Source organism: Paralcaligenes sp. KSB-10, from assembly GCF_021266465.1.
Lineage (GTDB): Bacteria > Pseudomonadota > Gammaproteobacteria > Burkholderiales > Burkholderiaceae_B.
The window spans coordinates 1,431,067-1,488,737 of record NZ_CP089848.1 but is presented as its reverse complement, the minus strand read 5'-3'; the positions used below and the strand labels follow the sequence as shown (position 1 = coordinate 1,488,737).

Below are 57,671 nucleotides of genomic sequence, written 5' to 3'. Positions count from 1 at the left end.
CGGTTGACGAAAGAGACGCGGAGAGATCGACATGGGGCTGGAGTCCGGTCGCCGTTGTTTGAGCAATGGCAGCGCGGCACGACAGGCTGCCGGTGAGCAGGGCGATGACTACAAGAGGGCTGGCTAGGTTTCGAAACACAGACTGCGTACCTATATATGTGTAAAAGAGGTTGGTTTGGTGTGAGCGCGCTATTATTTTTTCCCGCTTGCTATACTTATCGACCGCCATTTTAGCCTTGGTTCGAGCCTGGGACGAGTTTTTCGGCATTGAAACCCTGGCCGCTTCGGCGTTAAATCGTCATTTAATCAGAGATCCATCACTGCGCATGCTGCACATTTATAACACCCTTTCCCGTGCCAAGGAGCCTTTGAAAACGGTCGAGCCCGGCAAGGTTCGCATGTATGTTTGCGGCATGACCGTCTATGATTTTTGTCATTTGGGGCATGCGCGCATGCTGGTGAGCTTCGATGTGGTGCAGCGCTGGCTGCGTGCCAGCGGCTACGACGTCAATTATGTACGCAACATCACCGATATCGATGACAAAATCATCCGACGTGCGGTGGAAACCAATCGGCGCCTGAATCAGGTTACCGAGTTTTACATTGCCGCGATGCATGCCGACGAGCATGCGCTGGGGGTTTTACCGCCCAGCGCGGAGCCGCGTGCAACCGAACATGTCAGTGAAATGCTGGGTATTATCGGGCGGCTTCAGGCCAATGGCCTGGCCTATCAGTCGGCGGACGGCGACGTTAATTATTCTGTGCGCGGGTTTGCCGGGTATGGAAAGTTATCGGGTAAATCGCTCGATGACCTGCGGGCGGGCGAGCGTGTGGCCGTCGCCTCCGGCAAGCGCGACCCGCTTGATTTCGTCTTGTGGAAATCGGCAAAGGCCGAAGAGCCGCCCGAGTCCAAGTGGGAGTCGCCCTACGGTCTTGGGCGCCCCGGCTGGCACATTGAGTGTTCCGCCATGAGCAAAGCGCTTCTGGGCCTGCCCCTGGATATACACGGCGGCGGCCCGGACCTTAAATTTCCCCACCACGAAAACGAAATTGCTCAAACCGAGGGGGCATTTGGCGGTACGCTGGCCAATATCTGGATGCATTGCGGGCCATTGATGGTGGATGCCGACAAGATGTCCAAGTCTTTAGGCAATTTTCGTACCATTCGTGAAACCGTTTCCGGCGGCGCCAGCCTGCCCGACGATGCCGCATCGTACCCGGTGAATCATCGGGAGGCGGAAATGCTGCGTTTCTTTATCGTGCGCAATCATTACCGCAGCATGCAGAATTACACGCCTGATAATCTGCTCGACGCGCAGAATTCGCTTGACCGCCTGTACCAGACGCTGCAAAACGTGCCTCCCGCATCCGTGAAAATCGATTGGCAAGACCCGGCGGCTCAGGGCTTTCGTGCCGCGATGGACGATGACTTCAATTCTTCGGGCGCGGTTGCCGCCCTGTTCGAACTGGCTTCGGAGGCCAACCGCACTGGGTCCGCGCAGTCGTCGGGCTTATTGCGTGAGTTGGGGGGCGTGCTGGGACTGCTGCAATCCGATCCAGCCGCCTATTTGCAGTCGCCCAGCCGTTATCAGCGCGGTGGCAGTGTTGCCATTGCGCTTCCGGAAGAGCGTATCGATGCCTTGATCGAAGCGCGGGCCGCGGCCAAAAAAGAACGCAATTTTGCCGAGGCCGATCGGATTCGCACCGAACTGCACGAGGCGGGCATCGAGCTTGAAGACAAGCCCGGCGGTCTTACTCAATGGCGCCGCGCTTAAGGGAAGGGGCATGACGATTCAATCAGCAAGCATAGCCGCCGACAAACCCCATTTTTGGGATGAGGCATCCGCGCATTTGATGAAACGCGACCGGATACTGAAAAAACTCATACCCAAGCATGCTTCCGAGTGGCTGTCACCCACGGCCACGCCTTTCATCACTCTGGCGCGCGCCATCATTGGCCAGCAAATTTCGGTCAAGGCCGCCGATGCGGTGTGGGCCTGCTTTACCGAGCATTGCGGGCGCCGGCCCACGCCCGGGGCGGTCATGCAGGTAGAGGAAGAAGTACTGCGCGAGGCAGGCCTCTCCAAGCGCAAGGTCGTATACATACGTGATCTGGCGCAACATTTTGCCGAAAAAAAGATACGCCCGGCCGCCTGGACCGATATGGACGACGAAGCCGTTATTGGAGAGTTGTGTGCGATTCGCGGCATTGGCCGCTGGACCGCCGAGATGTTTTTGATTTTCAATTTGCAGCGTCCCGATGTTTTGCCTTTGGACGATGCCGGCTTGCTCAAGGCAATTTCGTTACACTATTTCAGCGGCGAGCCCGTCTCGCGCTTTGAAGCGCGCGAGGTAGCGCAAGCCTGGGCCCCGTGGCGTACTGTCGCAACCTGGTATTTATGGCGCAGTCTTGACCCTCTCGCCATTCAGTACTAAACAGAGTGAATTCACTCGTCTGGAAACCTGCACTTATGCGTAATACTTTCCTCGAATTTGAACAACCCATGGCCGAACTTGAGAACAAGATCGAGCAATTGCGATTTGTTCAGACTGACTCCGCGGTTGATATTTCCGAAGAGGTCGGGCGCCTCCAACAAAAAAGCCAGACCCTGGCCAAGAGCATTTACGCCAAGCTGACTCCCTGGCAAACGGCCCTGGTGGCGCGCCACCCGCAACGGCCGTATACCTTCGATTATGTGCGAGAGATATTTACCGACTTTCATGAGCTGCATGGCGACCGCATGTATGCCGACGATCTTTCCATTGTGGGCGGTCTGGCACGCTTCAACGGCACGCCCTGCATGGTGATCGGCCATCAAAAAGGGCGCGACACCAAAGAGCGCGCCATGCGCAATTTCGGCATGCCGCGGCCTGAAGGCTACCGCAAGGCCCTGCGCCTGATGCGCCTGGCCGAAAAATTCCGCGTGCCGGTGTTTACTTTTGTCGATACGCCGGGCGCCTATCCCGGCATCGGTGCTGAAGAACGCGGGCAATCCGAAGCCATAGGCCATAATCTGTACGCCATGGCCGAGCTCAGGGTGCCCATAATTTCCACCATTATCGGGGAAGGGGGCTCGGGCGGCGCGCTGGCCATTGCGGTGGGCGATGTGGTCATGATGCTGCAATACTCCACCTATGCGGTCATCTCGCCCGAAGGGTGCGCTTCGATCCTGTGGCGTTCCGCCGACAAGGCGCCCATCGCGGCGGAAGCGCTGGCCGTCACTGCTCCGCGCCTCAAGGAGCTGGGCCTGATCGATCGCATCGTCAACGAGCCTGTGGGCGGGGCGCACCGCGATCCCGTCATGATGGCGCGCCAGCTCAGCCGCGCTCTGGCCGATTCCCTGCGCCAGCTCTCCGGCATGACGGCCGACCAACTGATCGAGCACCGCCTGCAGCGGCTGATGACCTACGGCCGTTTCACCGAGACCCGTGCTTAAAATTGGCCCCGGAGCGTTTGGCTCGGCGGCGCTGGTTCAGGCTATTGCCGCAGCGGTCGCCGGCTTGCCCGATCGACCTTCCAGTCTTGGTGTAGGCATTAGCGGCGGCGCCGATTCGGCCATGCTGGCGGTGCATGCCACGCTTTTTGCCCGGCAGCAATTATTGCCCCTGCATTTTTTCCACATTCATCACGGCCTGCAAGACGCGGCGCAGCAATGGCAGGCGCATGTCCACGACCTGGCCCTGCGTCTTCAAGTCCCTTGCCACAGTGTCAGGGTGCAGGTCGATCTGTCGCAAGGAGACGGTATCGAGTCGGCGGCCCGCGACGCGCGTTATCAGGCTTTTGCGCGGCTCTCGGAACAAACGGGCGTGCGGCATGTTCTATTGGCGCATCATCGCAACGATCAGGCCGAAACCGTGCTGCTGCGCTTGCTGCGCGGTGCCGGCCCCGGCGGTCTGGCTGCCATGGCGCCGTGTTCCACGCAATACGGCCTGACGTACCTGCGTCCCTGGCTGGATGTGGATCGCCCGGCCATTCTTGCCCTGGCGGATTCTTTTTCCGAGTTGAGCGGCTGGCACCCGGTGCTCGACCCCACGAACGCCAACGACCACTACACGCGCGCCGCCCTGCGTGAGCGCCTGGTACCCGAGCTCGATGCGCGCTGGCCCGGGTGGCAGCGCAATCTGGCCCGCCATGCGCGCCTCAGCGGCGAAACACAGCAGATTCTGGATGAGGTCGCGGCCGCCGATTTTGCCGGCCTCGAACCCGCGCCCGATCAGGGCAGTTTTTCGCTTGCCGCCTGGCGCGAGCTGTCGCCGGCGCGCCAGGCGCTGGTCTTGCGCTACTGGTTGGCGCTGCAGGGGCAGCGCATGCCGACCGAGGCCCGTTTGTCGGACCTTATGCGTCAAATGCGCAGCCTGCATGCCTTGGGCCATGACAGGCAAATGCAGGTCAAGCATGGCCAGGTATGGATTCGCTGCCGTGTGGGACGAGTGTTGCTGAGCGCAGCCTAGCCGGGTTTGCCGCGGTTTCCGCGCCGCAAAGCTAAGGCATTGAAAAAAAGCTAAAATAGTCAGCTTTGTCTGTCTAAAGACAGTGTCCTTGATGCAGAGTGGAAGATGTCCCTGATTGTTCACAAATATGGTGGCACGTCGATGGGCTCGGTAGAGCGCATCCAGAACGTGGCGCGCCGCGTCGCCAAATGGCATGCTGCCGGCCACCAGGTCGTGGTGGTGCCGTCGGCCATGTCGGGCGAAACCAATCGCCTGCTGGGTCTGGCCAGAGAAATCAATTCGCAGCCCGATGGCCGCGAGCTCGACATGCTGGCCTCAACTGGCGAACAGGCCAGCAGCGCCTTGCTCGCCATGGCCTTGCAGTCGCAAGGCGTGCCGGCTCGCAGCTATACAGGCTGGCAGGTTCCTGTGCGCACGGATTCATCCTATACCAAGGCGCGTATTCGTTCCATCGACGATGCACGCTTGCGCGCCGATCTCGATCTGGGGCGCGTTGTCATTGTGACCGGTTTCCAGGGGATTGACGACGAAGGCCATATCACCACTCTGGGGCGTGGCGGGTCGGATACATCGGCCGTGGCCATCGCCACGGCCCTCAAGGCCCATGAATGCCTGATTTTTACAGACGTGGATGGTGTCTACACGACCGACCCGCGCGTGGTGCCCGAGGCTCGGCGCATGACCGTTATTTCCTTCGAGGAAATGCTTGAAATGGCGTCGCTGGGGTCCAAGGTCCTGCAAATTCGTTCCGTGGAATTCGCAGGTAAATACCGCGTACCGGTGCGTGTGCTGTCGTCGTTGACCGATCCCCTGTTGCCGCTTGAAGAAGAAATGACTTCGGGCACTCTAATTACTTTTGAGGAAGACCAGAAAATGGAAGCCGCTGTCGTATCAGGCATCGCCTTTAGCCGCGACGAAGCCAAAGTCACTCTGTTGGCCGTACCGGACACCCCGGGCGTCGCTTATTCGATTCTGGGGCCGGTGGCCGCCGCCAATATCGACGTCGACATGATTCTGCAAAATCAGTCGGTCCAGGGTACGACCGATTTTTCATTCACCGTCAATCGCAACGACTTCGTCCGCACGCTCGACTTGCTGAACAACCAGATCGGCCCCGCTGTCGGCGCACGTGAAATCGTATCCGACGACAAGGTATGCAAAGTGTCCATCGTGGGTATCGGCATGCGCAGCCACGTCGGCGTTGCCAGCCTGATGTTCCGCACGCTGTCCGAAGAGGGCATCAATATCCAGATGATCAGCACCAGCGAAATCAAGACCTCGGTGATCATTAACGACAAGTACATGGAACTGGCCGTGCGCGCCCTACACAAGGCATTTGAACTGGATCAGGACAAAAGCGCGGTCTGATCCAAAGAGTGGGGGCAAGCGATTGCCGGTTTTGACACCCCAAGGGATGGCTGCTTCCTGCGCACAAGGTCTTTGATCATGCCTTTGCCAGACAAGCAGTCTATTCTCGTGATAGAATTCTGGACTCTTTCGGAGACGTGGCCGAGTGGTTGAAGGTACTCCCCTGCTAAGGGAGCATGCGGCTTATACCCGCATCGAGGGTTCGAATCCCTCCGTCTCCGCCAATAACCTGTCTAAGGTTGTCTGAAGTAGTCTAAAAACCCGCATGTTTAAACGCATTGCGGGTTTTTTGTTGTCTGGAATAGTCTGGGGTAGTCTATTGCCATCTACCCCCAAATAGGGGTAGATTCGGGGGTATCGTCAAATACCCCCTGGATGAATACCCCCAAAATGGCCCTGACCGATACCACCATTCGACAAAAAGCCCGCCCCCAGGCCAGTGCATTCAAACTGACTGATGGTGGTGGCCTGTTCCTGTATGTCACCCCAGCGGGTTCCCGGCTTTGGCGCTGGAAGTACCGGCACGGCGGCAAGGAACGATTAATGAGTTTCGGCGCGTACCCTGATGTATCACTTGCCCAGGCGCGCGAGTTGCATAGACAGGGCAGGGCCGTTCTAGCCACGGGTATCGATCCAATGGCGGCGCGCAAGGCGGAAAAGCAGACTGACGCCATGACGTTCCAGGCGGTGGCCGAGAAGTGGTACCGGCACTGGAAGCCAGGTAAGACGGCGAAGCATGCCAAGGACGTATGGCACCGGCTGGAACTGGATATATTGCCCACATTGGGCAGTGTGCCGGCCGGCGATCTGACGGCGGCCAATGTCCGCGACTGTGTGAAGGCTATCGAGGTGCGGGGCGCGCTGGACATCGCCAAGCGCCAGCTACAGAAGTGCAGCCAAATCATGCGCTATGCGGTGGCCCATGACTTGGCCGAGCGCAACCCGGTGGCTGATATTCAGCCATCCGACATTTTGCCCGCCCGCAAGAAGCGTAACTATGCGCGCCTGGATGCCAAAGACTTGCCGCAATTGCTTCGAGACATGGACGCCTATGTGGGTGGCGAACATACCCGGCTGGCCCTGCAACTGATGGCGTTGACCTTTGTCCGCACCGGCGAATTGATCGGCGCGAAGTGGGGCGAGTTTGATTTAGATGCAGCCCGCTGGAACATACCCGCCGAGCGTATGAAGATGCGCACCCCGCATATTGTGCCTTTGAGCAAGCAGGCCGTGGCAGTGCTAGAAAAGCTGCAAGCCGTGTCCTATGACCGGGAATTTGTCTTTCCGGCGGATACGGGCAAGCCTACCCACATGAGCAATAACACCATCCTGTATGCGCTGTACCGCATGGGCTACCGGGGGCGCATGACTGGGCACGGGTTTCGGGGCATCGCTTCCACTATCCTGCATGAGCAAGGTTTTAATCACGCACACATTGAATTGCAGCTTGCCCACCAAGAGCGTGACAACGTATCAGCGGCCTACAACCATGCGTTATATCTGGTTCCTAGGGCCAAGATGATGCAGGTCTGGGCCGACCATCTGGACGCCCTGCGCGTTGAAAATGTGGTGGCGATACGGCGGGCCTGATTCTGCTAATGGCATGATGTGCTTGCATAGATGCCACGCCCTGGGCATAATGACATCGTGCCCGCAGACATCGGGCGCCTGGTTTAGCAGCCAGAAACTACAGGCGGGACGACCGCCATAGGCGGTATTTTTTTGTCCTGCGTCAGCGTCCCCTATGGGCGGCGGTGGCGGGGATACCTTCGGGTATGCCGGTTACCTGTAGCCGGTCTGCTAACCCTGTCACTTGCTGCCCACCCCGTTTTAGCAGCGGGCGGGTAGCGTAATCGCTACTACAGGAAGCTTCGCCATGAAGACACAACGTAATTCATCCCATACCAATCCCGTGACCCGTGAACAGGCCGCCAGCGCCATTCTTGCGCTGTGTCGCACAAGGGGTAGGGCATCCGCCGTGGTGGCATTGTCCTTGTTCGGCGCCAACCATCTGTCCAACGTTCGCGACTCCCAGTACGGCGCTTTGGTCGGCGTGTGCGAAGCGGCAATGAGTGCGTGACACAAGAGGCCAGGTATACAAGCCGCCTTTTCAGATGTGCGGCATACTGCGGCCTTATGCCGGTGAAGGGACAACAAGAATGGGTGTGAATTGGAATGAGGGCTTGATGCGCTGGAAGCCGCACACTGACGCGATGGGCAAAGCGTATCCGCTGAACCACCTGCACCCATTTCGGTATACGCTGGCCGTTAATTGTGGCATAGAGCAGGCCGACGTTGAAATACGCGTGGCATTTGCTATGCATTGTTTCACGCGTGCCTGCGCTGATGGTGATGATGAAAGCCTGCTATACCGCGATGCGCGCGAAACCCGCAGCTTTTGCCCAGACCGCTACGTGCTGTCGCTGCATTTGCCTGATATTGCCCGTACGCTGGCGGATAGACGCTGTCGCTTTGCCAAAGCTGACAATTACGTAACTATTGATGTGCCGATGACGGGCGGGGCGGCCGCGCAATATGGTGTCTTTTTCAACGTCATGCGCAAGGATGGCAATGCTGTGCTGCTGACCATCCAGAGTGCTTACCAACTGGGTGCCGGAAAACAGGTGCCTGGGCGCGGTTCGATTGGGTTCGCCCGCTTGGTGGAACTGACCCTTACCGGGGTCAAGCCACGGGCGCCGCGTTGAGCCGCCCAGAAAGGCGAAAGCCCCGACAAGCGGGGCTCCGTAGTCTGGTGGTCTGTTACCTCTGCTTTTGGCAGAACCGCTTGCACGGCAGCTAACGCTTTTGCCCGAAGGCTCACCAGCTATTGCGTTAAGCCTATTGTACCGAATTCCTGCCCCGATGCAACCCCTATGTTCCCCTGACAGCCTCAACGGTCGGGATAGATGCAGTTTGGGGGTATGCGTACCTTTATAGCAGGCGGCGGCATGGTGTTGTGTGGTGATAGGTTGCGTTTCTTGGTGTTGTATGTATACTTATCGCACTATCTCGACCCCCCAAAAATCCGCGATGGCTGACCGCAACGACAGCCGCAGTACGAGGTAACGCCCCCGAGCGAAAGCTAAAGGCGATGCGTAGCCACCCCAGGGTTTGCACGGCCCACCTGGAAGCGCGCAACCAGGGCAGTACCTGGACAGGGCCTTAGAGACAGAGACCGGAGCATGTTCTATGCTGCCGGTCTTTTGCGTTTTTAAGCACCCGGCGGCGCTCTGTGAGGTGCACCATGCAGCCCAGCACTGTTTTGTTGGACGACCTGCGCACTATCGATGCCCTGGTCTCCGAATACCCCAATATTCTTTCCGCTTCTACGTTGCGATGGCAGTTGCGCCGCCGTGGCACTAATGGCTTGGCCCGCGCTTGCGTGCGTGTTGGCCGCCGCCTTCTTATTTCCAAGTCGCGCTACGATCAATGGTTAGCATCCCAAACTGAACTGCCTGCATGCGGTGCTAAGGGCACCAAGGGGGCAGCATGAACAGCCCCGCAAACTTGCCGGCAACCGGGTACGTGCGCCTACCGACCGTAGCGGCGGTCTGTGGTATAGGTAAGTCCACCGTATGGGAGTGGTGCCGAAAAGGGCGCTTTCCCGCCCCCATCAAACTATCCATGCGCGTGTCGGCGTGGTCTGTGGATGATGTACGTGCCTGGTTGGCAGACCCTAATGGGTGGCGACCTACACAGCCACAGGGGCGCCCATCATGACGGATACCTTAACCATCCTGCGCCACCAATCCAACCTGCTGGCAAAGACCTGGCGCGCCGACGGCACCGTGACGGCCTACGATCAGGCCAAATACTTCACCCTGTCGTCGGTACCGCTGGCGGGCATCGCCGATTTGTCCACGCAACTGTCCAAGCTGGAACACGACCCGCACGCCTGCGTTATTCGCGGGGTCTATCGTGGTGACGCCCATGCGGTCGAAGCGGGCCTGGCACCTGAAAATGGCCGGGTGCGTCGGCTGCTGGAACTGTTTGATGACACGCCACACCACTGGGTATTGGTCGAAATTGATAGCTTCGAACCGTTGACCGCCGACCCTGTGCGCGATCCGGTACCGGCCATTGATGAATATGTGGCCACCTGCTTGCCCGATGGTTTCCAGGGCGCGGCCTACCACTGGCAGCTATCGAACAGCGCGGGCCACGCCACCAAGGGCGGCATCTTGAAAGCCCACGTTTGGTTCTGGCTGGAAACCCCGTACACATCAGCGCAACTGAAAGCCTGGGCTAAGGTCGCCAGCATTGAACTGGATGATTCGGTATTAAACCCCGTGCAAGTCCATTACACCGCCGCACCGGTCTTTGATGCTGGCGTGGTTGACCCGGTACCGGTGCGTAGCGGCTTTGTGCCGGGGCTGCTGGACGATGCGGTGGCGCTTACCATCGACCAGGCCGTGCTTGACCAGGCTCTGGCGTTGAAGCCCCGCCAGCGTGGCGACTTGGTAGAAACAGATGACCCAGTAGCCGACCTGTTGTACACACAGGGCCGGGTGCTGGATGAAGCCCGCGACGGTGGGCTAATTATTGCCTGCCCCTGGGAAGACGAACACACCAACGACACCACGGGTACCGACTCGACGGTGTGGTTTCCAGCGGGTACCAATGGGTACGACCGGGGGCATTTCAAATGCCTGCACACGCATTGCGCTGACCGCCTGGACATTGAATTCTTTGAAGCCATCGGGTACCAGGAAGACGTACTGGCCGGGTTTGATGTCATCCCACCGCCTGCTGGTGGTGAATTGCCCTTGCCTGCTTTTGAACGTGTTCGTAGCGGCAAAGACGAAGGGAAAATTCTAGCCACGGTCGAAAACGTGGCGCTGGCTGTGCGACGGTCGGATATATGCAGCGCCTTTATTGGCTACGACACGTTTCAAGGCGGTATGGTTATCGCTGATCAGGCGGGCCAATGGCGCGCGTTCGAAGATACCGACTACACCCAGCTTCGCATTACCCTGGAACACGGCCCCACGGGCTTCAAGCCGATCAGCAACTTGATGATGAAAGACGCCGCTAAACTAGTCGCCAAGGAAAACCAATTCGACAGTGCGCAGCAATGGCTAAACGGCTTGGCGCACGACGGCACCCCGCGTGTGGAAGGCTTCATGGCGCGATATTTCGGCACCGAAGATACGCCCTATATGCGCGCCGTCGGGCTGTACCTGTGGACGGCGATGGCCGGGCGGATCATGGAACCGGGCATCAAGGCCGACATGGTGCCTATCCTGGTCGGCCCCCAAGGGGCGGGCAAATCAACGGGTGTGGCCGCCATGGTGCCAGGGGGCGACCTATTCGCCGAACTTAATCTGGCTGACAAGGACGCCGACCAAGCACGATTACTGCGCGGCAAGCTGTTGGCCGAAATATCCGAACTGCGCGGCCTTCGCACCCGTGAATTGGAAGCCATAAAGGCGTTCATCACCCGCACACATGAGCAGTGGGTGCCGAAGTTTGAAGAATTCGCCACCGCCTACGCCCGCCGATGCGTATTCATCGGTACGACCAACCAAGATGAATTCCTAGCTGATGAAACCGGCAACCGGCGGTGGTTGCCCGCGCGGGTCGGCGTGGTGGACGTGCAGGCGCTGCAACGCGACCATGACCCTGCCTCGTTTCCACGTACAGCAAGAAGGTGGTAGTTTCTTGTTAACGGAGAATGAAAATGAAAGACAGCAATGTGCCCAAGCGTCAATATACGGATGACTATAAGTTGGAGTCGGCGCGTTTGGCGCAGTCGTTAGGCACGAATGAAGCGGCTCGACGTTTAGGGATTCCTTCGGCGACGTTGGGGCGTTGGCGCCGCGCCCTTGACGTCCAAAGCCTGTCGCCCTTGATCACAGGTAGTCAGCCGCCTGGGACACCACGGCGTGCTGTGTCTGAGCTGGAAGCCGAGAACAGTCGCTTGCGTAAAGAGCTGGCCAGCGCCCGTCTGGATATTGAAATTCTGGGAAAAGCGACGGCGTACTTTGCCAAGGGGTCACGGTGAGGTACGCTTGGATCGATACGCAGCGCGGCCTGTATAGCGTGTCGCGGCTATGTCGCGTATTGGCGGTATCGCGTTCCGGTTACTGCCAGTGGCGGGTGCGCGGCCCGAGCAAGACAAGCTTGGCCAACGCGGCGCTGGATAGGCAGGTTCAGGTGGTTCACGAGGCCAGCCAGCGCAGCTACGGGCGTCTTCGTATCGTGCAGAAGTTGCGTGATCAGAACCACCGTGTCGGCCATGAGCGTGTTCGCCAGAGCCTGCTACGACAAGGCCTGAGGCCGGTTTACAAGCGCCGTTATCGGATCACCACAGACTCAGATCATGCTTTACCTATCGCGGCCAATGTCCTTGGGCGCCAGTTTGATGGGTGGGCACCGAACCGCGCCTGGGTTGGTGATATTACCTACGTGGCCACCCAGGAAGGCTGGCTCTATCTGGCGGCGATCCTGGATTTAGGCAGCCGCAGAATCGTGGGCTGGTCCCTGAGTGATCGGATGAGTTCAGACTTGGTCTGCAACGCCCTAAAGGCGGCTTACTGGCAGCGTAAACCGGCACGGGGCCTGATTATGCATACCGACCGCGGTAGCCAATATGCGAGCCTGGCTCATCGCACGCTATTGCATGATTACGGGATGGTGGCCTCCATGAGTCGGCGGGCCAATGCCTGGGATAACGCGGTAATGGAAAGCTTTTTTAAAACCTTGAAGGTGGAGCGGATTTACCAGGTCCGTTACGCCACCCGAGCCCAAGCCAGGCTCGATATCGTCAATTGGATCGAAGGCTTCTATAATCGAACGCGCCTGCATTCGGCCATCGGCTATCGTACGCCGGTGCAAATGGAAGCGGCCCTTAAAGCAGTATGAGCTGCTGTACGTGAAACCGAGGCAAGTTCACGACTGTAGCACGGCGATGGTTCGACGTCGACAAAGTAGACGTGATCGTAGATCTGCCGACCTCATCAGTGTTGCTCGCGGTCAATGAGGTCGTCAAGGAGAAGAACAAAGTAATGCTGGTGTCTGGCGGCGGAACATCGGACCTAACCGGCAAGGCGTGCACCCCAAATGCGATCCACTGGACCTACGACACTTGGGCGGTCGCGAACGGCACGGCAAAGGCGGTCGTCAAGAATGGCGGCGATACCTGGTTCTTCCTGACCGCCGACTATGCATTCGGCCACGCACTTGAGCGCGATGCTGCGACAGTGGTCACGAAGAGCGGCGGCAAGGTGGTGGGAAGGGTGCGTCATCCCTTCCCCGGCACCGACTTCTCGTCTTACCTGCTGCAGGCGCAGACCTCGAAGGCTAAGGTCATCGGACTAGCGAACGCTGGCGGCGACACGATCACCGCGGTGAAGCAGGCGGCGGAGTTCGGCATCACGGCGGGCGGGCAGAAGCTCGCTGGTCTGCTGGTGTTCATGAGCGACGTGCAGGCGCTCGGCCTCGCCGCCGCGCAAGGCCTCACGCTGACCGAAGCGTGGTACTGGGACATGAACGACCCGAGCCGGGAGTTCGGGCGTGCTTTCGCCGCGGCTAACGGCGGCAAGTTCCCGACGATGGCGCAGGCCGGCGTATACTCGGCGATCACGCACTACCTGAAGGCCGTCGCGGCACTGAAGGCCGACGGCGACGGCGCTAAGGTCGTCGCGCAGATGAAGGCAATGCCCACCGACGACAAGCTGTTTGGCCAGGGCACGATCCGGGCGGATGGCCGCAAGATTCACCCGCTGTATCTCTTTGAGGTCAAGAAGCCGTCCGAATCGAAGGGACCTGGCGACTTCTATAAGGTGCTCGCGACGATCCCGGCCGACGAGGCCTTCCGCCCAATGAGCGAAGGCGGCTGCGCGCTGGTGGCCGGAGCAAAGTAAGCGGAGCGGTGGAGAGCCGCATCCGTCCTGCTCGCAGACTTCTCCCCCTGGCTGGTCCCGTCCGTGCGATTGGTCCCAATCGCACGCGGGATTAGCCATTCTTTTTGTTCGCATTTCCAATTTCTAAGGCCGCGATAACGTCCTTTGCAGTTCCCACGAAGGCGCGGATCAGCGGGGACGTGTTTCTGCTACGCCAACCGAGCATGACTTCGACCGGCAGCGATCTGCCGCGCAACGGTTTATAGACGACATGGTCGAGGTGGACGCGCTGCACCGACGACGGCACGAAGGCGAAGCCAATACCGGAGCTTACGAGACCGAGGCACGTGTATACCTGACCTACCTCTAGTGCAACGCGCGGCGTGAAGCCGGCGGCTGCGCACATGCGCAGAATCATATCGTGAAAGTCGGGCGCGAGATGGGGCGTGTACATCACAAAGCGCTCCGCGGCGCAGTCGCTTAGCGCGAGGCTGTCTTTGGCGGCGAAGGGGTGGCTCGCCGGTACGGCGATGACGAAGGGCTCGGTCACGAGCCCTTCGGTCGTGATGTCTTCGAAGTCGCCCACCGGACGCATGAAGGAGATATCGATTTCGCCGCGGCGCAACGCGTCGGCCTGACCAATCACCGGGAACCACCGCACGTCCACTTCGACATCCGGGAAGCGCTCCCGATAGGAGCGGAAGATCGGCGGGAGCAGCGTGTAAGAAGTGTGTTCGAAGAAGCCAACCGACAGGCGCCCGATCTCGCCGCGCTCGGCACGCCGTGTCTGCACCGCTGCGACCTCGGTCGCGCGCATGATCTGCCTGGCATGCTCGAGGAATACCTGGCCGGCACCCGACAGTTCGACACGGCGTTTCGTCCGATGCAGCAGCATGACTCCCAACTCTTCCTCTAGCTGGCGAATCTGCTGGCTCAGCGGCGGCTGGGCGATATGCAGACGGTCGGCGGCGCGCGTGAAGTTCAGCTCCTCGGCGACAGCAATGAAGTAGCGCAGGTGACGCAGATCCATACTTAGACTCAAAAAGTATTAATCAATGACGAATTATATATTGGACGTTAATTTGTGGAAAGCCTAGGATGGCATCACGCGGCGCCGAAGTGCCTCCAGGCTACTGGCGTGGCGGGCTGAACCGGCCGGTGCAATCTGTTGTTCCGGTCGGTCTCGATCGGCTAGCGCCGCGCTAGCTGCGGCCGATCCGGACGACATGGCGCGGCCGGCTATCATGAAGGAGCGAAAGGTGAACAAGACAATACTGGACCAGGCTATAGGCCACATGCTCGCGCGAATCGACGCGACGCTGGCACAGTCTGGGCGGGGCTTTCCGCATTACGCGAGTATCGAGGATGGCGTGTGGACGCGCTCGCATGCGGGTGACTGGACGGGCGGCTTCTGGGTAGGCCTGCTGTGGCTCGCAGCGCTGCGCACGGGCGAAGCGCGCTATCGGGAGGCGGCACGTGATTGGGCGCAGCGATTGCGTCCGCGCGTCGCGTCGAAGTCAGTATTCAAGGGCTTCCTGTTCTGGTACGGCGCGGAGTTGGGCAACCAGCTCTTCGGTGATGAGGTCGCGCGCGATTTGTCGCGTGCCGGAACCCAGGCGCTGATGCAAATGTACAACCCAGCCGCGCAGCTGATTCCGCTCGGTACCGAGGCCGAGGAGGCGTCCGACGTTGGCGCGAACGAAGCGAACATCGACGCGCTGCCCGGCACCGTCGCGCTGTTGTTCGCACACGACGCCGAGCTTAGCTCGGGCGAGATCGCGCTCAACCACCTGCGCCAGCATATCGCGCTATGCGTGCGAGAAGATGGCTCGGTATGTCAGTCGGCGAGTTTCGATCCGGCCAACGGTAGCCTCGTGCGCCGTTACACGCACAAGGGCATCCAAGAGAACAGTACTTGGGGCCGCGCGCAGGCCTGGGCCATGGTTGCCCTGGCACAGGCGCTGTACGCCGGCAAGACCGAATTTGGGGACGTCGCGGTACTCGTCGCCAACTGGTGGCTTGATCATCTGCCAGCCGACGGCGTCGCGTTCTGGGACTTTGACGACCCCGCGATCCCGAACACGAGCCGCGACACCTCGGCGACGGCAATCGCCGCCGCGGCGCTGTTGAAGCTCGCGAAGATGTCGCCCGAGCACGCAGCGCGCTACCAGGCAGCCGCCGAAGCCTCGATTGAGGCGCTCGTAACGCGTCACCTAACCCCAGTGTCTGCCGACGACCGGCGCCCGCCGGGCATCCTGACCGAAGGCTGCTTCAACAAAAAGCTCGGCGTAGCAACAGCGAACGAGCTGATCTGGGGTGACTACTTCCTCTTCGAATCCCTGCTTGCGTTGGCCGATACGGTGGCGACCGAGCGCATCTGACCCACACCAACAATCAAAAGGAGACCATGTCATGACCGAATCTCTCAAATTTACGAAGCCGCATCAAGGACCTGTGTCGAATCTGATCGGCACCGAGACCAGCTACACGCGTACCGTCAGCGAATATGACATCTATGCGTTCGCGGGCATCAGCGGCGACAACCACCCAAACCATGTCGACGAGGAATACTGCAAGCGCGTCGGCCTCGGCGCCCGCGTCGCGCAGGGCGCGATGTTTGTCGGCTACATCGCCGGCGCAGTGACCAAGTATCTCGGTCTGATCGAGCGGCCCGCCGTGTCCTATGGGTACGACCACGTGCGTTTCACGAAGTCGGTGTTCATCGGCGACACGCTGACAATCCATTACCGCATCGCGCGCGCCGACGACGAAAAGAAGCGGCTGTGGGCGGACGCAACACTGACCAACCAGCGCGGCGAAATCGTGTGCGTGGGCACCCACATCATCCACTTCCAAGAATGAGCGGGTCGGGAGAGCACGACATGAACAAGATATGCACAGCGGCCGAGGCGGTCGCCGATATCCGCACCGGGCAGGCGATTGGCAGCGTCGGTGTAATCGGCTGGCTGACGCCTGACGCGCTGCTCCAGGAGCTTGCACGGCGCTTTCGGGAAACCGCGGCGCCGCGCGACCTGACCTTCTTCTTCCCAGTCAGCGTCGGCGATGCAATGGGCATCCGCGGCATGGATCACGTCGCGATAGAGGGGTTGATGAAGCGCGTCGTTTCGGGCAACTTCATCAACACCATCGATCCCGCGACCGGCAAGCGGCCGGAGATGATGCGCCTGATTCGCGAGAACAAGATCGAGGCCTACTGCTGGCCAATCGGCGCGACAATGCACTGGCTGCGCGAGGTTGCGCGTCGCAGCCCGGGTTACCTCACACGCATCGGCATCGGCTCCTATATCGATCCACGCCAGCAAGGCGGCAAATACACGCTGCGCGCCGAGAAGGATCTCGTGCGGCTGATGGAGATCGACGGCGAGGAACACTTGTTCTATCCGAGTTGGCCGCTCGATGTTGGCTTCCTGCGGGCGACCAGCGCCGACGAGTACGGAAACCTGAGCTTTGAAGACGAACCGATCACGTCCTCAGCACTGGCAATGGCGCTTGCAGTAAAGGCTTCGGGCGGCACCGTGATTGCGCAGGTTCGCAAGATTGTACCGCGCCAGGCGCGCCTAGTGCACAGCGTGCGCTTGCCGGGCGAGCTCGTCGATCGGATCGTCGTCGAACCGACGCCGATGATGACGACTGATGTGCGCTACGACGACGCCTATCTTGGCGGCCAGATCTTCCCCGGCCACGGCGCCGACCGCCTGCCGCCGGGAGCTGACAAGATCATCGCGCGGCGCACGGCGCGCGAGATCCGCCCCGGCGTGCCGACGATCTTCGGATTCGGTGCGTCGTCTAACGTGCCGGCGGTGATGATGGAAGATGGTGCCTTCGACGGCAAGGGCCTGCTCGATTACCGCTTTACAACCGAACATGGTCCTTTCGGCGGCATCGTGATGAGCGGCTGGCAGTTCTCGGCTAACAAGTATCCCGAGGCGCTCATCGACGGGCCCGCGCAGTTCGACTTCATCAATGGCGGCAACTGCAAGACTGCGGCACTCGCGTTCGCCCAGCTCGACGCGGCCGGCAACGTCAATGTGAGCCGCTTCGGCGCCGCGAATCCCGGCCCCGGCGGTTTCATCGACATCGCCTACAACGCCGAGACACTGCTTTTCACCGGCACCTTCACCACCGGCGGGCTAGAGGTCAATGTCGAGGACGGTCAGCTCGCGATTGTGCGCGAAGGCGAGGTGCGCAAGTTTGTCGGACAGGTGCAGGAGATCACCTACCCCGTGGGCGCAAACGTCGCCAAGCGCAGACAGAACGCGAGGGTCATCACCGAGCGTGCAGTATTCGATATCGAGCCCGAGGGCCTTGTGCTGACCGAGATCGCACCGGGCATCGACCTTCAGACCCAAGTCCTCGCACTGATGGATTACCCACCGATACGCATCGCCGCCCCCCTGCCCCTTATGGATGCAACGCTATTCCGGCCCTGACCTCCTAAAAAACGCATGCGACAGAGATATACAGACACATGACAACGATCAACTACCTGACCACGATCCAATTCGACTTCGGCGCAGTGAAGCTGCCGGCGGTGCTGCGGTTCAATCACCCGACGATCGGTGCCAAGCACGAGCAACGCGCCAAAGCCATGGGGCTTGCGCCCAGCGCCGATCCGGCCTCCATGCGATGGGGGTTCCACGCGATGTGCTTCCGGGAATCGCCCAAGCCGCGACGAAGGACCATTGCCACAGGACCAATCCCCGCACCGCGACCGCCGAGAACTATCTGCGCATGCTTGAAGACTCATTCTGAGGCTTGAACATGACGAGCGATGACATGAATTCCAACTACATTAACAGCAAGTGGGTCGGCTCCACGAGAAGGTTGATCAACGTGACTCCCTCCGGTCTTGACGACGTTGTCGGCCGCTATGCAGAGGCGAGCACCGAGCAGGTAGCCTACGCACGCGAATTCTACACACGGTCAAGACCGCCTACGTGCTCGCTCAACCTGCAAGGAAATCCATCATGAAATGTTTGATTAATGAACAACACGAACTAATTCGCGAGTCGGTGCGGCGCTTCGCCGAGAATGAGGTCGCTCCGATCTCCGAGAAACTATGGGAAGAACAGGGCTTCGCCTATGATATCTGGAAACAGGCTGGCGAACTCGGCTTCTTAGGCCTACCTTATCCCGAACAATATGGCGGCGGGGGCGGTGACTGGCTGGGCTTCACGATTGTGCTCGAAGAGCTCGCTCGCGTCGATGCCGCGGTCGCCTCGTCGGTGATGGCGAACTCAACGCCAGCGAGCTTGATCAACAACTTCGGCACTGCAGCGCAGAAGGAGCAGTATTTACGGCCCATATTGGAAGGCAGCCAGGTCGGCTGCATCGGCCTCACCGAGCCGAATGCAGGTTCGGATGCGGCCAACATTCAAACTCGTGCAGTGCTGCGCGACGGACATTGGATTATTAACGGCTCGAAGACCTTCATCACGAATTCCGGTACCGACATTACCGGCCCGGTCGTGATCGCCGCTTTGAGTGGAACTCGGTCGGACGGACGCAAGGAGATCTCGAACTTCATCCTGCCGGTCGGCACGCCCGGCTTTTCTCTCGGCAATAAGCTGAAGAAGATAGGCTGGAGAGGCTCGACGACCTACGAACTGTTCTTCGAGGACTGCCGGCTTCCGGCCAACAATCTCCTGGGCGAGCCGGGCGCGGGCCTAAAGCAGACGCTCTCTAACATCAGCACCGGCCGCATTCTGATCGGGGCGCTGGGTCTCGGCATTCTGCAGGGATCGGTGGAGCGCTCAGTCGCATACATGAAGGAGCGCACCGCGTTCGGCAAGCGCCTCGAGGAGTTTCAGGCGCTGCAGTTCAAGGTTGCCGACATGGCCACACACGCGCATGCAGCACGGCTGATGCTCTACGACGCAGCCGTGCGCAGGGACACCGCGCAACCGTGCGACGTGCAGGCATCGATGGCCAAACTCTTCGCGACGGAGCGCGCGATGGAGGCCGCGCATCAAGCGGTCCAGATCCACGGAGGCAACGGGATCATGGCCGAGTACCCGGTGTCACGCGCTTTCGGCGATGCGAAGGTGTTGGAGATTGTTGAAGGCACCTCCGAGATCCAGCGCTTGATCATCTCCCGAGACGTGCTGCGTTAGATGATGCGCATCGGCCGGTCCATGCCTAGGGACGGGGCCGCGATTCTTATGAGGTTTGTGAAATTGGCTCGCAACAATCCCTACGAAACCGATCTCGGCCGCCAAGCGGCAAATCATATGCCGCTAAGTCCGCTTTCCTTTCTCAAGCGCAGCGTCGCCGTCTATCCCGAACGCATTGCGGTGATACACGGCGGGCGGCGCTACACGTGGGCGCAGTTCAACGCACGGGCCTGCCGGCTCGCGTCGGCGCTGAAGGCGCGGGGCGTCGGCCGTGGCGACACCGTCGCGGTGATTGCGGCAAACACGCCGGAGATGATCGAAGCGCATTTCGGTGTGCCGATGGCGGGCTCGGTCCTGTGCACGATTAACACGCGACTCGATGCCCAGGCGATCGCGTTTATCCTCAGGCATTGCGAGGCACGGGTACTGATCATCGATACCGAGTATTCGGCGACCGTCGCCGACGCACTCGCGCTGCTCGGTGAGCCCCTCCTGGTAATTGACATCGACGACGCCGAAGGCCCGGGCGGCGAACGCCTCGGCGAGCACGATTACGAGGCTTTCATCGCCTCGGGATCACCAGACTTCGAAGGCGAGGACCCCGCCGACGAATGGCAGGCGATCGCCCTCAACTACACATCGGGCACGACCGGTAGCCCGAAGGGCGTCGTGTACCACCACCGAGGCGCGTATCTAGCAGCGCTCTCTAACATGATCGACTGGGAGATGCCGCACCATTCGGTGTTTCTGTGGACGCTGCCTATGTTCCATTGCAACGGTTGGTGCTTTGCCTGGACGCTTGCGGCGAACGCAGGCACCCACATCTGCCTGCGCCGCTTCGAACCGCGTCAGGTCCTGGCAATGATCCGAGAGCACCGCGTCACGCATTACTGCGGCGCGCCGGTGGTGCATGCGATGCTCGCGGACGCGCCGTCGGCGTGGAAGACGGGCATTGCGCATCGCGTGCATGGGCTCATCGGCGGCGCGCCGCCGCCTGTACCGGTGATCGAGGCGATGCAGCGCATGGGCTTCGAGATCACCCAGATTTACGGGCTCACCGAGGTCTACGGCCCGGCCGCGGTATGCGCCGAACCGCCCGAGTGGCGGGCGCTCGACATCGCGGCGCTCGCAGTGAAGAAGAGCCGGCAGGGCGTGCGCTACACCGCGCAGGAGAGCATGGCGGTGCTCGATCCGGATACCCTCGCGCCGGTGCCGCGCGACGGGCACACAATCGGCGAGGTCATGTTCCGTGGCAATATGACCATGAAAGGCTACCTGAAGAATCCGCAGGCGACCGCCGAGGCCTTTGCGGGCGGCTGGTTCCGTTCGGGCGATCTTGCCGTCGTGCATCCAGACGGCTATATGCAGATCAAGGACCGCGCCAAGGACGTGATCATCTCGGGCGGTGAGAATATCAACTCTGTCGAGGTCGAGGAAGTCCTGTATCGCCACGCTGCCGTGCGCGAAGCCGCAGTCGTCGCGATGCCGCACCCTAAGTGGGGCGAGACGCCCTGTGCCTTCGTCGAGTTGACTCCCGGCACCGCGACCGGGGAAGCTGAACTAATTACACACTGTCGCGCGAATCTGGCACATTACAAAGTGCCAACGCGAGTCGTGATCGGTGAACTGCAAAAAACCGCCACAGGCAAGATTCAGAAATTCACGCTCCGCGAGCGCGCAAGGCAACTCGAGATCGAGGGCAAGTCAGAGAGGGGGGCGGCTCTTGATAAGGGAGTTAAACAGTAAAGACCCCAGTTCTTCGTAAGCGGCCGGGCATCACACATTGACGTCCTGGGTGGGTATATGTTGGCTAACAGATTAACCCCAGAAGCATCCATAGGGGTCGGCGTCGACCCCCTCTAGAACGTTATCAAGGGTGCGCACCTTGGCGAGAGGTTCATAGCTGTGCCACCGAAGGTCGGCCCGCATCCAGAAGACTCTCCAGACCTTTTGCGTCCTGACCCACGTTGCCTTCGCTACGGGTTCTAACAGACGCGAGCCATCGTACAAGCGGCGGTCTTCATGAATAATGACAGACTGGCCCTCAACGGAGTAGCCAATATCAAGCTCCTCTCGTATCTCTGGGCGAGGACGACGGCGCGCAATGTATGGCGTCATGGTGCGATGCACCCTTGCAAGTTCTAGTTCAGTAAACTCCATGACTTTCCTTATGATCGTGAGGCCGCAACGGGCATCCAGTTTTGCGGCAGCAGTTCTTCAATCCGGTTATTCGGATGCGTAGGCAGGCGCGTGAGCACATCCTTCAGATAGGCATACGGATCATGCCCGTTCATCTTTGCGGACAGGATCAGACTCATCACGGCAGCCGCACGCCGGCCCGCCCGCTGGGAGCCAGCGAACAACCAGTTCTTGCGCCCAAGGGCGATGGGCCGGATTTGGTTCTCGATCCAGTTGTTATCGATGGGTAATCGACCATCATCCAGGTAGCGCGTCAGCGCCGCCCAGCGCTTCAGGTTGTAGTCCAGCGCTCGGGCAATGCCGGTACCGTCGGGCACCTTCAGACGATGGGCCGTCATCCAGGCGTGCAGTGTCTCGGCAATCGGCCTGGCCTGTTGTTCACGTAGGCGCTGGCGCTGCTCAGGAAGCAAGTCTGTCCCTTGGGCTTCGATCTCATAGAGCTGTCCGATGGATTTGAGCGCCTGCTCGGCAATCAGACTTTTGCCCGACTGGTGCAATTCGAAGAACTTGCGTCGGGCGTGCGCCATGCAGCCGACCTCGGCAATACCTTGCTCGAAGCAGGCTTTATAGCCACCGTAGTCGTCGCAGACGAGCTCGCCGCGCCAGTCGCCGAGGAAGGCTCGAGCGTGTGCGCCGCTACGTCCCTCAGTAAAGTCATAAACGACCGCCTTCAGGTCCTGGAAGGCGCCCGGGGCATAGGCCCACAGATACGCGCGATGGGTCTTCTTGCTACCCGGTTGCAGGACTTGAACAGGTGTTTCGTCCACATGCACAACAGGTTCGTTCAGGATGGCCTCGCGCAGGGCATCGACCAGCGGCTGCAAGCGCACCCCGCATACGCCTACCCATTCAGCAAGCGTGGAGCGGGGGATCTTGACGCCGGCGCGTGCAAATATCTGTTCTTGGCGGTAGAGCGGGAGATGATCCGCATACTTCGCTACCAACACTTGAGCCAGCAGACCCGAGGTAGCGATTCCCTTGTCGATGACCTGTGCCGGCATGGGCGCCTGGGTCAGCGTTTCGCACTGACGGCAAGTCCACTTGCCCCGGATATGTTGTTCAACGTTGAACACGCCAGGAATGTAATCCAGCTTCTCGGTAATGCTCTCACCGATGCGCTGCATCTGGCAGCCGCAAGTACACGTGGTGCAGTGCGGTTCGTGGCGCACCTGGATACGGGGCAACTCCGGCGGCAAGGCCTGACGCTTGGGCTCAGAGACCGTCTTCTGCGCAGGCGGCTGTCCGCCTAGACTGATCAACTCCTGCTCGATGGCAGCGATGTCAGCATCGACGGCGTCTTCCAGCAACAGCCCCTGCTCGCCGCCGAGCTGTTCGCTCTTCTTACCGAAGCGATAGCGGCGCAGCACCGCAATCTCATGCGTGAGCTTGCGGATGTGGGTTTCCTTGAACTGGATGTCGTGCGCTTGCTTGGCCACGACCTGGCGGGTCTCATCGAGCTCACCCATCAATTGCCTGGCCAATGCCCGCAGGGCCTTGGCATCAAGCTGTTCGAGGGCAGGAGCAGATTTCAAAGACATGGCCGCCATGATGCCATGCCTGTGAGCGGCGTACCATTCGGATTGCACCGGATTGCAAATCCGTGGTCATAAGATAGCGATAGACTCGTACTCGCCCAAGCGTTGCCATGGCAGGCCAATGACCAGGGCCCGTGCCTGCTCAGCAGTCAGTTCAATCTGGGTGTCGCCGGATCTTGGCCAGTGCACACTGCCCTGATGCAAGCGGCGCACGGCCAGCCAGATGCCGAAGCCGTCACACACCAGGACCTTTAGCCGTGTGCCCCGGCGGTTAGCAAATACATAAGCGTGATGCGGCTGCGAGGCGCCGAAGACTTCCACTACCCTGGCCAGTAGCCGATCCATGCCGCTACGCATGTCCACGGGTTCGACGGCTAACCAGACCCTCTCGATGCGGATCACCGAAACAGTTCCCGCAGCCAGGCAGCGCACTCGCCAGCGGCCTGTGCGGGCCAGCTCACCCGCGCTTGCAAGCTACCCCGTTGCAGTTGAACCTCGATGGCCTCCGACGCAGTCTGTGCGCTGTGGTGTGTGCTCATCGCGCAGCCCGCCGTGGCAACGACAGGAATAAACGCCGGCGCGTCCGACAGTGTCAATTCACCGCGTCTGGCTTCGCGGCGCCAGCGCTGCACCATGTTCGGGTTCAGGCCGTGTGCAATGGCGATGCCCGCGACCGAAGCGTCAGGCTGCTCACAAGCCTGAAGAATCTGTGCCTTGAGAGCCTTGCTGTGCTTGCGCCGCGCGGGCCGCTGGACTGAAGGGTTTGGATCCATGAATAGTCCCCACTAAAAACAAGTGGGAACTATCGTCCCGATCGCTACACTCCATCAAGGTGTGTTCGGCAGACGCTTACAGTTCTTCAATAACTTAGGGATGCGGCACCGGTTAGCAGGCCGCCAGGGACTGATATTACAAGAAAAGCCATGGCGTTAAGTGACCTGGAGCTTGCAAAGGTGCTTCGCACCATGGCTGCGTACATTGCGCGCCATCGTCCTCGTCCAGAGAGTCGCAAAGCTTGATATTGGCTCCTCGGTTAAAGACCCTCCGCAATAATCTACGGGGACCAACGAGTCTATACCAATCCCTACGGCTGCTTCTGGGACTAGCTGCCGGCCATCGCGTTTCTCCGACTACTCTTCGTCCGACCAAGCCCGCCCGCTTGCGTGGGCGTCAAGGTGTGCTGACCGGAACCCTTACAACCTCAATGTTAAGGACGCGTCACAAAGAATGGCCCACCGTCCATCGGCAAGTCTCGAGAGGCTGGCTCTCATGTTCATTGGGTTCGTCAACTTCCCGTCTGTGATGGATGGATTACGTTTGTACTAACACTCCGTAGGCATCCAGACCTTCGCACACAATCACATTGGAAACTGAGACGCCTTGTCGCGCCTGCACGGCCATTTTCCATTCATAGGAGGCATACCATTCTTTGGCTTTGTCAACGCTATCGAAATGCAGGACCACCATGCGTGAGGCGCGCCAATTTCCCTCTAGCGTTTCAACCTTTCCGCCTCGGATCAAATAACACCTCCATATTTCTCAGTCGCAAGTTACCCAACGTTTATATACCTCGTGCTGCTCTGGAGCTATCAAGTTGGCGCCGACAATGATATATCCGGCCATGCCGTCTCCTCCATAGAATATGCGGCTCTTTATTCCTTCCCACGTCAGTGGCTAATAGTGTTCATCTCATTTTGAGCCGATGCACGATTTCACCCACAATGCCACGGCGGAAGGCCATGACGCAGATGATGAAGATCAGCCCGATCACGATGGTGACCGACTCGCCCAGGATCTGGAACCATTCCACCCCGGTTGAACGGCTCAGGAAGCGGCCGAGTTCACCCACCTTATTCTCGAGCATGACCACGATGAAAGCGCCCAACACCGGGCCGGTGAAGGTACCCAGGCCGCCGATGAGGGTCATGAGTATGACCAGGCCGGACATGCCCCAAGTGGCATCCGACAAGGTGGCCGAGACGAATACGAGGGCCTTGGTTGCGCCGGCCAGGCCGGCCAGGGTCGCCGACAGCACGAACGCCAGCAGCTTGAAGCTGTTGACGTTGTAGCCCAGCGATATGGCGCGCGGTTCATTTTCGCGTATGGCCTTGAGCACCTGCCCGAAGGGCGAATTGATGGTGCGCCAGCAAATGGCGTAGCCGATAAAGAAAATGGCCATGACCACGTAATACAGATTCAGGTCGTTGGACAGATCCAGGCCGAAGAGATCGCCGCGCGGTATGCCTTGCAAGCCATCCTCGCCATGCGTGAAAGGCGCCTGCAGGAAGAAGAAGAACACCATCTGGGCCATGGCCAGGGTAATCATGGCGAAGTAAATGCCGCTGCGGCGAATTGCCAGTAAGCCCATGACCAGCCCCATGACGGCAGCCACGGCAGTGCCGAATATCAGCCCCGCCAGGGTTGGCATGCCCCATGCCGTCAGGGCATAACCCGCGGCGTAGGCGGCTCCGCCCAGGAAGGCGGCATGGCCGAAGGAAAGCAGGCCGGTGTAGCCCAGCAGCAGGTTGAAGGCGCAGGCGAACAAGGCGTAGCACAATACCTTCATGACGAAGATGGGGTAGGCGCCCATTGCCGGCAGCAGGGCAATAATGACTACGGCCAGCAGATACGCGATTAGTTTACGATTCATTTCTCTTTCCCGAACAGGCCTGCGGGGCGCACCAACAGCACAATGACCATAATGATGAAGACAACCGTGTTGGATGCTTCGGGCCAGAACACTTTGGTGAGGCCTTCGATAATGCCCAAAGCCAGACCGGTGACGATAGACCCGAGGATGGAGCCCATGCCGCCAATAACCACCACGGCAAAAACCACGATGATCAGGTTTTGTCCCATTAGCGGAGAAACCTGCAGTATCGGGGCGGCCAGCACGCCGGCGAATCCGGCGAGGCCGACGCCGAATCCGAAGGTCAGGGTCACGACCAGGGGCACGTTGACGCCGAACGCCTCAACCAGTTTCGGATTTTCGGTGCCCGCGCGCAGCAAGGCGCCAAGGCGTGTTTTTTCGATGACCAGCCAGGTTCCCAGGCATGCAAGCAGCGAGGCCACGATAACCCAGCCGCGATAAATGGGCAGGTACATGAACCCGAGGTTGACGCCGCCTTGCAAAATCTTTGGAGTGGCGTAGGGCTGTCCTGAAACGCCATAAAGGCTGCGGAAAAGGCCTTCGATGAGCAGTGTCAGGCCGAAGGTCAGCAAAAGGCCGTACAAATGATCGAGCTTGTACAAGTGTTTGAGGAGCAGGCGTTCGATGACAATGCCGAACAGCCCGACAATAATCGGCGCGATGATCAGCATGGCCCAGTAATTCAGGCCCAGATACTGCAAGCCCATCCACGCAACGAAGGCGCCCAGCATATAAAGCGCGCCGTGAGCAAAATTGATGACATTGAGCAGACCGAATATGACAGCCAGACCAAGGGAAAGTACCGCGTAAAACGAACCGTTTACTAAGCCCAGCAATAACTGACCCAGCAGCGCTTGTATGGGTATGCCGAATATTTCAGTCATATTTGTTAAAAATCCATGACAAAATGCAAAATTCCCGGGTTAATAAAAGATCTGCCCCCCGCAGGGCAGGAAGCAGATCTTTTATAACAAAGTTTTATTTTTTAACGAGTTTGCAGGTTGATTCGGCCAGCGTAGTGTAGATTTGCTCGCCTGGCAGGGTTTTAACCAGTTTGACGTAATCCCAGGGTGATTTGGATTCGGCCGGCGATTTGACTTGCATCAGGTACATGTCGTGTATCAGCGTGCCGTCTTCGCGCACATAGCCGTTGCCGGCGAAGAAGTCGTTGACCTTGTGCGATTTGACCCATTTCATGATGGTATCGCCATCGTCGGTGCCTGTGGCCTTGACGGCTTTCAGGTAGAACGACACGGCGGAGTAGTCGCCCGCTTGCAGGTACGAGGGCATGCGGTTTTCTTCTTTGTAGAAACGCTGAGCCCATTTGCGCGATGCATCGTCTTTGTTCCAGTACCAGGCGCTGGTCAGGTACAGGCCCTGAGTCGCTTCCAGGCCCAGGGCGTGGATATCGTTGATGAACACCAGCAAGCCGGCCAGCTTCATGGTTTTGGTAATGCCGAATTCCTTGGCGGCCTTGACCGAGTTGACGAAGTCGCCGCCCGCATTGGCCAGTGCCAGGACCTTGGCCTTGGAGGACTGAGCCTGCAGCAGATACGAAGAGAAATCGGTGGTGCTGAGCGGCGCATCGACGCTGCCTACCACTGTGCCGCCGGCTTTCTTGACAACCGCGGTGGCGTCGCGCTGCAGGGAATGGCCGAAGGCATAGTCGGCCGTCAGGAAGAACCAGGACTTGTCGCCTTGCGCAACCATATGGTTGGCGGTGCCGCGGGCCAGCGCCACCGTGTCGTAGCCGTAGTGGATGCTATAGGGTGTGCAGCTGGCGTTGGTCAGGTTGGACGAGCCTGGTCCGACCGCGAACATGGGTTTGTGTTTTTCTGCCGCAACCGTGACCATGGCCAGGTTTACGCCGGAGTTGGTGCCGCCCACCAGCATGTCCAGGTGTTTTTCGTCGAACCATTGACGTGCGGTCGCGGAGCCGATGTCGGCTTTGTTTTGATGGTCTGCAACAAGCAGTTCGATTTTCTTGCCGTTGATTTCACCGCCGGCGTCGGCGATGGCCATGCGGATGGCATCGGCGCCGGCCTTGCCGTCGATGTCGGAGTAGACGCCCGACATATCGGTGATGAAGCCGATGCGTATAACGTCGTTAGAAATGCCTGCCGCGTGGCTTAGCCCGGTAAAGCTAAGTCCTGCTAGGGCGAAGGCTGCGGATAGTGTACGCAGTTTCATTGAAGGCTCTCCTTTGTATTGTTATACCGGGTACTCCGGCAGTATTTTGTGATTAAACGCCGAGCAGCGTGTTAAGCACGTCTTGTTTGGCTGGCAATTCAGCCGCACTAAATTGTTCTACGATCTGGCCGTGCTCCATGACATAAAAGCGGTCGGCCAAAGGCGCCGCAAAACGGAAATTCTGTTCCACCATGATGATGGTGTAGCCCTTTCCCTTGAGGATCTTGATCATGCGGGCCAGGGCCTGGACTATGACCGGCGCGAGCCCTTCGGAAATTTCGTCGAGCAAAAGCAGATTGGCGCCGGTGCGCAGAATTCGGGCAACCGCCAGCATTTGCTGCTCTCCTCCCGACAGGCGGGTGCCGGGCGAATACCGGCGTTCCTGCAGGTTGGGGAACATTTCGTAGATTTCGGCCAGCGACATGCCGCCGCCCAGGGTGTCTCCGACCGTGGGGGGCAGCAGGAGGTTTTCTTCGCAGGACAGGCCGGCGAAAATGCCGCGCTCTTCGGGGCAATAGCCTATGCCCAGATGGGCGATTTTGTAGGTGGGAAGATTGATCGACTCGGTGCCGCGAATGCGGATGGAGCCTTTGCGCGAGCCGGTCAGCCCAAGCATGGCCCGCAGCGTGGTGGTACGGCCCGAACCGTTGCGGCCCAGCAGCGTTACCACCTCGCCCTGATGGACGGTCAGGTTGACGCCATGCAGTACATGGGATTCGCCGTACCAGGCATGCAGGTCGGAAATCTCGAGTGCGTGGGTGCTCATCCGTGCGCTCCTTCGAGTGCGACCTCGGTGGAGCCCATATAGGCTTCCATTACGGCTGGATTACTCGATACCTGCTGATAGTTTCCTTCGGCCAGCACCGCGCCGCGCGCCAGCACAGTGATTTCGTCGGCGATAGAAGAAACGACATTCATATTATGTTCAACCATGAGAATAGTGCGGCCCGCGCTGACTTTCTTGATCAGTTGCGTAACGCGGTCGACGTCTTCGTGCCCCATTCCCTGGGTGGGCTCGTCGAGCAGCATGAGTTCGGGTTCCATGGCCAGCGTGGTGGCGATTTCAAGCGCTCGTTTGCGGCCGTAGGGTAGATTGACGGTGTGTTCGTCGGCGAAATCGGCGAGATCGACTTGATCGAGCAGGTGCATGGCGCGATCGTTCAGGCGCTTCAGGCAGGAGTCGCTGCGCCAGAAATGAAACGATAGCCCTGTGGTGCGCTGCAGGCCGATACGCACATTTTCGAGCAGGGTCAGTTGCGGGAATACGGCGGAGATCTGGAAGGAGCGGATAATGCCGCGGCGCGCGATTTGAGCGGGCTGCTCATGAGTGATTTCAACGTCGGAGAAAATGATTTTGCCCGACGTGGGAGTGAGAAATTTCGTGAGCAGGTTGAAGCAGGTGGTTTTGCCTGCCCCATTGGGGCCGATCAACGCATGGATATGACCGCGCTTCACTTGCAGATTGACATCGCTTACCGCGACGAAGCCCCGGAATTCCTTGACCAGGTTTTTGGTTTCTAGGATGTAGTCGCTCATGCCAGCCAGTTTGATAGAAAACTATTTTCGAATAGGCGCGAGTATGCATTCCACCCAGGCAAAATGCCATCGGGGTTTTACATAGGTCTATGGAAAACCCTTAAGTGAATTTCATTTTATAGGGCTGGGGTTTTGCCCTTGAATTCGCACAAATCGGCAATTCCGCATTGCGGGCATTTCGGCTTGCGGGCTATACATATGTATCGACCGTGCAAGATCAGCCAATGATGGGCATTCAGAATGTACTCTTTGGGAATGAGCTTTTCCAGCTTTTGTTCGACCTGAAGCACGTTTTTTCCGGGAGCCAGGCCGGTACGGTTGGCGACCCGGAAAATGTGCGTGTCGACGGCAATGGTTGGCTTGCCAAATGCCGTGTTGAGCACCACATTGGCCGTTTTGCGGCCCACCCCTGGCAAGGCTTCAAGGGCGGTTCGATCGCCGGGCACCTGGCCCTGATGCTGTTCAAGCAGGATCCCGCAGGTTTTAATGACGTTTTTGGCCTTGGTTTTGTACAGGCCTATGGTTTTGATCAGATCGGCCAGGCCGGCCTCGCCCAGGGCCAGCAGGCCGGCCGGAGTGCCGTGATCGGGGAAAAACCGCCGTGTGGCCAGATTCACCGATTTGTCAGTGGCCTGCGCCGAGAGCATGACGGCAATCAATAGCTGGAATGTGCTGTCGTAAAGCAACTCGGTGGTGGGTGCCGGGTTGGCGGCTTGCAGGCGGGCGAAGATCTGGGCGCGCTTGGCGGCGTTCATGAGTTGCCCTTGTTGCGCCGGGCCCGAGCCCGGGCGAGTGCGTCGGCAATCACGTGCTGCCTGGTGGCGGCATCGCTTTGCGCCGCGCTGGCAACTGATGCTTTGTTGGCCAGAGTGCGAGCCGCCAGCGCCGATTCGTCAGGGTGGCGGGCCTGCAGCCGGGCTTGCCGTTGTTGGTGATGAACGCGAGCCGCCGAGGCCCGTGCGGGCGTCCAGTCGTGGCCGGCGGGAACCATGTCGATGCAGTCCACGGGGCAGGGGGCTACGCATAGATCGCAGCCGGTGCAGCGGTCGGCAATGATGGTGTGCATAAGTTTGTTGGCGCCTACGATGGCATCGACCGGACAGGCCTGAATGCACAGAGTGCAGCCGATGCAATGTGCTTCGTCTATAACGGCGACCTGCAGCGGCTGGTGCTCTCCGCATTCGGAGTCCAGTGGAATTACCGGCTTGCGCAACAGCATGGCCAGTGCCTGTATGCCGGCCTCTCCGCCGGGAGGGCAGCGATTGATGGCTTCGTTATCGTGTGCCAGGGCTTCGGCATAGGGGCGGCAGGCATCGTAGCCGCACTTTGTACACTGCGTTTGCGGCAGGATGGCGTCGATTCGATCGATCAGCGGCGATGGGTGCATAAGATAAAAATCGGGGACCATGACGGCCCCCGATCAGATGTGGCAGGCCAGGAGGCTTACGCGGACTGGCGTATGAATTCCGCTATTTTAGGGCAAATCGTCTGACGCCAGCGGCGTCCGGCAAAAATGCCGTAATGGCCGCAGTTTGGCGCGGTGTAATGCTGTTTGCGGTCTTTGGCGATGTTGCGGCACAGGCTTTGGGCGGCGCGCGTCTGGCCCTGACCGGAGATATCGTCGAGTTCGCCTTCGATAGTCAGCAGGGCGACAGTGGTAATGGCCGCCGGATCGACCCGCTGGCCGTCGACTTCCCAGGTTCCCGACGGCAACTGATGTTCCTGGAATACCGTTTTGATGGTGTCCAGATAAAACTCCGCCGGCATATCGAGTACGGCATTGTATTCGTCGTAAAAGCGCCGGTGTGCGTCGGCGTCGTCGTTATCGCCTCCAAGCAGATGCAGGTAGAAATCGTAGTGCGAGCGCAGGTGCCGATCGGGATTCATGGCGACGAACCCCGCATGCTGCAGGAACCCCGGATAGACCAGCCGTCCCGAGCCTGGATAACGAGTGGGAACGCGATGTATCAGGTTGTTCTCGAACCACGAGTAAGGCTGGGTCGTGGCCAGCCGGTTGACTTGTGTGGGGGCTTTGCGGGCGTCGATGGGACCGCCCATCATGATCATGCTGCGCGGCAGGCAGGGCTCTTTGTTGCTGGCCATGAGCGATATCGCCGCAAGCACCGGCACCGTAGGCTGGCATACCGAAATAACGTGCACGTCCGGGCCCAGGAAGCGGATGAAATCCTGAATGTATTTGACGTAGTCGTTCAAATGAAAAGGACCTGCCGAAACAGGCACCATGCGGGCGTCGATCCAGTCGGTGACATAGACATCGTGCTCAGGCAGTAGCGTGCGCACGGTATCGCGCAGCAGCGTGGCATGATGCCCTGAAAGAGGCGCCACCAGCAGGACGGTGGGGTTTTTCTTGGATCCGGCCGGCGATTGCCGCTGGAAATGCACCAGATTGCAAAATGATTTTTCGATCGCATTATGCGGCGCCACCGGTATTTGCCGGCCGTCGACCTCGATCGTATCGATACCCCACTGGGGTTTTTCATAGTCTTTGCCCAGACGATGCACCAGCTCGTAGGTGGCGGCTATCTGCCGCGAAAGCGGAGTGTAGGCAAATGGACTGTATGGATTGGAAAACAGTTGCGACCCGGTGTCGGTGAATGCTGCGAGCGGCGTCAAAAAAGACCGTTGCATTTCGTGTAGCTGATACAGCATGGACATAGATAAAGCCCCTCGTGGGAGTATTGTTCTTGTTTGCCGGTACGGGTCAGGCGGAATGATAGCCAGGCCAGCTAATACAATGAACGTTGCAAATCAGGATGCTAACGCTCGTAAGGTTATTAGCTAATCACAAAGTAAACGGGATTACCAGTAGTTTTCCACTGCTAGATTCCCTAGGTTGCCGCGTCGGCCCACCGCAAAACCGAGTCCGGTCAGCAGTTTGCGTGCCTCGCCCAGCATGTCCGGGTTGCCGCACAGCATGACTTTCGAAACCTGGGGATCCAGCGGGCGCCCAGCAAGATTTTCGAGCTGCCGATTGGCGATCAGGGTCGTGATGCGCTCCTGGGGCATGCCCGGCAGGGCTTCGCGGGTGGGAATGGGCAGATACGTCAGTTGGGCACGGGGGGCGCCGGCCGGTCCGGGAGACGAAAAATTCCGGCCCCAATCGCGAATTTCAGCTTGATAGGCCAGCTCGGCAATCGTGCGTACCCCATGCACCAAAATAATCCGGTCGAACTGTGTCCAGGTGTTGCCATCTTGCAACATGGACAGGTAGGCCGACAGGCCTGTGCCGGTGGCCAGCAGCCATAGGTCGCCGCCACGGGCAAATCGGTCTATGGTCAGAAAGCCAAAGGCCGTCCGGTCGATGCAGATCGAGTCGCCGGGGCGCAATTCTGCCAGGCGCGGGCTGAACTCGCCTTCGGGCACCACAATGGAATAGAAGCCCAGCTTGTCTTGCGCGGGCGCGGTAACCATGGAGTAGGCTCGCCAGATTGTGGGTATTTCCGCATTGTCGTGGCCGGCGGGCAGGCCCAGCCGGGCAAATTGCCCGGCCTTGAAATTAAATTCCGGATCGCGCGTCGTTTCGATCGAAAAGAGCTTTTTGGGCACCCATTCGATAAGCTTCGTGACGGTCTGTCTGGTGTATTTATGGTCCGGCATGAGAGTGGGCGGGCCTTTTAAAGCAAAGTTGGCGGCTAGGGCGTTTTTTGGTCGAAGAGTTTACTGTACTCGATGGATTGGTCGCTTTGGTATATAAAGACGCCGTCTATCGGTGCTTGGGGTCAGGGCCGGCACGGCGTGCTTGATCCGGATCTACCTCGTCCAGGCGGGCGTCGGGCGAACTCGCCCAGCCTCGCGAGGCTGGGCTCAGACAGCGCCCGCCGAAAGCCCCCGCCTTCCCTACGGTAGCATCCGGCGCACGCCTTACGCCGGCCCTGACCCCAAGCCCCGATAGACGGCTCACGTTGCGGCCTGCCTGGAATTGCATCATGGGATGCCCGGAATTTACGTGCTTGCGCCCACCGTTAATGGGCCAGCACCCCTAGAACCGTTAACGTGCCCGCACTCATGCTTCCATCACGTGGCCACATCTACCTCGATTGACGACTCGATGGATTGACGACTGGATGTACTAAAAGCATCCACCGCTTCAATGTAGCCTGTGATTGGCTCAACGCGGCTTCCCCAATGTATACCCCGATGCATTACCTCAACGCAAGCCGCAGGGTGGGCGGTGCTGTGCAGTCCGGCGGTAGTCCAGCGCCGGGTGCTGACGAAGGGAAGGCGGGGGCTTTCGGCGGGCGCTGTCTGAGCCCGGCCTCGCGAGGCCGGGCGAGTTCGCCCGACGCCCGCCTGGACGAGGCAGACCCGGGCAGTCGGGGTGCGTAGCACCACGACCGCTGGACGTGCCGGACTACACAGCACCGCCCACCCTGCGGCGTCTTTATAGAACTACCGCCCAAAGTACAAAGTAATAAGCTAAAACCTGAACGAACGGCTCAAAAAAAAACGACTGAAACGCATTCAGCGCAGCAAACACTCGAACCAAAAATGCCCTAACGTTCCAGATACTTCAGCTTGTCTTCGACGCCATTCCATTCGTCGGCATCCGCTGGCGGCTTTTTCGAGCGATTGATCATACCCAGGCCAGGTGCCATATCGGCATTAAGCTGGATGAACTGCACTTGGTCTTGCGGCACATCTTCCTCGGCAAAGATCGCGTTCGCGGGACATTCGGGTACGCATACCGCGCAATCTATGCATTCATCGGGGTCGATCATGAGGTAGTTGGGGCCTTCGCGGAAACAATCTACCGGACACACATCGACGCAGTCGGTGTATTTGCATTTGATACAGTTTTCGGTCACGACATGTGTCATTCGGGGGCTCCAGCGTCAATCTTTGCAATGCGAACCATTGCTCTACGGCGTGATTTTACCCAATAAGTAAAGGTAACCACGGATTGACCTGCCGGCAGGTCTGGTCTTTGCCGGCGCACCGGGCGAGACGTCCGCCAAACAAGAGCCCATTGTGCTATGGTAGCTAAAAGGATTTATGCGCATCGATGATTATCACCTCGCTACTCGACTCCGATCTCTATAAATTTTCCATGATGCAGGTTGTGTTGCATCATTTTCCGGCCGCCCAGGTCGAGTACCGCTACAAATGCCGTACGCCAGGTATCAATCTCAGTGCGTACCTGGACGAAATTCGCGCCGAAATACACAGCTTGTGTCAACTGAGATTTACCGAGGAAGAACTCGGCTACCTGCGCGGCTTGCGTTTCATCAAGAGCGACTTTGTCGATTTTCTCGGACTGTTCCACTTGCCCGAAAAGTGCATCTCCATCACCGAGGGAGCGATACCCGGCGAAATCGACATTACGGCAAAAGGGCCGTGGCTGCATACGATCCTGTTTGAAATCCCCGTACTGGCCATTGTCAATGAAGTGTATTTTCGCAATACATGCCGCGAACCCGCCTGGGTCGAGGGGCGCAAGCGATTGCAGTCGAAAATGCATCTGGTCACCGATGATCCGGCAATGGCCGGTTTCCGGGTGGCCGAATATGGCACGCGCCGGCGATTTTCCAAGCAGTGGCACGAAGAGGTCGTGACCACCATGAAAGCCCAGATGGGGCCGAATTTTGCCGGAACGAGCAATGTCTGGTTTGCCATGAAGCATGGCGTAACGCCTTTGGGCACGATGGGGCATGAATACTTGCAGGCGTGCCAGGCACTGGGGCCGCGCCTGCGCGACTCGCAGGTGTTTGCTCTTGAGGTCTGGGCCAAGGAATACCGCGGCGACTTGGGCATCGCGCTGTCGGATGTCTACGGCATGGACGCCTTTTTGCGCGATTTCGACATGTATTTCTGCAAGCTTTTCGATGGGGCGCGGCACGATTCCGGCGACCCTTTCCTGTGGGGCGAGCGGCTACTGGCGCACTATACGGCCAATCGAACCGATCCGCGCACCAAGACTCTGGTGTTCTCCGATAGCCTGACCATTCCGCGCGCCATTGAGCTGGCCCGACGTTTTGCCGGACGATGCAAGGTGTCGTTCGGGATCGGTACCAACCTGACCAACGATCTGGGCCACGAACCCCTGCAAATCGTCATGAAGATGGTGCGTTGCAACGATCAGCCGGTTGCGAAGGTATCGGATGCGCCCGAAAAAACCATGTGCGACGATCCGGCTTATCTGGCTTACCTGCGGCATGTATTCAAGCTGCCGCCCGCGTGATGTCATATGCCTGGTTTGCGCCTGCGCGAGCGGCGCTTGCCGAATCTGCGGCGGCGACCTACTATCACGAACCTGATTCGGGAATCGGTGTTCCGGTGGACACCGATCTTACTTTTCAATCAATACGGAGAACACGATGAGCGACATCAAGCGCGTCAATACGGGAAAACGCATGTCGGATGCGACGATTTTCAATGGGGTGGTGTATCTGGCGGGGCAGGTTGCCGATGACGATACACTTGATATCGAAGGCCAGACCAAGCAGGTATTGGCCACGATCGACCGTTTGCTGGCCGAGGCCGGCACCGACAAGACCCGTATTCTTAGAACCCAGATCTTTCTGGCCAACATCGTCGAGTTCAGCGGCATGAACAAGGCATGGGATGCCTGGGTGCCCGCGGGCCACGCGCCAGCGCGTGCCACCACCGAAGCGCGCCTGGCCAGCCCGGACTACAAGGTTGAAATCATGGTGACCGCGGCGCTGTAGGCGGTTCGAGCGGACGGCCACCAGGGCCGCCCCTACACCAGCAGGGCGGCCAGCGTGCCGCCCAGTGTTTCACATAAGGCCCGGTCTTCGGGCTTTATGTTTTTGGGGGCGGCGATTCGTTCGGGTGTTTGAGCATCGGTGTGGACTATGAGCGCGGGTGCGATGGCTTGCAGCCGCCATCCGGTGCATATGCGTTCGGCCTGGCGGACGGCCGAGCTGCCGTCGCTGCCGGCGCTGATCAACAGGGCGTAGGGCCGGCCGTTGAGTTGATCCAGTACGGCATAGTAGTTGCGGTCGAAGAATTCTTTCATGGCGCCGCTCAGGGCGGCGAGGTTCTCCGGGGCACAGAATATAAAACCACTGGCTTGCAGAAGGTCGGGGGCCTGCGTTTCATGAGCGGGCTTTATTACAATATCGAGTTGCGGGCCGGCCTGCAGTTCCTTCAATACGGCCTGGGCGCCACCGCGCGCGGCTTCGGCCATTTGCAGGGCGGCGCCTGTGCGTGAATGCCACACAATAAGCAGGCTTTTTTTGCTGGAAGAATCCATGATTGCCGATTCGCTATCGTTTGCCAGACACGCTAGTATAGAGTGGCCTGGACACACATCCCTGATGTCATTGATTGGTTTGCGCAGTATCCACTATGTCTACGATTGCACCTCCCACTAACGATTTACTGCCTTTCGATGCCGATTGGCTGGCGCAGGCTTGCGCCGATCTCGATCCGGCGGGACGGGCGCTGGTCGAACAGGCCGCTGCCTGGGTGCGCGAACCGCTCAAGGGCTTGCGGGCAAGCACCGGAGAACCTTTGGCCGAGCACAGCGCCGCCGTGGTGCGCATACTGGCCGAATTGGGTACGGATGCCGTGACGCGTGCCAGCGCCCTTATTACGGTCATGCCGGTCGAGGCATCGGAATCGATGGCCAGCGCCAAGCAGAATCCTTTGCTCAAGACCTTCGGCGCCGAAGTGGTGTCGCTGGTGCAAGGAACGCGCGCCTTGCTGCGTTTGAGCCATCTGGCCGGACAATCGAACGACGATTCGGCAACGGCCGGCGATCAAAAGGAAATGCAGCGCAAAATGTTGCTGGCCATGGCCGCCGATCTGCGTATTGTCTTGATGCGCCTGGCTTCGCGCCTGCAATCCCTGCGCTGGCATGCCAGCTCCAAAACTCCTTGTCCGGTGGAGTTCGCGCGCGAGACCATGGAGCTCTATACCCCTTTGGCCAATCGCCTGGGAATCTGGCAGATCAAATGGGAAATGGAAGATCTTGCATTCCGGTTTCTGGAGCCCGACACATACAGGGCCATTGCTCGCCAGCTCGAGGAAAAGCGCGGTGAACGCGAAGCTTTCATCCGTGCCGCCGTGGACCGCCTGCACGCGGCCCTTGAAGATGCTCATATCGCGGCCGAAGTCACGGGGCGTCCCAAGCATATATACAGCATATGGAACAAGATGCGCATCAAGCATCTCGACTTCAATCGCTTGTTCGATCTGCGCGCCTTGCGAGTCATTGTCGACGATGAGCGCAGCTGTTATGCGGTTTTGGCACTCGTCCACTCGCTGTGGACACCGGTGTCCGACGAATTCGACGACTACATTTCCCGGCCCAAGCCTAACGGCTATCGCTCTTTGCATACAGTCGTCGCCGATAGCGAAGGCAAGCCTTTTGAAATCCAGATCCGTACCTATGAAATGCATCAGTTTGCCGAGTACGGCATGGCGGCGCATTGGCGCTACAAAGAGTCGGGCGCCAAAGGCGGCCAGCAGGCGGCAGCCAGCGGTTACGACCGGAAAATCGCCTGGATGCGTCAATTGCTGGCCTGGGACAAAGAAGGCGCCGCACCGGAGCAGCAGGCCGCCATGGCTGCTCCGGCGGCTACCGTATCCGCAGACCGTATTTATGTGATGACGCCGCAGGCGCGGGTCATCGAGCTTCCGGCTGGCGCCACGCCGATCGATTTTGCCTACTACCTGCATACGGATTTGGGGCATCGCTGCCGCGGCGCTCGGGTCGACGGGCAAATGGTGCCCTTGCTCACCCAGCTTTGCACGGGGCAAACCGTTGAGATCATCGCCGCCAAATCGGGCGGTCCGTCGCGCGACTGGCTGAACCCACAACTGGGCTTTCTGGCCAGTCCGCGTTCGCGCGCCAAGGTGCGGGCATGGTTTAACGCGGTCGAACTGCAACAGCGTATATCGCAAGGCCAGGCCCTGGTCGAAAAAGAACTGCAACGCCTGGGCAAAACCGCTATCAACCTGGAGCAGTTGGCGCAGCAACTGGATTTTGCCCGAGCCGACGACCTGTATGTCGCGGTGGCCAAAGAAGAGTTCAGCCTGCGCCAGATCGATTACGTACTCAAAGAGCCGTCGGCTGCCGCGACCGCCCCGGTCGCGAAGCTCAATTATTCGAGCGGCGCGGACAATGTCGTGAAAACCGGCAAAAGCGGGGTGCTGGTGGTGGGTGTCGGCTCGCTCATGACGCAACTGGCCCGTTGCTGCCGCCCCGCGCCGCCCGACTCGATCGCGGGGTTCGTGACGCGAGGCCGCGGCGTATCGATACATCGACACGATTGCCCGGCTTATGCGGCGCTGGCCTTGCGCCAGCCCGAGCGCGTCATTGATGTCGGCTGGGGTGACACCGGCGAATCCGTTTATCCGATCGACATCAGCGTGCGGGCGCAGGATCACTCCAGCCTGCTGCGCGATATATCCGAAGTCTTTGCGCGGCTGCGCCTGAGCGTGGTGGGGGTCAACACACAGAGCCGCCGTTCGCTGGCGCACATGATTTTTACCATCGAGGTAAAAAACGGTGAACAGATTGTGCGCGCGCTTGCTGCGCTGAACGAACTTTCGGGAGTCAGCGCCAGCCGGCGTTGATGGCTTGGCGCCTGCTGCGCGCGTTTATTTCGAGCTGAATTTGCGCTACCCTGTATTCGTGGCCCCGCGCTGCTAAAATGGCGGATTGCATTCGATTCGTCTGCCGCGCCAGCGCTGCAACAATATTGCGTAACCTGAGAGTAATTCCTTGAAATCTTACAGCTTGCCCGATAGCCAGGGGCATTTTGGCCGATACGGCGGTTCCTTCGTCGCCGAGACTCTGGTGCACGCGCTCGACGAGCTGCGCGAGGCCTACGACAAGTACCGGACCGACCCTGAATTCCTGAATGAATTCGCCTACGAGTTGAAGCATTTTGTCGGGCGCCCCAGCCCCGTTTACCATGCAAAGCGCTGGTCGGAACGGCTGGGCGGCGCGCAAATCTGGTTCAAGCGTGAAGATCTCAATCACACGGGCGCCCATAAAATCAACAATTGCATAGGCCAGATCCTGTTGGCGCGGCGCATGGGCAAACCGCGCATCATTGCCGAAACCGGCGCAGGCCAGCACGGGGTGGCCACGGCAACGGTTGCGGCGCGCTACGGCCTTGAGTGCGTGGTCTACATGGGCAGCGAGGATGTCAGGCGCCAGGCTTCCAATATGTATCGCATGAAGCTGCTGGGCGCTACAGTGGTGCCGGTCGAATCCGGCTCGCGTACGCTCAAGGATGCCCTGAACGAAGCCATGCGCGATTGGGTCACGAATGTCGAGAACACGTTCTACATCATTGGAACCGTGGCCGGGCCTCATCCGTATCCCATGATGGTGCGCGACTTTCAATCGATCATCGGTACGGAATGCCTGGAGCAGATGCCGGCCAATGCCGGCCGGCAGCCCGATTACGTGGTGGCGTCGGTGGGGGGCGGATCCAACGCCATGGGCATTTTTTATCCGTACATCGACGACGAAAACGTGCAACTGATTGGTGTCGAAGCCGCAGGCGAGGGCTTGCAGTCCGGACGCCATGCGGCGTCCTTGAATGCTGGCTCCGTCGGGGTGCTGCACGGCAACCGCACCTACGTCATGCAGGATGAAAACGGGCAAATCCAGGAAACCCATTCCATTTCCGCCGGTCTCGATTATCCGGGCGTCGGGCCCGAGCATGCGTGGCTGAAGGACAGCGGCCGTGCCCAGTACGTGGGAGTCACGGATCAAGAGGCGCTGGCCGCCTTTCACGATTGCTGCCGCACTGAAGGCATCATGCCGGCCCTCGAGTCCTCGCATGCCATTGCCCATGCGGTGCGTCTTGCGCCTACGCTGGGTAAAGACAAGATCATTCTGGTCAATTTGTCGGGACGTGGCGACAAAGACATGCACACCGTGGCCGACTATAGCGGCATCAGTCTGTGAAGGAAGGACGCTTGAACATGAATTCCCCGATCGATCGGCTGCAGGCTGCGTTTAAAAAGAATGCCGGCCGAACCGCCCTGATCCCCTACATTACTGCCGGCGATCCCTCAATACGGGCTACGCCTCGCCTGATGCATGCGCTGGTCGAGGCCGGGGCCGATGTGCTTGAGCTGGGCGTGCCGTTTTCCGATCCCATGGCCGATGGCCCGGTCATTCAGCGCGCCGCTGAAAGAGCGATAGCGCGGGGGGTTGGCCTGACCCAGGTCCTGGCCATGGTGGCCGAGTTCCGGCTCCACGACACGCAGACTCCCGTTGTGCTGATGGGCTATGCCAATCCCATCGAACGCATGGGGCAGGCCGTGTTTGCCGCGGCCGCGCAGCGGGCTGGCGTCGATGGCGTGCTGGTGGTGGATTATCCGCCCGAAGAAATCAGCGAGTTTGCGCTCGAGCTCGATGCCGCAGGCATTGCGCCTATTTTTCTGCTGGCGCCGACCTCCACCGAAGAACGCATCAAGAAGGTTGCGGGGGTGGCTCGCGGCTATGTGTATTACGTGTCCCTGAAAGGGGTGACGGGTGCCGGCCATATCGATACCGACGACGTAGCCCGGCATGTAGCCGAGATCCGCCGCCATGTTTCGGTGCCGGTCGGTGTAGGGTTCGGCATACGCGACGCCGACAGCGCCAAACGCCTGGCGCGGGTGGCCGATGCGGTGGTCATAGGCAGTAAGCTGATTGAAACCATGGAAGCGGCTGTTGCCGCCGCCTCGCCCAGGCAGGCCGGCAACGATGGCGGCGAATACAGCGACGAGGCCGCCATCGTTGCGGCCAAGACCTGGCTGAGCGGAATACGCCATGCGCTGGATCAGGTTTAATTATCCGCAGGAACTCAGGTAAAAGAACAACGGGTTCGATTGAAAATCGAACCTCATCAAGAGGGATACACAATAATGAGCTGGCTTGAAAAAATTCTGCCTCCACGAATCAACCGCAATAACGATGCCAGCGCGCGCCGTGTTCCCGAGGGTCTTTGGGTAAAGTGCCCCGCTTGCGAAGCGGTGCTTTATAACGAAGATCTGGCGGCCACGCTGCATGTCTGTCCCAAGTGCAGCTATCACATGCGGATAGGCTCCAGGGCTCGTATTGAAGCTTTGCTGGATGCGGAAGGCCGGGTCGAGATCGGTTCCGACATACGCCCGGTCGATCCCCTCAAATTCAAGGATACGCGCAAATATACCGAGCGCGTCGCCGAGGCGAGCAAGCAAACCCAGGAGTCCGACGCCCTGGTCGTCATGAGCGGCAGCATCCTGGCGGTGCCGGTGGTGCTGGCCTGCTTCGAGTTCGACTTCATGGGCGGGTCCATGGGGTCCGTGGTAGGCGAGCGCTTTTCGCGAGGCGTCCAGGAAGCCATCAAGAATCGCACCCCGTTTATTTGCGTGGCCGCGTCGGGTGGGGCGCGCATGCAAGAAAGCCTGTTTTCTCTTATGCAAATGGCCAAGACCAATGCCATGCTGACCCGTCTGTCGGCCGCCGGGCTGCCGTTCATCAGCATACTGACCGATCCCACCATGGGTGGCGTGTCGGCCAGCTTTGCCTTCATGGGCGATGTGGTGATGGCCGAACCCAAGGCCCTGATCGGTTTTGCCGGGCCCCGGGTCATCGAGCAGACCGTACGGGAAAAATTGCCCGAAGGGTTTCAGCGTTCGGAATTCCTGCTGGAAAAAGGCGCCATCGACATGGTGGTCGATCGCCGTCAAATGCGCACTGAACTGGCAAATCTGCTGGCGCTGCTGACCCGTCAGCCGGCCGACGTCGTTGCCAAGGCAAACTAGGTTTTTCCAGCCTGGCTAATGCGGGCATGCGGCGCGTGTGCGCTGCGTCCGAAATGAAACGGGCGGCATTGTTCGGCAACTACACCATGCGTACTGCTTTTCCCTACGACTATAACCGGGTCGAATCCGAGGTTCTGGCTCATGTGCCGGACTGGCGGGCCATGAATTTTGACGCAGTCGTGGCTATTGCGCGGGGTGGCCTGGTTCCCGCCACCATGGCGGCAAGCTCGCTGTCTTTGCCTTTGTATGCGCTGGGATACCAGCGTCGGAACCGGTCCGTGCATTGGTTCACGGCCGGCTCTCCGAAGGCGGGAGCACGGCTGCTGCTGGTTGAGGATGTGGCGGGGCGCGGCACCACTCTGCTGGATTGCCGCGATTTTCTTGTGCAGGCCGGCTACAGCCTTATCGTGTTTACGCTGGCCTACGATGACGAGTCCCGCATCCAGCCAGATTTCGGCTTGAGGATTCCGCAAGGCTATGGCGCCCGATTTCCCTGGGAGCGCGAATCCATGACAGCCGCCTTTGCCGCCACGCGCAATGCGCCGGATCGGCCCGAACACGACTATGCTTCGTGGGCAACCGATCTGGACGGAGTGCTGGTGCCCGACTTGCCGTCTCGGCTTTACGACGATACGCTGGATGTTGCCCTGGCGCTGCGTGACACGCTGGCGCCTTGCATAAGCCGGCCGCCGATCGACCTGTCGCAGCTTACCGTCATTACGGGCAGGCCGGAGCAGGATCGGGCACGAACCGCAGAGTGGCTGGGCCGTCACGGATTCAATGGCCCATTGCTGATGCGCGATCCGTCTCGTTATAGCGCTCAGGACACAGCCCGTCACAAGGCCGATTGCCTGCTCCGGCATTGCCACACCCATTTCATCGAAAGCGATGCGGCGCAGGCGATTGAAATTGCGCGCCGTGTTCCGGTGGGGCGCATATTCTGGTGGGATGGCCTGCAGGCCGTAGCGATACACGCGCAAACAGCCAAGCCGCTGGCCCTGGCCTGAGACAGGCCATCGGCCGCTCGTCTGGCGGGATGCCGCGGTTGTGTCTGGCACAAACGATACAGCCCCTGCGTCGCGTGACGCAGGGGCTGTATGTTTTTACGACTTAACCCTTAACCCGCGTGGGTTTCAACCTGTTCCAGCGCTTCTTCGCGAGAAGCCTGGTCGCGGGGTTTGCGGGCACGGCCCAGGCGAACCGGGGCTGCGGGCGCGGGGGCTTGATAGCCAGCCTTGGTTTCGATCCATTCCATCCCGGCGGCAACGACAGTATCGCGCAGCAAGGTGCTATTGCCGGCCTCTGCCGTTGTGCCAAGGACTATGGCCTCGACCGGAGCCGGGCTTGCCGCGACGGTTGCCGTTTGAACTGGTGGTTCGACCGGGCTTGCCGCGGGCGGCGCTACCTCGGGGGCAGCCTCTTCGTGACTGGCTGCGGCTGCGACGTGTTCCGCCGGGGCCTCCGCCGGCTGTGGCGCGACTTCGGCTGTGTGGACATGTTCCGCGTGTATCGCTTTTTCGATGGACTCCGGCGATATGGTACGCACGGGAGCTTCGACCGGTTCCGCCGAAACGGCGGAGACGGCCGAGACGGCCGGTGCGAAGCCCGCGGGTTCCTCGGCGAGGACGGCGGGGAACGCGCCCAGAGTGGCTGCGGCCACCGGGAGTGCCGTCGGGTTGAATGACGGCGTTTCGTGCGCTACGAAATGGGTGTGCGCCTGGGCCGGTGTTTCAGGCGATTCGCTGCCGGTAGACTCGGCGCCGCCTGCTTCGGAACCACGACGGCCGCGACGGCTGCGACGGCGACGGCGTTTGCGTTCGGGATCGAGCTGTTCGTTCTCGGCATCTGGCGCCATGGCGGCGGAAACGATTTCGGCATCCTGCTGCGGGATGTCTTCGGTGCGCGGAAGTGTTTCAGCTACGGGACGATCTTCGGCCGCCATGGAGGCAGCTGCCGTGGTATCCAGAACCTGGGTTTCAGCCGGGTTTTCCTCGCGGCGGCGGCCGCGGCCGCGACGATTGCGGCCGTTGCGATTGCCCGTGGAGGTGTCGCCGGTGTCGGCCTGTTCGGCCGGACGTTGCTCGGACCTGGGTTTGTTGTCGTCGATATCAGTTTCGCTGCGACGGGCGTTGCGTACCGGCTGGCGGCGGGTTTCATCGACGCTGTTTTCCAGATTGTCCGGGCGGCGATTGCCGCGGCGCTGGCGATTGCGGTCGCCGCCTTCATGGCTGCGTTCGCGTCGATCGGTGCCGCGCGCGGTTTTGTTGCGGCTGGCCGATGAGCGAGTATCGCTGGTTTCCGTCTTGGATTCGGGTGTGGCCGGCGTGCTGGAACTTGTAATCCAGCTCATGAAACGCTTGAACAGGCCGGTGCCGCTGGCTTTTTCCGCCGTGGCTCGCTCGGGGGTGGATGTCACTGGAGCGGGTTGGGCTGGGGTAATGCCTTTGACCAGCGCTTCGGGGCGCGCCTTGGTTTCCTGTTCTTTGGGAGCCCAGGTGACTTCTGTACTGGGGCTTTGGGCCAGTTCGAAGCTGGTCTTGATTTCTTCGAGGCGAGGGTCGTCGTGGCGCAGGCGTTCGATGTGGTGGTGCGGGGTTTCAAGATTCTTGTTGGGGATGAGAACCAGGTTGACCTTCAGGCGCGACTCGATCTTGGTGATGTCGCCGCGCTTCTCGTTGAGCAGGAAGGTGGCCACATCGACCGGCACCTGGGCGTGCAGCGCCGCCGTGTTCTCTTTCATGGCCTCTTCCTGCAAGAGGCGCAGGACGTGAAGGGCACTGGATTCGGCGTCGCGAATGACACCGGTGCCGTTGCAGCGCGGGCAGGTGATGTGCGAGCCTTCGTTCAGGGCCGGCCGCAGACGCTGGCGTGACAATTCCATTAGGCCGAAGCGGGAAATCTTGCCCATCTGGACACGAGCCCGATCGAAATGCAGGGCGTCGCGCAGGCGCTGTTCGACGGCGCGCTGGTTTTTGCCTTCTTCCATATCGATGAAATCGATGACGATCAGGCCGCCCAGGTCGCGCAGGCGCAATTGGCGAGCCACTTCGTCGGCGGCTTCGAGGTTGGTGCGCAGCGCGGTTTCTTCAATGTCGGCGCCGCGGGTCGAGCGTGCCGAGTTCACGTCGACCGCAACCAGTGCTTCGGTATGATCGATGACGACCGAGCCGCCCGAAGGCAGTTCTACGGTACGCGAATAGGCTGTTTCGATCTGGTGTTCGATCTGGAACCGTGAAAACAGCGGAACGTCGTCGCGATAGACTTTGACGCGCTGGACATTGTCGGGCATGACCACGCTCATGAAGGCGGTGGCCTGCTCGGCGATGTCGTCGGTATCGATGAGAATTTCGCCAATTTCAGGCGAGTAGTAGTCGCGTATGGCCCGAATGACCAGGCTGGATTCGAGGTAAATCAGGATGGGGGCGGCATTGTCGCGGGCAGCGGTATCGATCGCGCTCCAGAGCTGCATCAGGTAGGACAAGTCCCATTGCAGTTCTTCGACATTGCGGCCTATGCCGGCGGTACGGGCAATGATGCTCATGCCGCTGGGGATATCGAGCCGCTCCATGGTTTCGCGCAATTCCTGGCGGTCTTCGCCCTCGACGCGGCGCGAGACGCCGCCGCCGCGCGGATTGTTGGGCATCAATACCAGGTAGCGGCCGGCCAGCGAAATAAAAGTGGTAAGCGCCGCGCCCTTGTTGCCGCGCTCTTCCTTTTCCACCTGGATGATCAGTTCCTGGCCTTCGCTCAGGGCGTCTTGTATGCGTACGGTACGTACGTCGACACCTTCCTTGAAGTAGGTGCGGGCAATTTCCTTGAAGGGCAGAAAACCGTGGCGGTCTTCGCCGTAGTTGACGAAGCAGGCTTCGAGGCCCGGTTCGATGCGGGTAATGACCCCCTTGTATATATTGCCCTTGCGCTGTTCGCGGCCAGCGGCTTCGATGTCGAGGTCTATGAGTTTTTGACCATCGACAATCGCAACGCGTAGTTCTTCTTGGTGCGTTGCATTAAACAACATTCGTTTCATGAGTGTTTTTCTCCGTAGTCATGGCGCACCGTTTATCGGCGCACGACCGCGGGTCACTCGGTGTGTGGCGCTTAATCGAGCAGTACAGGAGGGCTAGGCTGACGACGTCAGGTAGTACCCACCTTCAGGTCAGGTAGGCACGGCATGCCTCAGGGCACGCAGTTCGGTCAGCAGGAGGGTCAGGTTCACAATTGTGGTTGACAAAAAAGATGCTGGAACGGCAGACGCGTGTGTAAGTTCGCGGCTGGTGCATTAAACAATGACTTTACTTGCAAGAGCTTCAGCGCCGCACGCGGTTGATAGTCGATCTGTATTGCCAGCGGGCACATGTGCCACACCACTGTCGAGCAGACCAGGACTAGCCCGGCGACCTAATGACCCAGAAGCTGAAACTCAGGCAGTACAATATGGCCTTGTTTGCTTAACGGAGACGCATCCATTGCATCTCTACGTCAGCAATTTTTCAGCTTCTATAGGCTGATGTGGATTATATGCCGCTTTTCCCTATGCGCAAACCCGAAAATCATAAAGACTCCACTCCTATAGTGCGTTTTGTCGAAATCGACACCGAACAGGCCGGGCAGCGAATCGATAATTTTCTGCTGCGCTTGTGCAAAGGCGTGCCCAAAAGCCACTTGTACAAGGCGCTGCGCCACGGCGAAGTGAGGGTCAACAAAGGGCGCATTTCGGCCGACTATCGCCTTGAACTGGGCGATACCGTGCGCATACCCCCTTTGCGTCTGCCGCAGGCCGGGGAAGCCAAAGCCGTTCCGCCCGCCGCATTTCCCGTTGTTTTCGAAGACGAAGCCCTGATCCTTGTCAACAAGCCAGCGGGGGTCGCGGTTCATGGCGGCAGCGGAGTGGCATTCGGGGTCATCGAACAGATGCGCGCCGCGCGGCCCGATGCGCCGTTTCTGGAATTGGCCCATCGTCTGGATCGGGAAACATCGGGCCTGCTGATGATCGCCAAGAAACGCTCCGCGCTGGTGGCGCTGCACCAGATGATGCGCGAGGGGCGAGGGCGCAAGCACTACCTGGCGCTGGTGGTCGGCGACTGGGTCAACGACAAGCAGCATTTGCGCCAGCCCTTGCTCAAATGGCTGACCGCCTCGGGCGAACGGCGCGTCAAGGTCGATGCCGAGGGTAAGGCAGCCCATACCATTATTACGCTGCAAAAGCGTTTCGGGCGCTTCAGCCTGCTGGGAGCCGAACTGCGCACCGGGCGCACCCACCAGATACGCGTGCACCTGGCTGCGGCGGGCTACCCGATCGTCGGCGACGACAAATACGGCCCTGACGAGGTTCGAGCAAAATTCAGCCGCTTGGGGTTTAATCGCATGTTCCTGCACGCCTGTCGTCTGGAAATTCCTCACCCTTTGACCGGTGAAGAACTGGTCTTCGAAGCTGGCTTGCCGCCGGCCTGTGAACAGATTCTGGCCGGCCTGGAGCAAAATTCGTGAAGCGTTATGCGGCTGTAGTCTTCGATTGGGATGGAACCGTCATGGATTCCACTCATAGCATCGTGGCGGCCATGCAGGCCGCCTGCATCGACCTTGGGCTGCCGGTGCCGGCTTCCGCCGATGCCAGTTGGGTAATCGGCCTTTCCCTGGAAAGCGCACTTTATCGCGCCGTTCCAACCTTGACCCATGAACAGATGCCTTTGTTTTTGCAGCGATATCGGGTGCATTTCCTGACGCGCGATCCGGATATCAAATTGTTCGATGGCATTCTCGGTTTGTTTTCGAGCCTGCGGGAGCGCCAGGTGCGGCTGGCGGTCGCCACGGGCAAAAGCCGGGTAGGGCTGGATCGTGCCCTGAACAGCATGAATCTGCGCGAGCAGTTCGCGGCTACGCGCTGCGCCGACGAGTCCAGCAGCAAGCCGCACCCTGGCATGCTGCTGGAAATCATGGACGAGCTCGACCTCAAGCCCGAACAGCTTATTATGGTGGGCGACACCATTCACGATATCCAGATGGCAAGCAATGCCGGAGTCGACAGCATGGCCGTCACTTATGGCGCCCACGACAAGCAGACACTTGTCGCGGCCGAACCCACGGTTTTGGTACCCGGCGTCAGGGAAATGCAGGCCTGGCTCATGGATCGGGTCTAAGACGGCACAGTTTTGCATCCAAATGGTGCTGTCGGACGTATATCTGGTATGGAATGCCGAAAAAGGTATTCAAAACACGCGCCGCAAGGAATAATCGTCTGCATAAGTGCGTATACAGGGTGTCCGTTGCGTCGCAAACGGTTGATGAGCGGGCAGTGCTCCAGCCTGAATCCTCGTCCCGATCGCGGTGAACTTCCACCGCCGCGGCGCATCCAATCAGGATCCAGCACTGCGTTTCACGAGGAATATCATGCCCAGATTCAAAATCCCCTCAATAGCATCCTCCGAAATAACTCCGGAGTCGGTCTGGCTGGCGCGCCGCCACTGGATGCGCCAGCTTGGCCTGGGCGCCCTGGCCCTGGGGGCCGAGGGATTGTTGCCAGCCATGGCGGCCGGTTCGGGAACGGCAGCCGGCGCCTTTGCCGGGACGCCAAACCCCAAGTACCAGCTTATGGAAAAGCCTACGTCCGAAAAAGATGTCAGTTCTTACAATAATTTCTACGAGTTCGGCACCGGCAAAAGCGATCCCGCCGAATATGCCGGCGCAATGAAGACCAGCCCGTGGAAGGTGCTTGTCGAGGGAGAGGTGGCCAAACCTCGTACCTTCGATATCGACGATCTGCGCAAGCTCGCGGCCATGGAAGAGCGGGTGTATCGGATGCGCTGCGTAGAGGCGTGGTCCATGGTGATCCCCTGGGAGGGTTATTCCTTGGCCACCCTGCTCAAACAGGTTGAGCCCACCAGCAAGGCTAAGTACGTGGAATTTGTAACAGATGTGCAGCCGGATGCCATGCCTGGCCTGGGCGATCGCATTATCGATTGGCCCTATGTCGAGGGACTGCGCATCGATGAGGCCATGAATCCGCTGACCATGCTGGTATTCGGGGTTTACGGCAAGACGCTGCCCAACCAGAACGGCGCGCCCATGCGGGTGGCCATTCCCTGGAAATATGGTTTCAAGTCGGGTAAATCCATTGTAAAGATCCGTTTGACCGAACAGCAGCCTGATACCAGTTGGGCGAAGATTGCGCCGACCGAGTACGGTTTCTACGGCAACGTCAACCCTAGCGTACCTCATCCGCGCTGGAGCCAGGCCACCGAACGGCGTATTGGCAGCGGCCTGTTTGCTCCACGGACGCAAACCCTGATGTTCAACGGTTATGGCGAGCAGGTGGCTTCACTCTACCAGGGCATGGATCTGAAGCGTTACTTTTAGCTTGTAATCATTTTTGATCCAGCTCCACCTTTACTCCAGCACATACCCGGGCTGCCATCGATGCCATCTACTCTTTCCGATTCCGTCAATGCCGCCCCTGCGCGCGCCGAGCTCGATCTGGCGTCCGCCAGGCCGGCGCCCAAATCCGAAGGCCGCGCGGCGGCGAGCCGCGCCCCGAACTGGACGGCGGCGCAAGTGGGGCGCGTCAAGCCGCTGATTTTCCTGTTGATGCTTTATCCCGTGTTCCGATGGGTGGTTCTGGGCCTGAACGATGGGCTCACGGCAAATCCTCCGGAATTCCTGATCCGTTCATCGGGTGTGTGGGCGCTGGTCGCCCTGTGCCTGACTTTGGCTGTTACGCCGCTGCGCCGGCTCATTGGCCAGCCGGCGCTGGTGCGGTGCCGCCGGATGCTGGGCCTGTTTGCCTTTTTCTATACGGTCTTGCATTTGCTGGGCTGGGCCTTGTGGGAACGAGGCTGGTCGCTGGTTTCGATGTGGGACGATGTGGTGCAGCGCACTTTTATCACGATAGGCATGCTGGCGTTCATACCTATGCTGGCGCTGGCTTTTACATCCACGCAGGGTTGGATGCGGCGCCTGGGGCGGCGCTGGCAATTTTTGCATCGCAGCATCTACGCGATAGCGGCTTTGTCGGTATGGCATTTTTGGCTGATACGGGCCGGCAAGAACAATTTCTTCGAGCCTTATGCCTATGGGGTGATCCTGGCGGTGCTGCTGCTGGTTCGCCTGGGTTATTTTATTAAGAATCAAAGGTCTTGATGGGGGTAAGGGTGTCCATTGTGGTTACTTGGGTTGTTTTGTAGCGATTATTCGTGTTCTTAAGACGCCGCAGGGTGGGCGGTGCTGTGCAGTCCGGCACGTCCAGCGGTCGTGGTGCTACGCACCCCGACTGCCCGGGTCTGCCTCGTCCAGGCGGGCGTCGGGCCAACTCGCGCCGCCCCGCGCTGCGGGGCGTCACTCAAACAGGGCCCGCCGAAAGCCCCCGCCTTCCCTTCGTCAGCACCCGGCGCTGGACTACCGCCGGACTACACAGCACCGCCCACCCTGCGGCTGCGTTACGGGAATGCATAGAGAGAAGCATTGAGGTCATGCATTGAGGTATACATGGCCACGTGATCGAGGCATGGGTGCGGGCACGTTAATGCCAGGCTTCCCGTAACGTCATTCCAGGCATGCCATTACGCGAGCCGTCTATCGGGGATAAGGTCAGGACCGGCGTAAGGCGTGCGCCGGATTTAGCTCGGCAAGGCGGGGGCAGTCGTCGGGCGCTGTCTGAACGGAGCCTCGCGTGCGAGGCGCAGTGAGTTCGACCGACGCCCGCCTTGCCGAGCTAAATCCGGATGAAGCACGCCGTGCCGGTCCTGACCTTATCCCCGATAGACGGCGTCTTCAAATACCAATCCACCGAATCCCGTAAACAACTTGAACCAAAAATGTTCCAGGACTGCTCGTAGCTCAGGCCTGGTTCGAGCGGCCGCGGAGCTTGAGGAGGCGAACAGTCGAGACTGTTTACAAACGCGATAGGCGGTCAAGGCAAGGCTTTCAATATGGCGAGTGTTTCGGCATCGGGCACGCCGTTGTGGCGCCTTGGGCGATAGTGCATCTGGAAGGCCGCGATGACATTTTTGGTGGCGCGGTCCGGCACGCCGCTGTTTGGCACCTGGTAGCCCACGCGCCTCAGCTGCTTCTGGACCCAGCGCATATTGGGCAGGCCGTGCCGCCTGAAGCGCCGCTGGAATTTGCGCACCTGAGCCTCGTCATACCAGCGTCCGATACCGGCCTGGGCAAGCTGCTTCCAGGGGAACATCGGGCCGGGATCGGTCTTGCGCTGCGGGGCGATATCGCTATGGCCCACGATATTGAAGGGTTTGATCTGGTGGCGCTCGATAATGCCTTTGAGCAAAACGGTGAGAGTCGCGATTTGCGCAGGCGTGTAGGGCGCCCAATGGGAGCCTTGCGGGCCGGCATTGACGATTTCGATGCCGATCGAGCTCGAGTTCAGGTGGTTGCGGCCGTACCATTCGCTTGCCCCCGCGTGCCAGGCGCGACGGCTTTCATCCACCAGCTGGTAAACATGAGGGACGGGGTCGTCGCTGATCAGATAATGGCTGCTGACATCTTTTTGGGACAGGATTTTCAGGGACGTGGCGTTATCGGCCGCGGTGTAGTGCAGGACGACCACGTCGACCCGGCTATCCTGGCTCCTGGCCTGAATACTGCGATCGATCGCCAGGCCACCCGGCGCATAGCTGCTGCAGGCGGCCAGAACGACGGTTGCGCAGGCGGCCAGCAGGCATCGCGGCCCGGACCGGCGGGCTGGCCGCGACAAGCCGAGAAGCCCATGCCATAGGGCGGAGATCTTTTGCATGATCGACCTTAGCGGGCCGCCAGAAACAGGAACAGGGTGGGCATTTTGTTCAGCTCGGGCGCGGGCAGGGCTTTCCATTCGGCAATGGTATGGGTCTGTATCCATTCGTCCGCGGTGGTCAGGGACCGCGCTACGCATAGACGCGTGCCGGCTTTGAGCGCCTGTTTCAGCGTGTCGAACATGGCGCCGTTGCGGTAGGGGGTTTCGATCAGTATTTGAGTCTGCTCTTGTTTTTGCGAGAGCGCTTCCCATGATTTGATCTGTTTGGCGCGCTCGGCAGCGTCGACAGGCGCATAACCGTGGAAGGCGAAGCGCTGGCCATCCAGGCCGCTGGCCATCAGTCCAAGCAGAATCGACGACGGGCCAACCCAGGGGCGGACCCGCAAGCCCATGCCATGCGCGACGGCCACGACTTTGGCGCCGGGGTCTGCCACAGCGGGGCAGCCGGCTTCGGATACCAGGCCGATTTCCCCTCCCGTCAACAGGGGCTTTAGCCAGGTTTTCATTTGTGCGGCGTCGACTTTGCTGTCGAGAGTGTGGATGGTGATTTCCTGGAGCGGCGTCGCGGTACCCATGAGTTTCAGGAAGGCGCGCGCCGTTTTGGCATTTTCGGCAATGTAGACGGTAAGCCGGGAGGCCAGCTCGTGTACGGCCTGCGGCAGCCATGTTGCCGGCGCTGCGTCTCCCAGGCCCACGGGTATCAGATGCAAGGTTCCGGTTGTTTTCACGATGTCTCGGCGAAGGTTAGAGGGTTAAGCCCGAATGAGCGCAGCATGCGGCTCAGGGTAATCAGCGGCAAGCCTATAATGGCGGTCGGGTCGTCGGAGCGCATGCTTTCCATGAGCGCGATGCCCAGGGTTTCAGCCTTGGCGCTGCCCGCGGTATCGTAGGGTTGTTCGAGCCGCAGGTAGGCGTCGATTTCGTCGTGGCCCAGTTTCCGGAATTGGCAATAAGTGACGACATCGGCGCTTTCGTGGCGGCTGCCGTTGCTCACGCACAAGGCGCTGTGGAATTCCACGGTTTGGCCGCTGAGCTGCCTGAGTTGCGCCTGCGCCCGTTCAAAGCTGCCCGCCTTGCCTATGGGGGTGCCGTCGATGGTGGCCACTTGGTCCGAGCCGATAATCAGGGCGTCGGGATACTGGCCAGCCACGGCTTGCGCTTTGGCAATGGAAAGCCGCAAGGCGAGTTCGGAGGGAGTTTCGCCGGGCAGGGGTGTTTCGTCGATATTCGGGGAAATCGCGGTATAGGGCACACGCAGACGTGCCAGCATGGTTTGGCGATAAAGGGAACTTGAGGCCAGAATGAGACGCATGGAGGGCTTTTATGGTGTCTGGTTTGACTGAAAATAGCCGAAAGCGTTATTATCTAATGTTTTCCCTGTTTAAGAAAAGGGCGGATTTAAAAACGCCCTTTGTGCGGCTTGTGAAGTATTGTGGGCAAGGCATTGGGAAAAGTATTTGGGTCTGCGGTATTTTGAAAATGCGTGGAAATGCGGTGTTGCGTATAAAGGGATGGCGTGGATACGGCAAAGTATGTTGACACGTTCGAGCTTACGCGTTTGGGCCTGGAAATCAGCGGCCAAACGCCTTTGCTTCATTTGGAGCGCCTGATCGACGATTTGCCCGAACAGGGCGATGGTATTGCGCAATGGTCGATGCGGGGCGAGAAAGATTCGCTCGGGCGGTGTTTTTTACACCTGCGCGTCAAAGCCAGCCCAGTACTTGAATGCCAACGCTGTCTGGCACCCCTTGCATGGCCGATCGACGTCGAGAATCGTTTGCAGGTGGTCAATACCGAGGCGGCTCTTGAAGACGATGCTGTCATCGACGACGATAAGCCCGACGATTTCATCGAGCGCATTGTGGGCTCGCGACGCCTCGATGTGCTGGCGCTGGTCGAGGATGAAATCATCCTGAGCGTGCCTTATGTGCCCAAGCACGATGTTTGTCCGTCGGTGCCGGAATCCATTGCCCCGAGCGATGGGCCCGACGCGGACGAAAGCCGGCCTTCACCGTTTGCGGTGTTGGGTCAGTTGAAGAAAGATTAGGTTTGTTCAAATTAACTTGCGGGATTCATCGCGTACAATTGCGACCCGTTTTCCAGGAGTCATTATGGCCGTTCAACAAAACAAAAAGAGCTCGTCTAAGCGCGGGATGCATCGTTCGCACGATTTTCTGACCACGCCGCCTTCGGCAGTCGAGCCTACTACCGGTGAATTGCATTTGCGTCACCATATCAGCCCCAACGGCATTTACCGCGGCCGCAAAGTTCTGAAAACCAAGAACGACGAATAACTGCGTTGTTTGTGCAGCCTGGACTGTAAGTTACGCGTTCGATGTCGGCAGCTGTGATTCGAATCGCTATTGATTGCATGGGTGGGGATATCGGCCTTCCGGTCACGGTTCCGGCCGCCTGTCAGTTTGCGCGCAAACATCCCGATACCAGGTTCTTGCTGGTCGGCAACGAGGCGGCTATCGGGGCCAAGCTCAAAGAACTGGGTAGCGACGGTGGCGACTGGTATGAAGTCTTGCCCGCGTCCGAAGTCGTCAGCATGGACGATTCGGTCGAGGTGGCCCTGCGCCGTAAAAAAGACTCGTCCATGCGCGTGGCCGCTCAAGCCGTCAAGGACGGCCTGGCCGATGCTTGCATTTCCGCCGGGAACACCGGCGCATGGATGGCCATTACCCGTTATGTGCTGAAAACCCTCGATGGCATCGATCGGCCGGCGATTGCCACGTCCATTCCCAACCAGACCGGCGGCGCAACCACCATGCTCGATCTGGGCGCGAATGTGGATTGCACGGCCGAACATCTGCTGCAATTTGCAATCATGGGCGCGGCCCTGGCCAAGACGGTGGATCGCCGCGAGAATCCGACCATAGGCCTGCTCAATATCGGTGAAGAAATTATCAAGGGCAACGAGGTCGTGAAGCAGGCCGCCGAGCTTTTGCGCACCAGCGGCTTGAATTTTTATGGCAATGTCGAGGGCGACGATATCTGCAAAGGTACGGTCGACGTGGTTGTCTGCGATGGCTTTGTGGGGAATGTCGTGCTCAAGTCGCTCGAAGGGCTGGCCAAGATGGTTGCCTACATGATGCGCCAGGAATTCAAGCGCGATCCTTTGTCGATGACGGCGGGTTTGCTGGCTACGCCGGTGCTGAACCGTTTTCGCGACCGGGTCGATAATCGGCGCTATAACGGTGCCGCTTTGCTGGGTTTGCGCGGTATTGTCATCAAAAGCCATGGCTCGGCCGATATTTATGCTTTTGATTGCGCACTGCAACGGGCACGTGAAGCCGTGCATAATGGCCTGTTGCACGGAACCACGAGCGCGATCGATCATTTGCGTCAAAGTTTGCAGGCCGCCGCGGCCCAGTCTGTGGAACTCTCGAACGGCGTGCCGAAACCTGTGCTGTAGCCAAGCGTCTGATGGAATCTAGTATGTCCTATGCCAAAATAGTGGGGTCGGGTGGTTATCTGCCACCGCGGATCGTCTCCAACGATGAACTTGCCGCCGAGTTGGCGACGCGCCAGATTGCAACCTCGGATACCTGGATTGTCGAACGCACGGGTATCCGGCAGCGCCATATCGCCGCCCCCGACGTTACCACCAGCATGCTGGCGACCAAAGCGGCACAGCTGGCTCTGGACGACGCAGGTGTCACGGCCGCCGAAGTCGACCTGATCATCGTGGCGACATCGACCCCCGATTTCATTTTTCCCAGTACGGCGTGCCTGGTGCAGGCCAATCTGGGTGCCAAGGGCGGGGCGGCCTTCGATGTTCAGGCTGTTTGCAGCGGTTTTGTCTACGCCCTGGCTACGGCCGATGCCTTCATCCAGGCGGGCCGCTCCCGGGTGGCCCTGGTTATCGGAGCGGAAGTCTTTTCCAGTATTCTCGACTGGAGCGACCGCGGCACCTGCGTGCTGTTCGGCGACGGCGCCGGCGCCGTCGTATTGAAGGCTTCCGAAGAGCCGGGTGTTCTTGCCGCCCAGTTGAACGCCGACGGCAGCCAAATGAAGATCCTCTGCGCCGCCGGCAATGTGATGCATGGCAAGGTGGTGGGCGATCCATTTCTGCGCATGGATGGCCAGGCCGTGTTCAAGCTGGCCGTGACTGCCTTGGCACGCTCGGCCAAAGAAGTTTGCCAGCAGGCCGGGATCGATCTGGCCGACATAGACTGGCTGGTGCCGCATCAGGCGAATGTGCGAATCTTGAATTTCCTGAGCCGAAAACTCGGCATCCCCGACGAAAAAGTAATCATTACCGTTGATAAGCACGCTAATACCTCGGCGGCCAGCGTGCCTTTGGCCCTCGATGCCGCGCGTCGCGACGGCCGCATCAAATCGGGCGACTTGGTCATGATGCAGGGCGTCGGGGGCGGTTTTACCTGGGGTTCCGTGCTGGCCAGAATGTAAAATGGCGTTTTTGGCGGCTGACCGGCCGTCTTCGGATTTCGAATTCTCTTTCTTCTACCGCTTATGAAAATCGCTTTTGTCTTTCCCGGGCAAGGATCGCAGTCGGTCGGCATGCTTGATGCCTGGGCCGGCAATGCCGCCGTTGCAGATACTCTTGAGCACGCTTCGGCGGCGCTGGGCCAGGATTTGGCGGCATTGATCGCCCAGGGGCCTGCCGAACAGCTGAATCTCACCACGAATACCCAGCCGGTCATGCTGGCCGCCGCAGTTGCGGTGTACCGGGCGTGGATTGCGGCGGGCGGGGCCGCTCCGGCCATGGTGGCTGGCCATAGCCTGGGCGAATACTCGGCCCTCACCGCCGCCGGCGCCCTGGCGCTCGAAGACGCTGTCCGGATAGTGCGCATTCGCGCCGATGCCATGCAGGCGGCGGTGCCTGTCGGCACCGGCGGCATGGCTGCCGTGCTCGGGCTGGATGATGATGCGGTCAGGTCGTTGTGTGCCCGGGCGGCTCAGGGCGAAGTGGTGGAGGCCGTCAATTTCAATGCGCCGGCGCAAGTGGTCATCGCCGGGCACAAAGCGGCTGTCGAGCGGGCTTGCGAACTGGCCAGGGCCGAAGGCGCCAAGCGCGCCCTGGTATTGCCCGTTTCCGCGCCATTCCATTCCAGCCTGTTGAAGCCTGCCGCCGCTGTGTTGCAGCAGGCCCTGGCCGGCTTTGACCTGTCTGCGCCGGGAATCCCGCTGCTCAACAACGTTGATGTCGCGAGCCCTGCCGATCCGGCCGCCGTCAAAGATGCGCTGGTGCGCCAGGCGTGGCATGCGGTGCGATGGGTTGAGACCATACAGGCCATGAAGGCGCAGGGAGTT

Annotated in this window: 54 protein-coding genes, 1 tRNA gene and 1 pseudogene (2 of these 56 only partly in view); 34 read left to right on the top strand and 22 right to left on the bottom strand. The window is 59.7% G+C overall.

From position 1 onward, the window contains the following. Positions 1–139: the start of a tetratricopeptide repeat protein gene (locus LSG25_RS06785; protein WP_232743926.1), read on the bottom strand. Its footprint begins 683 nt before the window's first position; 139 of the gene's 822 nt are visible here — the first part of the coding sequence; it begins with the start codon at positions 137–139; the stop codon falls past the left edge of the window. 187 nt (positions 140–326) lie between these two features. Here LSG25_RS06785 and cysS point away from each other — a divergent pair, with 187 nt between their 5' ends. The 13 genes and pseudogenes from cysS to LSG25_RS06720 all read left to right on the top strand — a co-directional run. Further along, on the top strand, positions 327–1,775 hold the full coding sequence (gene cysS, locus LSG25_RS06780) for a cysteine--tRNA ligase (protein WP_232743925.1): 1,449 nt from the start codon (positions 327–329) through the stop codon (positions 1,773–1,775). A gap of 16 nt (positions 1,776–1,791) precedes the next feature. Continuing rightward, positions 1,792–2,436, top strand: a complete 645-nt coding sequence (locus LSG25_RS06775; protein WP_370635997.1) for a DNA-3-methyladenine glycosylase — start codon at positions 1,792–1,794, stop codon at positions 2,434–2,436. A 35-nt stretch (positions 2,437–2,471) separates the two neighbouring features. Further along, positions 2,472–3,437 (top strand): acetyl-CoA carboxylase carboxyltransferase subunit alpha, encoded by a 966-nt coding sequence (locus LSG25_RS06770; RefSeq protein WP_232743923.1) that lies wholly within the window; start codon positions 2,472–2,474, stop codon positions 3,435–3,437. A 43-nt stretch (positions 3,438–3,480) separates the two neighbouring features. Further along, entirely contained in the window at positions 3,481–4,452 is a 972-nt protein-coding gene (gene tilS, locus LSG25_RS06765) for a tRNA lysidine(34) synthetase TilS (RefSeq protein ID WP_232744599.1), read from the top strand. 105 nt (positions 4,453–4,557) lie between these two features. Then, positions 4,558–5,820, top strand: a complete 1,263-nt coding sequence (locus tag LSG25_RS06760; RefSeq protein ID WP_232743922.1) for an aspartate kinase — start codon at positions 4,558–4,560, stop codon at positions 5,818–5,820. Positions 5,821–5,951: 131 nt separating this feature from the next. Further along, positions 5,952–6,044 (top strand) — tRNA-Ser (locus LSG25_RS06755). 166 nt (positions 6,045–6,210) lie between these two features. Continuing rightward, complete coding sequence (locus tag LSG25_RS06750) at positions 6,211–7,410, top strand: integrase arm-type DNA-binding domain-containing protein (RefSeq protein WP_232743921.1); 1,200 nt, start codon at positions 6,211–6,213, stop codon at positions 7,408–7,410. A gap of 286 nt (positions 7,411–7,696) precedes the next feature. After that, the gene (locus tag LSG25_RS06745) at positions 7,697–7,900 is read left to right on the top strand and encodes a hypothetical protein (protein WP_232743920.1); all 204 of its coding nucleotides are present in this window, start codon (positions 7,697–7,699) and stop codon (positions 7,898–7,900) included. Between the two features lie 103 nt (positions 7,901–8,003). Then, a complete protein-coding gene (locus LSG25_RS06740; protein ID WP_232743919.1) occupies positions 8,004–8,525 on the top strand; it encodes a hypothetical protein in 522 nt (173 codons plus the stop codon). Positions 8,526–9,309: 784 nt separating this feature from the next. Continuing rightward, positions 9,310–9,540, top strand: a complete 231-nt coding sequence (locus LSG25_RS06735; RefSeq protein WP_232743918.1) for an AlpA family transcriptional regulator — start codon at positions 9,310–9,312, stop codon at positions 9,538–9,540. Further along, a complete protein-coding gene (locus tag LSG25_RS06730) occupies positions 9,537–11,477 on the top strand; it encodes a virulence-associated E family protein (protein ID WP_232743917.1) in 1,941 nt (646 codons plus the stop codon). Before LSG25_RS06735 ends, LSG25_RS06730 begins: the two co-directional genes overlap by 4 nt. Positions 11,478–11,494: 17 nt before the next feature. Then, positions 11,495–12,684, top strand: a protein-coding gene (locus tag LSG25_RS06725) for an IS3 family transposase (protein WP_232743916.1) whose coding sequence is annotated in 2 segments (ribosomal slippage) — positions 11,495–11,786 and positions 11,786–12,684 — 1,191 coding nt in all. Because the reading frame shifts where the segments join, the coding sequence is not laid out codon by codon here. Positions 12,685–12,716: 32 nt separating this feature from the next. Then, positions 12,717–13,685: pseudogene (locus tag LSG25_RS06720) on the top strand (ABC transporter substrate-binding protein); the annotation flags it as partial. A gap of 91 nt (positions 13,686–13,776) precedes the next feature. Here LSG25_RS06720 and LSG25_RS06715 read toward each other — a convergent pair. Then, positions 13,777–14,694, bottom strand: a complete 918-nt coding sequence (locus LSG25_RS06715; protein ID WP_232743914.1) for a LysR family transcriptional regulator — start codon at positions 14,692–14,694, stop codon at positions 13,777–13,779. Positions 14,695–14,908: 214 nt separating this feature from the next. Here LSG25_RS06715 and LSG25_RS06710 point away from each other — a divergent pair, with 214 nt between their 5' ends. From LSG25_RS06710 to LSG25_RS06690, 5 genes are all read left to right on the top strand, one after another. Continuing rightward, positions 14,909–16,045 (top strand): glycoside hydrolase family 88 protein, encoded by a 1,137-nt coding sequence (locus LSG25_RS06710; protein ID WP_232743913.1) that lies wholly within the window; start codon positions 14,909–14,911, stop codon positions 16,043–16,045. A 31-nt stretch (positions 16,046–16,076) separates the two neighbouring features. Continuing rightward, positions 16,077–16,526 carry a MaoC/PaaZ C-terminal domain-containing protein gene (locus LSG25_RS06705; protein ID WP_232743912.1) on the top strand — a complete coding sequence of 150 codons (450 nt, stop codon included), beginning with the start codon at positions 16,077–16,079 and terminating at the stop codon, positions 16,524–16,526. Positions 16,527–16,546: 20 nt separating this feature from the next. Continuing rightward, positions 16,547–18,115 carry a CoA-transferase gene (locus tag LSG25_RS06700; RefSeq protein ID WP_232743911.1) on the top strand — a complete coding sequence of 523 codons (1,569 nt, stop codon included), beginning with the start codon at positions 16,547–16,549 and terminating at the stop codon, positions 18,113–18,115. 537 nt (positions 18,116–18,652) lie between these two features. Continuing rightward, positions 18,653–19,798, top strand: a complete 1,146-nt coding sequence (locus LSG25_RS06695; protein ID WP_232743910.1) for an acyl-CoA dehydrogenase family protein — start codon at positions 18,653–18,655, stop codon at positions 19,796–19,798. A 63-nt stretch (positions 19,799–19,861) separates the two neighbouring features. Beyond that, entirely contained in the window at positions 19,862–21,544 is a 1,683-nt protein-coding gene (locus tag LSG25_RS06690) for an acyl-CoA synthetase (RefSeq protein ID WP_255696651.1), read from the top strand. A 72-nt stretch (positions 21,545–21,616) separates the two neighbouring features. Here LSG25_RS06690 and LSG25_RS20435 read toward each other — a convergent pair whose 3' ends face one another. The 15 genes from LSG25_RS20435 to fdxA all read right to left on the bottom strand — a co-directional run bounded on the left by LSG25_RS20435 (position 21,617) and on the right by fdxA (position 34,746). Next, entirely contained in the window at positions 21,617–21,916 is a 300-nt protein-coding gene (locus LSG25_RS20435) for a DUF3024 domain-containing protein (protein ID WP_255696741.1), read from the bottom strand. A 50-nt stretch (positions 21,917–21,966) separates the two neighbouring features. Next, complete coding sequence (locus LSG25_RS06680; RefSeq protein WP_232744596.1) at positions 21,967–23,529, bottom strand: IS66 family transposase; 1,563 nt, start codon at positions 23,527–23,529, stop codon at positions 21,967–21,969. A 72-nt stretch (positions 23,530–23,601) separates the two neighbouring features. Beyond that, a complete protein-coding gene (tnpB, locus tag LSG25_RS06675) occupies positions 23,602–23,934 on the bottom strand; it encodes an IS66 family insertion sequence element accessory protein TnpB (protein WP_255696740.1) in 333 nt (110 codons plus the stop codon). Beyond that, positions 23,931–24,305, bottom strand: coding sequence for a transposase (locus LSG25_RS06670; RefSeq protein WP_232743908.1), 375 nt, complete (start codon positions 24,303–24,305; stop codon positions 23,931–23,933). The genes tnpB and LSG25_RS06670 overlap by 4 nt, the downstream gene beginning before the upstream one ends. 538 nt (positions 24,306–24,843) lie before the next feature. Beyond that, positions 24,844–25,053: a DUF1330 domain-containing protein gene (locus LSG25_RS20490; protein ID WP_370635967.1), complete on the bottom strand. Its 210-nt coding sequence runs from the start codon at positions 25,051–25,053 to the stop codon at positions 24,844–24,846. Between the two features lie 163 nt (positions 25,054–25,216). Beyond that, a complete protein-coding gene (locus tag LSG25_RS06665; protein WP_232743907.1) occupies positions 25,217–26,182 on the bottom strand; it encodes a branched-chain amino acid ABC transporter permease in 966 nt (321 codons plus the stop codon). Next, entirely contained in the window at positions 26,179–27,066 is an 888-nt protein-coding gene (locus LSG25_RS06660) for a branched-chain amino acid ABC transporter permease (RefSeq protein WP_232743906.1), read from the bottom strand. Before LSG25_RS06660 ends, LSG25_RS06665 begins: the two co-directional genes overlap by 4 nt. Before the next feature lie 94 nt (positions 27,067–27,160). After that, the gene (locus LSG25_RS06655; protein ID WP_232743905.1) at positions 27,161–28,372 is read right to left on the bottom strand and encodes an ABC transporter substrate-binding protein; all 1,212 of its coding nucleotides are present in this window, start codon (positions 28,370–28,372) and stop codon (positions 27,161–27,163) included. A 52-nt stretch (positions 28,373–28,424) separates the two neighbouring features. Beyond that, a complete protein-coding gene (locus tag LSG25_RS06650; protein ID WP_232743904.1) occupies positions 28,425–29,138 on the bottom strand; it encodes an ABC transporter ATP-binding protein in 714 nt (237 codons plus the stop codon). Next, positions 29,135–29,908, bottom strand: a complete 774-nt coding sequence (locus LSG25_RS06645) for an ABC transporter ATP-binding protein (protein ID WP_232743903.1) — start codon at positions 29,906–29,908, stop codon at positions 29,135–29,137. Before LSG25_RS06645 ends, LSG25_RS06650 begins: the two co-directional genes overlap by 4 nt. A 116-nt stretch (positions 29,909–30,024) precedes the next feature. Further along, positions 30,025–30,663, bottom strand: a complete 639-nt coding sequence (nth, locus tag LSG25_RS06640; RefSeq protein WP_232743902.1) for an endonuclease III — start codon at positions 30,661–30,663, stop codon at positions 30,025–30,027. Then, entirely contained in the window at positions 30,660–31,295 is a 636-nt protein-coding gene (gene rsxB / locus LSG25_RS06635) for an electron transport complex subunit RsxB (RefSeq protein WP_370635996.1), read from the bottom strand. Before rsxB ends, nth begins: the two co-directional genes overlap by 4 nt. 56 nt (positions 31,296–31,351) lie before the next feature. Continuing rightward, a complete protein-coding gene (locus LSG25_RS06630; protein ID WP_232744595.1) occupies positions 31,352–32,578 on the bottom strand; it encodes a polyhydroxyalkanoate depolymerase in 1,227 nt (408 codons plus the stop codon). Positions 32,579–32,728: 150 nt separating this feature from the next. Then, positions 32,729–33,526: a ferredoxin--NADP reductase gene (locus tag LSG25_RS06625; RefSeq protein ID WP_232743900.1), complete on the bottom strand. Its 798-nt coding sequence runs from the start codon at positions 33,524–33,526 to the stop codon at positions 32,729–32,731. 896 nt (positions 33,527–34,422) lie between these two features. Continuing rightward, positions 34,423–34,746, bottom strand: a complete 324-nt coding sequence (fdxA, locus tag LSG25_RS06620) for a ferredoxin FdxA (RefSeq protein WP_232743899.1) — start codon at positions 34,744–34,746, stop codon at positions 34,423–34,425. Between the two features lie 185 nt (positions 34,747–34,931). Between fdxA and pncB the strand changes: the two genes are divergently transcribed. Next, complete coding sequence (pncB, locus tag LSG25_RS06615) at positions 34,932–36,107, top strand: nicotinate phosphoribosyltransferase (RefSeq protein WP_232743898.1); 1,176 nt, start codon at positions 34,932–34,934, stop codon at positions 36,105–36,107. Positions 36,108–36,243: 136 nt separating this feature from the next. After that, entirely contained in the window at positions 36,244–36,594 is a 351-nt protein-coding gene (locus LSG25_RS06610; RefSeq protein WP_232743897.1) for a RidA family protein, read from the top strand. Positions 36,595–36,626: 32 nt separating this feature from the next. Here the strand turns inward: LSG25_RS06610 and LSG25_RS06605 are convergent, their stop codons facing one another. Further along, entirely contained in the window at positions 36,627–37,142 is a 516-nt protein-coding gene (locus tag LSG25_RS06605) for a flavodoxin family protein (protein ID WP_232743896.1), read from the bottom strand. Between the two features lie 95 nt (positions 37,143–37,237). Between LSG25_RS06605 and LSG25_RS06600 the strand changes: the two genes are divergently transcribed. The 5 genes from LSG25_RS06600 (at position 37,238) to LSG25_RS06580 (ending at position 43,656) form a co-directional block, all read left to right on the top strand. Continuing rightward, entirely contained in the window at positions 37,238–39,472 is a 2,235-nt protein-coding gene (locus tag LSG25_RS06600) for a bifunctional (p)ppGpp synthetase/guanosine-3',5'-bis(diphosphate) 3'-pyrophosphohydrolase (protein ID WP_232743895.1), read from the top strand. A 148-nt stretch (positions 39,473–39,620) separates the two neighbouring features. Then, positions 39,621–40,820 carry a tryptophan synthase subunit beta gene (gene trpB, locus LSG25_RS06595; protein WP_232743894.1) on the top strand — a complete coding sequence of 400 codons (1,200 nt, stop codon included), beginning with the start codon at positions 39,621–39,623 and terminating at the stop codon, positions 40,818–40,820. Between the two features lie 17 nt (positions 40,821–40,837). Further along, the gene (trpA, locus tag LSG25_RS06590; protein ID WP_232743893.1) at positions 40,838–41,692 is read left to right on the top strand and encodes a tryptophan synthase subunit alpha; all 855 of its coding nucleotides are present in this window, start codon (positions 40,838–40,840) and stop codon (positions 41,690–41,692) included. A 75-nt stretch (positions 41,693–41,767) separates the two neighbouring features. Continuing rightward, positions 41,768–42,649: an acetyl-CoA carboxylase, carboxyltransferase subunit beta gene (gene accD / locus LSG25_RS06585; protein WP_232743892.1), complete on the top strand. Its 882-nt coding sequence runs from the start codon at positions 41,768–41,770 to the stop codon at positions 42,647–42,649. A gap of 53 nt (positions 42,650–42,702) precedes the next feature. Then, complete coding sequence (locus LSG25_RS06580; protein ID WP_232743891.1) at positions 42,703–43,656, top strand: phosphoribosyltransferase family protein; 954 nt, start codon at positions 42,703–42,705, stop codon at positions 43,654–43,656. A 110-nt stretch (positions 43,657–43,766) separates the two neighbouring features. Here the strand turns inward: LSG25_RS06580 and LSG25_RS06575 are convergent, their stop codons facing one another. Then, positions 43,767–46,676: an Rne/Rng family ribonuclease gene (locus LSG25_RS06575; RefSeq protein WP_232743890.1), complete on the bottom strand. Its 2,910-nt coding sequence runs from the start codon at positions 46,674–46,676 to the stop codon at positions 43,767–43,769. A 491-nt stretch (positions 46,677–47,167) separates the two neighbouring features. On the opposite strand from LSG25_RS06575, the gene LSG25_RS06570 reads away from it, so the two are divergent. From LSG25_RS06570 to LSG25_RS06555, 4 genes are all read left to right on the top strand, one after another. Next, positions 47,168–48,136 (top strand): RluA family pseudouridine synthase, encoded by a 969-nt coding sequence (locus LSG25_RS06570; protein ID WP_370635966.1) that lies wholly within the window; start codon positions 47,168–47,170, stop codon positions 48,134–48,136. Beyond that, positions 48,133–48,786 carry an HAD-IA family hydrolase gene (locus LSG25_RS06565; protein WP_255696650.1) on the top strand — a complete coding sequence of 218 codons (654 nt, stop codon included), beginning with the start codon at positions 48,133–48,135 and terminating at the stop codon, positions 48,784–48,786. Before LSG25_RS06570 ends, LSG25_RS06565 begins: the two co-directional genes overlap by 4 nt. Positions 48,787–49,036: 250 nt before the next feature. After that, positions 49,037–50,002 carry a protein-methionine-sulfoxide reductase catalytic subunit MsrP gene (msrP, locus tag LSG25_RS06560; RefSeq protein ID WP_232743888.1) on the top strand — a complete coding sequence of 322 codons (966 nt, stop codon included), beginning with the start codon at positions 49,037–49,039 and terminating at the stop codon, positions 50,000–50,002. Positions 50,003–50,062: 60 nt separating this feature from the next. Next, entirely contained in the window at positions 50,063–50,782 is a 720-nt protein-coding gene (locus LSG25_RS06555) for a sulfite oxidase heme-binding subunit YedZ (protein WP_370635965.1), read from the top strand. A gap of 769 nt (positions 50,783–51,551) precedes the next feature. On the opposite strand, the gene LSG25_RS06550 is transcribed toward LSG25_RS06555, so the two are convergent. Genes LSG25_RS06550 through LSG25_RS06540 form a run of 3 tightly spaced genes read right to left on the bottom strand, consistent with a single transcriptional unit; the run spans position 51,552 to position 53,703 of the window. Continuing rightward, positions 51,552–52,352, bottom strand: a complete 801-nt coding sequence (locus LSG25_RS06550; protein WP_370635995.1) for an N-acetylmuramoyl-L-alanine amidase — start codon at positions 52,350–52,352, stop codon at positions 51,552–51,554. Positions 52,353–52,399: 47 nt separating this feature from the next. Beyond that, positions 52,400–53,119, bottom strand: coding sequence for an SAM-dependent methyltransferase (locus LSG25_RS06545; protein ID WP_232743886.1), 720 nt, complete (start codon positions 53,117–53,119; stop codon positions 52,400–52,402). Then, a complete protein-coding gene (locus LSG25_RS06540; RefSeq protein WP_232743885.1) occupies positions 53,116–53,703 on the bottom strand; it encodes a Maf family nucleotide pyrophosphatase in 588 nt (195 codons plus the stop codon). Before LSG25_RS06540 ends, LSG25_RS06545 begins: the two co-directional genes overlap by 4 nt. 204 nt (positions 53,704–53,907) lie before the next feature. Here LSG25_RS06540 and LSG25_RS06535 point away from each other — a divergent pair, with 204 nt between their 5' ends. The 5 genes from LSG25_RS06535 to fabD all read left to right on the top strand — a co-directional run. Beyond that, entirely contained in the window at positions 53,908–54,438 is a 531-nt protein-coding gene (locus LSG25_RS06535) for a DUF177 domain-containing protein (protein ID WP_232743884.1), read from the top strand. A gap of 64 nt (positions 54,439–54,502) precedes the next feature. Further along, positions 54,503–54,685, top strand: a complete 183-nt coding sequence (gene rpmF / locus LSG25_RS06530; RefSeq protein ID WP_232743883.1) for a 50S ribosomal protein L32 — start codon at positions 54,503–54,505, stop codon at positions 54,683–54,685. A gap of 53 nt (positions 54,686–54,738) precedes the next feature. Then, the gene (gene plsX / locus LSG25_RS06525; RefSeq protein ID WP_232744592.1) at positions 54,739–55,809 is read left to right on the top strand and encodes a phosphate acyltransferase PlsX; all 1,071 of its coding nucleotides are present in this window, start codon (positions 54,739–54,741) and stop codon (positions 55,807–55,809) included. Positions 55,810–55,820: 11 nt separating this feature from the next. Then, positions 55,821–56,807, top strand: coding sequence for a beta-ketoacyl-ACP synthase III (locus tag LSG25_RS06520; RefSeq protein WP_232743882.1), 987 nt, complete (start codon positions 55,821–55,823; stop codon positions 56,805–56,807). A gap of 63 nt (positions 56,808–56,870) precedes the next feature. Next, positions 56,871–57,671, top strand: partial view of an ACP S-malonyltransferase gene (fabD, locus tag LSG25_RS06515; RefSeq protein ID WP_232743881.1) — the 5' portion only. Its footprint extends 132 nt past the window's final position; only the first 801 of its 933 coding nucleotides appear in the window; it begins with the start codon at positions 56,871–56,873; its stop codon lies beyond the right edge, outside the window.

What these genes read in the sequence shown, in the direction of transcription:
- msrP (WP_232743888.1), top strand. Translation starts at nt 49,037, where the DNA reads ATGCCCAGATTCAAAATCCCCTCAATAGCATCCTCCGAAATAACTCCG.
- LSG25_RS06700 (WP_232743911.1), top strand. Translation starts at nt 16,547, where the DNA reads ATGAACAAGATATGCACAGCGGCCGAGGCGGTCGCCGATATCCGCACC.
- LSG25_RS06715 (WP_232743914.1), bottom strand. Translation starts at nt 14,694, where the DNA reads ATGGATCTGCGTCACCTGCGCTACTTCATTGCTGTCGCCGAGGAGCTG.
- LSG25_RS06670 (WP_232743908.1), bottom strand. Translation starts at nt 24,305, where the DNA reads ATGGATCCAAACCCTTCAGTCCAGCGGCCCGCGCGGCGCAAGCACAGC.
- LSG25_RS06705 (WP_232743912.1), top strand. Translation starts at nt 16,077, where the DNA reads ATGACCGAATCTCTCAAATTTACGAAGCCGCATCAAGGACCTGTGTCG.
- LSG25_RS06570 (WP_370635966.1), top strand. Translation starts at nt 47,168, where the DNA reads ATGCCGCTTTTCCCTATGCGCAAACCCGAAAATCATAAAGACTCCACT.
- cysS (WP_232743925.1), top strand. Translation starts at nt 327, where the DNA reads ATGCTGCACATTTATAACACCCTTTCCCGTGCCAAGGAGCCTTTGAAA.
- LSG25_RS06770 (WP_232743923.1), top strand. Translation starts at nt 2,472, where the DNA reads ATGCGTAATACTTTCCTCGAATTTGAACAACCCATGGCCGAACTTGAG.
- LSG25_RS06605 (WP_232743896.1), bottom strand. Translation starts at nt 37,142, where the DNA reads ATGGATTCTTCCAGCAAAAAAAGCCTGCTTATTGTGTGGCATTCACGC.
- nth (WP_232743902.1), bottom strand. Translation starts at nt 30,663, where the DNA reads ATGAACGCCGCCAAGCGCGCCCAGATCTTCGCCCGCCTGCAAGCCGCC.
- accD (WP_232743892.1), top strand. Translation starts at nt 41,768, where the DNA reads ATGAGCTGGCTTGAAAAAATTCTGCCTCCACGAATCAACCGCAATAAC.
- LSG25_RS06660 (WP_232743906.1), bottom strand. Translation starts at nt 27,066, where the DNA reads ATGACTGAAATATTCGGCATACCCATACAAGCGCTGCTGGGTCAGTTA.
- LSG25_RS06600 (WP_232743895.1), top strand. Translation starts at nt 37,238, where the DNA reads ATGTCTACGATTGCACCTCCCACTAACGATTTACTGCCTTTCGATGCC.
- fdxA (WP_232743899.1), bottom strand. Translation starts at nt 34,746, where the DNA reads ATGACACATGTCGTGACCGAAAACTGTATCAAATGCAAATACACCGAC.
- LSG25_RS06760 (WP_232743922.1), top strand. Translation starts at nt 4,558, where the DNA reads ATGTCCCTGATTGTTCACAAATATGGTGGCACGTCGATGGGCTCGGTA.
- LSG25_RS06750 (WP_232743921.1), top strand. Translation starts at nt 6,211, where the DNA reads ATGGCCCTGACCGATACCACCATTCGACAAAAAGCCCGCCCCCAGGCC.
- LSG25_RS06555 (WP_370635965.1), top strand. Translation starts at nt 50,063, where the DNA reads ATGCCATCTACTCTTTCCGATTCCGTCAATGCCGCCCCTGCGCGCGCC.
- LSG25_RS20435 (WP_255696741.1), bottom strand. Translation starts at nt 21,916, where the DNA reads ATGACGCCATACATTGCGCGCCGTCGTCCTCGCCCAGAGATACGAGAG.
- LSG25_RS06710 (WP_232743913.1), top strand. Translation starts at nt 14,909, where the DNA reads ATGAAGGAGCGAAAGGTGAACAAGACAATACTGGACCAGGCTATAGGC.
- trpA (WP_232743893.1), top strand. Translation starts at nt 40,838, where the DNA reads ATGAATTCCCCGATCGATCGGCTGCAGGCTGCGTTTAAAAAGAATGCC.
- LSG25_RS06580 (WP_232743891.1), top strand. Translation starts at nt 42,703, where the DNA reads ATGAAACGGGCGGCATTGTTCGGCAACTACACCATGCGTACTGCTTTT.
- LSG25_RS06655 (WP_232743905.1), bottom strand. Translation starts at nt 28,372, where the DNA reads ATGAAACTGCGTACACTATCCGCAGCCTTCGCCCTAGCAGGACTTAGC.
- LSG25_RS06745 (WP_232743920.1), top strand. Translation starts at nt 7,697, where the DNA reads ATGAAGACACAACGTAATTCATCCCATACCAATCCCGTGACCCGTGAA.
- LSG25_RS06520 (WP_232743882.1), top strand. Translation starts at nt 55,821, where the DNA reads ATGGAATCTAGTATGTCCTATGCCAAAATAGTGGGGTCGGGTGGTTAT.
- LSG25_RS06625 (WP_232743900.1), bottom strand. Translation starts at nt 33,526, where the DNA reads ATGCCGGACCATAAATACACCAGACAGACCGTCACGAAGCTTATCGAA.
- rpmF (WP_232743883.1), top strand. Translation starts at nt 54,503, where the DNA reads ATGGCCGTTCAACAAAACAAAAAGAGCTCGTCTAAGCGCGGGATGCAT.
- LSG25_RS06610 (WP_232743897.1), top strand. Translation starts at nt 36,244, where the DNA reads ATGAGCGACATCAAGCGCGTCAATACGGGAAAACGCATGTCGGATGCG.
- LSG25_RS06540 (WP_232743885.1), bottom strand. Translation starts at nt 53,703, where the DNA reads ATGCGTCTCATTCTGGCCTCAAGTTCCCTTTATCGCCAAACCATGCTG.
- LSG25_RS06735 (WP_232743918.1), top strand. Translation starts at nt 9,310, where the DNA reads ATGAACAGCCCCGCAAACTTGCCGGCAACCGGGTACGTGCGCCTACCG.
- rsxB (WP_370635996.1), bottom strand. Translation starts at nt 31,295, where the DNA reads ATGCACCCATCGCCGCTGATCGATCGAATCGACGCCATCCTGCCGCAA.
- LSG25_RS06730 (WP_232743917.1), top strand. Translation starts at nt 9,537, where the DNA reads ATGACGGATACCTTAACCATCCTGCGCCACCAATCCAACCTGCTGGCA.
- LSG25_RS06630 (WP_232744595.1), bottom strand. Translation starts at nt 32,578, where the DNA reads ATGCTGTATCAGCTACACGAAATGCAACGGTCTTTTTTGACGCCGCTC.
- LSG25_RS06695 (WP_232743910.1), top strand. Translation starts at nt 18,653, where the DNA reads ATGAAATGTTTGATTAATGAACAACACGAACTAATTCGCGAGTCGGTG.
- LSG25_RS06650 (WP_232743904.1), bottom strand. Translation starts at nt 29,138, where the DNA reads ATGAGCACCCACGCACTCGAGATTTCCGACCTGCATGCCTGGTACGGC.
- pncB (WP_232743898.1), top strand. Translation starts at nt 34,932, where the DNA reads ATGATTATCACCTCGCTACTCGACTCCGATCTCTATAAATTTTCCATG.
- LSG25_RS06665 (WP_232743907.1), bottom strand. Translation starts at nt 26,182, where the DNA reads ATGAATCGTAAACTAATCGCGTATCTGCTGGCCGTAGTCATTATTGCC.
- LSG25_RS06575 (WP_232743890.1), bottom strand. Translation starts at nt 46,676, where the DNA reads ATGAAACGAATGTTGTTTAATGCAACGCACCAAGAAGAACTACGCGTT.
- LSG25_RS06645 (WP_232743903.1), bottom strand. Translation starts at nt 29,908, where the DNA reads ATGAGCGACTACATCCTAGAAACCAAAAACCTGGTCAAGGAATTCCGG.